This window comes from Moritella sp. F3 (genome assembly GCF_015082335.1).
Taxonomy (GTDB): Bacteria; Pseudomonadota; Gammaproteobacteria; order Enterobacterales; family Moritellaceae; genus Moritella.
The window spans coordinates 692,057-738,218 of record NZ_BLRL01000001.1; the positions used below are offsets into that span (position 1 = coordinate 692,057).

33 protein-coding genes, 1 tRNA gene and 1 other RNA gene (1 of these 35 only partly in view) are annotated in these 46,162 nt (G+C 41.2%); 16 read left to right on the forward strand and 19 right to left on the reverse strand.

What is annotated here, in order from left to right; all coding sequences use genetic code 11:
- On the reverse strand, nucleotides 1–588 hold the 5' portion of the coding sequence (gene mtgA, locus JFU56_RS03020) for a monofunctional biosynthetic peptidoglycan transglycosylase (protein ID WP_242065823.1). The gene continues 120 nt to the left of window position 1, outside the view; only the first 588 of its 708 coding nucleotides appear in the window; the start codon lies at nucleotides 586–588; the stop codon falls past the left edge of the window.
- A 74-nt stretch (nucleotides 589–662) separates the two neighbouring features.
- On the reverse strand, nucleotides 663–1,301 hold the full coding sequence (locus JFU56_RS03025; RefSeq protein WP_198435790.1) for a LysE family translocator: 639 nt from the start codon (nucleotides 1,299–1,301) through the stop codon (nucleotides 663–665).
- A gap of 291 nt (nucleotides 1,302–1,592) precedes the next feature.
- Between JFU56_RS03025 and JFU56_RS03030 the strand changes: the two genes are divergently transcribed.
- Nucleotides 1,593–2,447: a mechanosensitive ion channel family protein gene (locus JFU56_RS03030; protein ID WP_198435791.1), complete on the forward strand. Its 855-nt coding sequence runs from the start codon at nucleotides 1,593–1,595 to the stop codon at nucleotides 2,445–2,447.
- A gap of 112 nt (nucleotides 2,448–2,559) precedes the next feature.
- Here the strand turns inward: JFU56_RS03030 and JFU56_RS03035 are convergent, their stop codons facing one another.
- The gene (locus tag JFU56_RS03035; RefSeq protein WP_198435792.1) at nucleotides 2,560–3,792 is read right to left on the reverse strand and encodes an ammonium transporter; all 1,233 of its coding nucleotides are present in this window, start codon (nucleotides 3,790–3,792) and stop codon (nucleotides 2,560–2,562) included.
- 11 nt (nucleotides 3,793–3,803) lie between these two features.
- Nucleotides 3,804–4,142, reverse strand: a complete 339-nt coding sequence (locus JFU56_RS03040) for a P-II family nitrogen regulator (protein ID WP_198435793.1) — start codon at nucleotides 4,140–4,142, stop codon at nucleotides 3,804–3,806.
- Nucleotides 4,143–4,449: 307 nt separating this feature from the next.
- Between JFU56_RS03040 and JFU56_RS03045 the strand changes: the two genes are divergently transcribed.
- From JFU56_RS03045 to JFU56_RS03070, 6 genes are all read left to right on the forward strand, one after another.
- Nucleotides 4,450–5,226, forward strand: a complete 777-nt coding sequence (locus JFU56_RS03045) for an ABC transporter ATP-binding protein (protein ID WP_198435794.1) — start codon at nucleotides 4,450–4,452, stop codon at nucleotides 5,224–5,226.
- The gene (locus JFU56_RS03050; RefSeq protein WP_198435795.1) at nucleotides 5,201–6,277 is read left to right on the forward strand and encodes an iron ABC transporter permease; all 1,077 of its coding nucleotides are present in this window, start codon (nucleotides 5,201–5,203) and stop codon (nucleotides 6,275–6,277) included. Before JFU56_RS03045 ends, JFU56_RS03050 begins: the two co-directional genes overlap by 26 nt.
- Nucleotides 6,274–7,320 (forward strand): iron ABC transporter permease, encoded by a 1,047-nt coding sequence (locus tag JFU56_RS03055; protein ID WP_198435796.1) that lies wholly within the window; start codon nucleotides 6,274–6,276, stop codon nucleotides 7,318–7,320. The genes JFU56_RS03050 and JFU56_RS03055 overlap by 4 nt, the downstream gene beginning before the upstream one ends.
- Nucleotides 7,321–7,343: 23 nt before the next feature.
- The gene (locus tag JFU56_RS03060; protein ID WP_242065824.1) at nucleotides 7,344–8,312 is read left to right on the forward strand and encodes an ABC transporter substrate-binding protein; all 969 of its coding nucleotides are present in this window, start codon (nucleotides 7,344–7,346) and stop codon (nucleotides 8,310–8,312) included.
- Nucleotides 8,313–8,611: 299 nt separating this feature from the next.
- Nucleotides 8,612–10,714: a TonB-dependent siderophore receptor gene (locus JFU56_RS03065; RefSeq protein WP_198435798.1), complete on the forward strand. Its 2,103-nt coding sequence runs from the start codon at nucleotides 8,612–8,614 to the stop codon at nucleotides 10,712–10,714.
- Between the two features lie 362 nt (nucleotides 10,715–11,076).
- Entirely contained in the window at nucleotides 11,077–12,495 is a 1,419-nt protein-coding gene (locus JFU56_RS03070) for a discoidin domain-containing protein (protein ID WP_242065825.1), read from the forward strand.
- A gap of 140 nt (nucleotides 12,496–12,635) precedes the next feature.
- Here the strand turns inward: JFU56_RS03070 and JFU56_RS03080 are convergent, their stop codons facing one another.
- On the reverse strand, nucleotides 12,636–13,745 hold the full coding sequence (locus tag JFU56_RS03080) for a site-2 protease family protein (RefSeq protein ID WP_198435799.1): 1,110 nt from the start codon (nucleotides 13,743–13,745) through the stop codon (nucleotides 12,636–12,638).
- 497 nt (nucleotides 13,746–14,242) lie between these two features.
- Between JFU56_RS03080 and JFU56_RS03085 the strand changes: the two genes are divergently transcribed.
- Nucleotides 14,243–15,874, forward strand: a complete 1,632-nt coding sequence (locus tag JFU56_RS03085) for a methyl-accepting chemotaxis protein (protein ID WP_198435800.1) — start codon at nucleotides 14,243–14,245, stop codon at nucleotides 15,872–15,874.
- Between the two features lie 389 nt (nucleotides 15,875–16,263).
- Here the strand turns inward: JFU56_RS03085 and JFU56_RS03090 are convergent, their stop codons facing one another.
- The 3 genes from JFU56_RS03090 to JFU56_RS03100 all read right to left on the reverse strand — a co-directional run bounded on the left by JFU56_RS03090 (nucleotide 16,264) and on the right by JFU56_RS03100 (nucleotide 19,875).
- The gene (locus tag JFU56_RS03090; protein ID WP_198435801.1) at nucleotides 16,264–17,766 is read right to left on the reverse strand and encodes an ABC transporter substrate-binding protein; all 1,503 of its coding nucleotides are present in this window, start codon (nucleotides 17,764–17,766) and stop codon (nucleotides 16,264–16,266) included.
- Nucleotides 17,747–18,787, reverse strand: a complete 1,041-nt coding sequence (locus JFU56_RS03095; RefSeq protein ID WP_198435802.1) for a Gfo/Idh/MocA family protein — start codon at nucleotides 18,785–18,787, stop codon at nucleotides 17,747–17,749. Before JFU56_RS03095 ends, JFU56_RS03090 begins: the two co-directional genes overlap by 20 nt.
- Nucleotides 18,788–19,209: 422 nt before the next feature.
- Nucleotides 19,210–19,875, reverse strand: coding sequence for a glutathione binding-like protein (locus JFU56_RS03100; RefSeq protein WP_198435803.1), 666 nt, complete (start codon nucleotides 19,873–19,875; stop codon nucleotides 19,210–19,212).
- Between the two features lie 184 nt (nucleotides 19,876–20,059).
- On the opposite strand from JFU56_RS03100, the gene JFU56_RS03105 reads away from it, so the two are divergent.
- The gene (locus JFU56_RS03105; RefSeq protein ID WP_198435804.1) at nucleotides 20,060–20,962 is read left to right on the forward strand and encodes a LysR family transcriptional regulator; all 903 of its coding nucleotides are present in this window, start codon (nucleotides 20,060–20,062) and stop codon (nucleotides 20,960–20,962) included.
- Nucleotides 20,963–21,155: 193 nt separating this feature from the next.
- On the opposite strand, the gene ffs is transcribed toward JFU56_RS03105, so the two are convergent.
- The 10 genes from ffs to JFU56_RS03155 form a co-directional block, all read right to left on the reverse strand.
- An RNA gene (gene ffs / locus JFU56_RS03110) (signal recognition particle sRNA small type) lies at nucleotides 21,156–21,252 on the reverse strand.
- A gap of 141 nt (nucleotides 21,253–21,393) precedes the next feature.
- Nucleotides 21,394–23,280 (reverse strand): GGDEF and EAL domain-containing protein, encoded by a 1,887-nt coding sequence (locus tag JFU56_RS03115; RefSeq protein WP_198435805.1) that lies wholly within the window; start codon nucleotides 23,278–23,280, stop codon nucleotides 21,394–21,396.
- Nucleotides 23,281–23,483: 203 nt separating this feature from the next.
- The gene (locus tag JFU56_RS03120; protein ID WP_198435806.1) at nucleotides 23,484–25,085 is read right to left on the reverse strand and encodes an AMP-binding protein; all 1,602 of its coding nucleotides are present in this window, start codon (nucleotides 25,083–25,085) and stop codon (nucleotides 23,484–23,486) included.
- On the reverse strand, nucleotides 25,078–26,229 hold the full coding sequence (gene menC, locus JFU56_RS03125; RefSeq protein ID WP_198435807.1) for an o-succinylbenzoate synthase: 1,152 nt from the start codon (nucleotides 26,227–26,229) through the stop codon (nucleotides 25,078–25,080). Before menC ends, JFU56_RS03120 begins: the two co-directional genes overlap by 8 nt.
- A 60-nt stretch (nucleotides 26,230–26,289) precedes the next feature.
- Nucleotides 26,290–27,156: a 1,4-dihydroxy-2-naphthoyl-CoA synthase gene (menB, locus tag JFU56_RS03130; RefSeq protein WP_198435808.1), complete on the reverse strand. Its 867-nt coding sequence runs from the start codon at nucleotides 27,154–27,156 to the stop codon at nucleotides 26,290–26,292.
- A 78-nt stretch (nucleotides 27,157–27,234) separates the two neighbouring features.
- Nucleotides 27,235–28,146 (reverse strand): 2-succinyl-6-hydroxy-2,4-cyclohexadiene-1-carboxylate synthase, encoded by a 912-nt coding sequence (menH, locus tag JFU56_RS03135; RefSeq protein WP_198435809.1) that lies wholly within the window; start codon nucleotides 28,144–28,146, stop codon nucleotides 27,235–27,237.
- Complete coding sequence (gene menD / locus JFU56_RS03140) at nucleotides 28,130–30,052, reverse strand: 2-succinyl-5-enolpyruvyl-6-hydroxy-3-cyclohexene-1-carboxylic-acid synthase (RefSeq protein WP_198435810.1); 1,923 nt, start codon at nucleotides 30,050–30,052, stop codon at nucleotides 28,130–28,132. The genes menH and menD overlap by 17 nt, the downstream gene beginning before the upstream one ends.
- A complete protein-coding gene (locus tag JFU56_RS03145) occupies nucleotides 30,049–31,503 on the reverse strand; it encodes an isochorismate synthase MenF (RefSeq protein WP_198435811.1) in 1,455 nt (484 codons plus the stop codon). Before JFU56_RS03145 ends, menD begins: the two co-directional genes overlap by 4 nt.
- A gap of 128 nt (nucleotides 31,504–31,631) precedes the next feature.
- Complete coding sequence (locus JFU56_RS03150; RefSeq protein ID WP_198435812.1) at nucleotides 31,632–32,417, reverse strand: sulfite exporter TauE/SafE family protein; 786 nt, start codon at nucleotides 32,415–32,417, stop codon at nucleotides 31,632–31,634.
- A 134-nt stretch (nucleotides 32,418–32,551) separates the two neighbouring features.
- Nucleotides 32,552–33,982 (reverse strand): basic amino acid/polyamine antiporter, encoded by a 1,431-nt coding sequence (locus tag JFU56_RS03155; protein WP_198435813.1) that lies wholly within the window; start codon nucleotides 33,980–33,982, stop codon nucleotides 32,552–32,554.
- 269 nt (nucleotides 33,983–34,251) lie between these two features.
- On the opposite strand from JFU56_RS03155, the gene JFU56_RS03160 reads away from it, so the two are divergent.
- From JFU56_RS03160 to pfkA, 6 genes are all read left to right on the forward strand, one after another.
- Nucleotides 34,252–38,106, forward strand: coding sequence for an ATP-binding protein (locus tag JFU56_RS03160; RefSeq protein WP_198435814.1), 3,855 nt, complete (start codon nucleotides 34,252–34,254; stop codon nucleotides 38,104–38,106).
- Between the two features lie 3 nt (nucleotides 38,107–38,109).
- Nucleotides 38,110–38,742 (forward strand): hypothetical protein, encoded by a 633-nt coding sequence (locus tag JFU56_RS03165; protein WP_019443171.1) that lies wholly within the window; start codon nucleotides 38,110–38,112, stop codon nucleotides 38,740–38,742.
- A complete protein-coding gene (locus JFU56_RS03170) occupies nucleotides 38,742–40,016 on the forward strand; it encodes a hypothetical protein (RefSeq protein WP_198435815.1) in 1,275 nt (424 codons plus the stop codon). Before JFU56_RS03165 ends, JFU56_RS03170 begins: the two co-directional genes overlap by 1 nt.
- Nucleotides 40,017–40,043: 27 nt before the next feature.
- Entirely contained in the window at nucleotides 40,044–40,799 is a 756-nt protein-coding gene (gene elyC, locus JFU56_RS03175) for an envelope biogenesis factor ElyC (protein ID WP_198435816.1), read from the forward strand.
- 233 nt (nucleotides 40,800–41,032) lie between these two features.
- The gene (gene tpiA / locus JFU56_RS03180) at nucleotides 41,033–41,788 is read left to right on the forward strand and encodes a triose-phosphate isomerase (protein WP_198435817.1); all 756 of its coding nucleotides are present in this window, start codon (nucleotides 41,033–41,035) and stop codon (nucleotides 41,786–41,788) included.
- Nucleotides 41,789–42,279: 491 nt separating this feature from the next.
- Nucleotides 42,280–43,242: a 6-phosphofructokinase gene (gene pfkA / locus JFU56_RS03185; RefSeq protein ID WP_198435818.1), complete on the forward strand. Its 963-nt coding sequence runs from the start codon at nucleotides 42,280–42,282 to the stop codon at nucleotides 43,240–43,242.
- Between the two features lie 107 nt (nucleotides 43,243–43,349).
- On the opposite strand, the gene uvrB is transcribed toward pfkA, so the two are convergent.
- Nucleotides 43,350–45,344: an excinuclease ABC subunit UvrB gene (uvrB, locus tag JFU56_RS03190; RefSeq protein WP_198435819.1), complete on the reverse strand. Its 1,995-nt coding sequence runs from the start codon at nucleotides 45,342–45,344 to the stop codon at nucleotides 43,350–43,352.
- 736 nt (nucleotides 45,345–46,080) lie between these two features.
- Here uvrB and JFU56_RS03195 point away from each other — a divergent pair.
- Nucleotides 46,081–46,156: transfer RNA gene (locus JFU56_RS03195), tRNA-Asn, on the forward strand.
- Nucleotides 46,157–46,162: the final 6 nt, after the last annotated feature.

The window sequence follows — 46,162 nt, forward strand, 5'->3', positions numbered from 1 at the left end:
TACTGCCGCTAATAACGAAGCTTGGTAAGCTGTGATATTTTCAGGTGAGCGATTAAATAATTGTCGACTTGCTGCGCCAACGCCATATACAGCGGGGGCAAATTCAACCACATTAAGATAGATCTCTAAAATTCTGCGTTTTGGTAGAAACGCTTCTATCAAAATGGTGAAGTATGCCTCTAGCCCTTTACGTATTAGGCTTCGCCCTGACCATAAATACATATTTTTAACCAATTGCTGGCTAATAGTACTCGCCCCGCGCGTTTGTTTACGTTTTTCTGTTAGTGCTTTATAAAGCGAATCAAAATCAAACCCATAGTGGTCAGGAAATTTCTGGTCTTCTGAGGCAACAACCGAAACTGGTAAGGTTTTAGCCATTCTGTTGTAGGGCACCCAATCTAACGATATTATTTTTTTATCCGTCACCATTTCTTGAATAATGAAAGTGGTGGTAAAAGGGTTCAGCCAGCGTAAAGGCAAGGTTAATATAACACTCACCATGAAAATGCAGGTAAACGTTATCATGACATAACTGAATACCCGCTTTTTAAAACTCTTCTTACGAGACCTTCTATTCTTTTTCATCATGCATAATCTAAGACAACATTCGCTTTATTATAGTCAGCATTAGGCCTTAGTAAGGATATATCAGCGATAAAGCACTAAAGCTTATTATCCGACAACAATAACTTCGCACCTAATGCTATCAGTACCACACCCGTAACACCTTCCATCCAATTCATCATCGCGCTGCTTTTAAAGAGTTTTTTAGCTGAATTAATGGTAAATGCTAAGCTACATTGCCAAACCATTGCGATTAAAAAGTGGATGCTGGCCATGGTGAACGACTGCACTATCGGTGAATGATTAAGATCGATAAACTGCGGCAAAAACGCGAGGTAAAAGATCGCTGTTTTAGGATTTAACACGTTAGATAAAAAACCTTCACGCAGTGAACGCTTCGTACTCGATAAGCCACTATCATCCGCAAGCATAGCGACTTTATTGCTGCCTTTATAGATAGCCCAAAGACTGCCGAGGCCAAGCCAGATAAGGTATGCTGCGCCAACCCATTTTACTAATTGAAACAGATCTGCTGATTGTAACAAAATAGCAGAGATGCCGAGCGCCGAGAACATCGCATGCACAAATAACCCTGAACAGATGCCTAGACTCGTGACACACCCATCCACAAAACCTGAACGGCTACTATTACGGATCACCAACGCGGTATCAAGACCAGGTGTCAGTGTCAAAATGGTTATTGCGATCAAGAACGCTTCGAAATTTAAAATGTGCATCACTTTTACTCGATTAGGCAAAATACATATATAGCAAGAAACCAAGGTCTGAGTAAAATAATATTAGTGATTAGTTCGAAACCCGTCACTTATTATTCAAATTCAGGAAAAGCAACTAACCTTAATAATAAGCTAAACTATGGATAAAACTAATAAAAATAGATAACCAATTCTATTCAGATAGGTATAATCGCAATTCGCCTTTTTACCTCGTATACCCTATTTACATGGCTAAATTGGCTCTTAATTTTACCCGCAATACGATTATTTAAAAAGTTTAAGGACGACACAATGGACGAGACTGGATTACAAGAAGACCTACAGAAAGAATTCGAGCAGCTACAGAATGTGTACACCATGCTAACGGAATTTGTGGTGCAATACAGTTTCCAAATCTTTGGTGCTATGGTTATTTTTATCATCGGCTTATGGGTGGCCGGTAAAGTACAACGCTTCATTTCAGCGCTATGTATAAAGCACGATGTTGATGTTACCTTAAGCGGATTTATTTCCAATGTAGTGCGTCTACTCGTCATCATGATGGTCGCGGTGATCGCTCTGGGTAAACTCGGGATCAGTGTGGCACCGTTTATCGCCGCTGTTGGTGCTTTGGCACTGGGTGCTGGCTTAGCCTTACAAGGCATGTTGTCAAACTATGCCGCTGGCGTGACCATTATTCTGACTCGTCCGTTTGTAGTGGGTGATACGGTCAAGATCCAAGGTGTGATTGGCGTGGTTAAGGTTATCACTCTGGGCATGACGATTCTAACTAATGAAGACGGTGACGAGATCAGTATTCCGAACAAGCACATTGTTGGTGAAGTACTGCATAACTCTTTCGAGTATATGTTAGTGGAATCGACTATCGGCATTAGTTATGACGACAATCCTGAACAGGCAGTAGCCACGTTGGCTGTAGCGCTGGCGGATATCGATGAAATCGCGACAGAGCCAGCGGCACAAATCGGCATTGAAGCCTTTGGCGATAGCTCAATTAATTTGGGTGTGCGTTTTTGGGTACCAACCAAGAACTATTATGAAGTGAAGTACGCGGCGAACTTAAAGATGTTTCAGGCATTGAAACAAGATGGCATTACCATACCCTTTCCACAACGTGAAGTTCGGTTATTGTCAGACACGGTTTAGGCACAAATAACGCTGAAACTACACAGTAACGTAAAGTGTATAAGAATACTTTTATGAACAAACAATAAAGCTCAGCACAGGCTGAGCTTTATTTTCCAAAGATTCAATCGATTTATTTAGCCGATATAAACTCAGGGTAAGCATCAATACCGCAATCCGCTATATCCATACCTAGCATTTCGTCTTCTTCAGTCACTCGAATACCCATGGTGGCTTTAAGCACTGCCCACACAAGGATACTTGCACCAAACACCCAAGCAAAGATTATAGCAGCACCAAATAACTGAGCAGAGAATGTCGCATCACCATTACTAAATGGAACAACCATTAAACCAAATAACCCACACACACCGTGTACAGAAATAGCGCCTACAGGATCATCAATCTTCACTTTATCCAGAGCCACAATACTAAGCACAACCAATACTCCGCCTAAGGCACCTAGCAATGTCGCAAATGCTGGCGCTGGACTCAGAGGATCAGCTGTAATGGTGACAAGACCTGCCAGAGCCCCATTAAGCACCATGGTTAAATCGACTTTACCCCACATTAACTTAGTCACAATCAAGGCCGAAACCGCACCACCCGCCGCTGCCGCATTGGTATTCAGAAAGATAAGACCAACCGCAGTGGCATTTTCAGCATCAGAAATTAATAACTGTGAGCCACCATTAAAGCCAAACCACCCCATCCATAAAATGAATGTACCTAATGTTGCAAGTGGCATATTTGAACCTGGAATGGGGTGTACCTCACCATTCTTACCATATTTACCCTTACGTGCACCGAGTAATAATACGCCTGCTAATGCAGCTGATGCGCCCGCCATGTGAACAATACCAGACCCTGCAAAATCAGAGAAACCAGCTTCAGATAAGAAACCACCACCCCAAGTCCAATAGCCTTCAATAGGATAAATAACCGCGGTTAACACCACCGCAAAAGCAAGAAAGGCCCATAACTTCATCCGTTCAGCCACAGCACCAGATACGATAGACATTGCTGTTGCCACAAATACAACTTGGAAAAAGAAGTCTGATTCAAGTGAATGGTCAGCACCTTCAGCCTGCGTACCAATTAATAAACCAAGTGACGGGATAATCCCCCCCTCAGTATTATCGACGTACATAATGTTATAACCAACCAGTAAGAACATGATGCATGCAATGGAATAGAGTACGATGTTCTTAGTCAAAATTTCGGTGGTATTTTTAGAGCGTACGAGCCCTGCTTCTAGCATGGAAAAACCTGCCGCCATCCACATCACGAGTACACCAGACATTAAAAAGTAAAACGTATCGAGTGCAAAGCGCAGCTCTGTCACTGTCGTTGTTAATTCTTGCATATATATTTCCTCTAGATCGCTTCTGAATCCATTTCACCAGTACGAATACGCACAACTTGTGTTAAGTCGTAAACAAAGATCTTTCCGTCACCAATTTTGCCTGTGTAAGCCGCATTTTTGATCGCTTCAATGACCCGTTCAACATTGTCTGCTTGCGTTGCAATCTCCAATTTAATTTTTGGTAAGAAATCAACTTGGTATTCAGCACCACGATATAGTTCTGTATGACCTTTTTGACGACCTAGACCTTTAACCTCAGTCGCGGTTAATCCTTCAACTCCGATCTCAGCGACAGCTTTACGAACATCAACGAGTTTAAATGGTTTAATAATTGCGCTTATTAGTTTCATATTAATCCTCTAGCATCTACGTTTAACATCTATATATTTAACTTTAATCCAACATCTATGCCAAAAATAATAACAACTATATTTCAACAACTTAGATTTAAACGGTTCGCCACTCCTGAGTCGATTAACCAAAGTAGTGCAATCTAATGTCGATTTACACCAAACTAGTGCGGCGATTCAGATATTAAACGCGCACGACTTAGACAGCCTATTGCATCAGTCTTTTTTTTAGCCACTTTATCCCCGTAGTTTACATTAAAACAGCTATTGGTTATCATTCGCATTTCCATTCTCATGTTTATGTATTATGACTCTCAAAATCGATAACGTCAGCTTTGCCTATCAAGCTGAACGTAAAATATTAGATGCTATCTCACTGACTTTTGAATCTGGAAAATTCTATGTAATCATAGGTCAAAATGGCTGTGGTAAAAGTACCCTATTCAATTTGATCATGCGTCACTTACCCTTATCATCAGGGCAGATCAGTATTAACGGCAAAGACCTACAGCAACTTTCCTTTAAAGAACAAGCACAGAGCATTTCAGTATTATCGCAGTCCATGCCATTACCGGAATTCATGACGGTTGCTGATATGGTGATGCAAGGGCGTTTTTGTTATCAAGGTTTTTTCTCTCGGTTCAGTGCTGAAGATCGCGCAATAGCTCAGCATGCGATGCAAAAAATGCAACTCACAGAACTGGCAAATAAACGCTTATCGGCACTGTCTGGTGGTCAGCAACAACGCGCTAGAATGGCCATGTTACTCACCCAGAAAACCGACATAGTATTGCTGGATGAACCCACCACGCACTTAGACTTAAAGCATCAATACATGCTGTTAGACCTAGGTCGAGAACTTGCTGAACAAGGTAAAACAGTGATTGCTATCTTGCATGATATGACTCAAGCAGCGTTATATGCTGATCACGTGATAGTGCTTTCCGAGCAAAAAGTATATGCACAAGGTCCAGCGCAATCAGTGATCACCGATACGATGATGCAGCATGTTTTTCATGTAAACACCTCACGAGTGGGTAACGAAAAGGTAGGTCTCCATGTTCCAACGTACCTTATTGCCTAATTCTGCACCTAACTCTTCACCTCGTTCATTATTGCGTATATTGCCCAGCTATCGTTTCCTCGGAGCAGTATTATTATTGACGCTGACCTTGTTATTGGTGGCATTAACTCACATCAGTATTGGTGCTCGATCGATAGCTTGGGCAGATATTTTTCAAGCCATTTTCGCTTTTGACAGCCAACAATTTGTACACCACATAGTGATCAAACAAAGACTACCACGTCTGATCGTCGCACTGGGGTGTGGCGCAATGTTAGGTCTTGCCGGTTTTAGTGCTCAAAAAATGTTTCAGAATCCACTCGTATCATCTTCTACGCTTGGGGTTAGTAGTGGTGCGGTATTTTTCAGTTTGTGTGCCATCTATTTCTTTAATGTATCTGAGAATGATATTTTTATTCCGGCTTTTCTCGGAGCCTCAGTTGCTGGACTTTTTACCCTGTCGATGACAGAAATGATGAACCGCTCGAGTATTTCTAAAAACTTACATATTGTGTTAGCAGGCAGTCTTGTGTCGATGCTGTTTTCCTCACTAAGCAGCTTTTTAATGCAACTAGACCCACTACGTTTTGCCAATGTTCAGGACTGGTTGTTGGGTGATATTAGCCCCGCCGATTTCAGCGATTTCAGTCGGGTTTATCCTCTGGCACTATTGGCGATTGGGGTGTTGTTATGTCAGGGCCGATCGTTAGACGTGATGATCATGGGCGAAAAGCAGGCGCACAGTGCCGGGGTGAATGTCACTCGCACCCGTAACATCACCTTGCTGTGTATTTTTTTACTGGCTTCGTTAGTTGTTTCGATTGTCGGTCCTATCGGTTTTATTGGCCTAGTCGTACCGCATATCAGTAAGCTTTTTGTTAGCGAGGTGGGTAATAAAGGCGCTTGGTTATCTATGCTCATCGGCGGTTTATTACTGAGTCTATCGGATTTACTTGCCCGTATCGTTATTGCTCCCAAAGTATTGATTGTCGGTGGCGTCAGCGCATCTATCGGCAGTATCTTCTTTTTATGTTTACTGTACTTTATGGTTCGGGATAAACGCATTTCATGAATATATTTAACGATCAAAATGTGATCATTACCCCCTTGAAAGGGATCAGCTTACCCGTTTATAAACGCACATTCTGGGTACTTTGTGCATTAGTCGCATTGTTGAGTTTGAGTTTTATTTGCAGTCTTAAATTAGGCTCGGTCAGTGTTTCTTGGGCAGATGTGTACGCAGTTGTGGGTTTTGATGTAACGCTTAATGACGCCACATCAACTATCTATGAGCTGCGATTGCCTCGAATCATGGGGGCGATTGCTGCAGGTGCATTGATGGCATTATCGGGTTATTTATTACAGACTGCCGCGCGCAATGCCCTGGCAGATCCAGGTGTATTAGGGCTATCTGACGGCGCCGCGCTGTCAGTCATTGTGCTGTATGTCATTTTTTCACAGGTGTCATTAACAGCGAGTATTATTGCCAGTTTCTTGGGGGTATTCGTTACCGCACTCGTGGTGCTCTGGTTTGTCCATAAAAATATGAATGGTACCTTTATCGTATTAGTCGGTATTGCTGTGGGCGCGGTTATGTCTGCATTCAGCGATATACTTTTATCGTCTGTTTCGATCGAAGATATGGCTTTCCTCATGGCTTTTTTATCTGGTAGCTTTGTCTCTTTAGATCTGGCTAGCGCTAGCTTTTTAAGCGCTTGGATGACAGTCATTATCGCGGTGTTTTTGTTGTTAAGCCGTTATATTAATCCACTCAATTTTGGCTATCTACATGCTATGTCCTTAGGTGTTGATGCCAAAAAATATTACATCTTTATTATTATACTCGCAGTATTTGCGATGGCTCCTGTGATTGCGCTGGTTGGATCTATCGGTTTTATTGGCCTGATTGCTACTTTTTTAGCAAAAAATATTATTGGTTATCGCGGTACCGAGTTAGGTATTGTCAGCATGCTATTAGGAGCAATCATGACGCTCTGGGCAGACACGCTTGGACGGACACTATTTGCTCCAATCATGATTAATGCTGGTGTATTCATCGCGTTAATCGGTGCGTTATTTTTTATTATAATGACGCGTTACATTGTTAGGCAGTAGCCTCAACACTATTTAGGATAATGATGAAACTATTAACATTTGTGCAAGGCGCGTTATTGCTTAGCTTATCGCTACAATCAATTGCTAGCGAAACCATGATGATCACAGATCATGCGGGTAACAAGGTCGAGATATTAACACAGCCTAAACGTATTGCATCACTGCATGTAATGTCGGCGACCTCTATTTTGTTAGATGTCGATGCGCCGATAGTGGGCACATCAACTTATATTAAATTACCAGAAAATAGGCCCTATATTCGCGGCGGTGAAGAAGTCTTTGGTATCAAGTTTGCTGATACGGGTTACTTCAACTACGGCAATAAAGGCAGTGATATTGAACAGATCAAAGCATCAAAACCAGACTTGATCATCGGTACGGTCAAATATCAAAAAAAACTCTTTGATAAACTATCTAAAATTGCGCCAACCGTTTTGATTCAGCGTTATACACCGAATATTTTTGATGCTTACCGTGATGTCGCCACCTGGGTTGGTAAAAAAGATGTGTTCAAACAGAATTATAGCGACTACCAACAAAAAATAGCTCGCTTCAAAGTTAAATACGCTGATGAATTAGCGGGTAAAACATTTATCTATGCGGTACCGAGTAAAGGTCAAGCAGAAATTAAGATCCGACAAAACTCGGGCGTTATCACCCAGGTATTATTTGATTTAGGCTTAACCCGACCACCATTTTTAAAAGATACTTTTGCCGCTGAGGATGCGGGTGCAGAAGTAAGCTCGGAACTGATTGAATCATTAGATGCTGATTGGTTTTTTAGTACTTACACATCGCAGTCAGACGCAGGCCCACAATCGATAGACGCGGGTTTTGATGATGTAGCACCCGGCTGGCAATTTGCTTTAACAGCTTATCAGAACAACCAGTTTATCCGCTTAAATCGAGAGCAAGCGTATACGCCGACGTTTGTTTCTGCTGATTATGTTTTAGCTGCATTGGAGCAACAGATTTTAAAAAATAGAAAATAGGAAAGATGGGGTCGAGACGGCCCTGTCCTTTTCTCCACTACTTTTCGTTTTACTCACTGCTTTTCATTAATAGTGAACATTTAAAAGTTCCCCATTAATTGGTATTTTTATCATTTAACTCCCTCCTTGCTTAGAATCCATACAGCTAAACTTGACATGTATACACATTTTTATAAAATACGCGCAAATAAGAATGATTCCCACTTTGATTTAGATTTGGGTTGATTACACTTCCATGCAAAATATGTTAGCGATTAATATATTCAATCGATGTATTAAGCTACAAAGGTTTTATTTACATGCACACTAAAGTCAAATTTATATCTGCCGTTATTGCGACAATCCTTTATTCACAATCAAGTCTAGCCCAGACAACGCCTACGACGAGCATAGAAACTCCCCCAGCTGATAGTACTGAAACGATGACAGTGATTGGGTATCAGCAGCACTATAAAATCGATCAGGCACATGCCGCAATGCGCTCGGACGTCTCCTTGTTAGAAACACCGCAAATGGTAACCGTGATCCCAGCAGAGGTATTAGAAGATCAGCTAGCCGTGACTTTAGGCGATGCATTAAGAAATGACGCTAGTGTTTCACTAGGTCGAGTAACATCGGATCGAGAACGCTTTAGCTTGCGTGGTTTTAGCTTGGAAGAAAATACTAATATCCTAAAAGATGGACATCAACACTTTGCTAAATACCGGATGCCAATGGCATTAATCGATAATGTTGAGGTATTAAAAGGACCATCAAGTTTATTATACGGTCAGTCAACACCCGGCGGCATCGTTAACTTAGTAACTAAAAAACCATCAAGTGAAAGTTCGGTGAAATTTGCTATTAAAGGCGATGATCACGGTTCATTCCGTAACTCTGTTGATGCGACTGGCAGCTTGAATGAGAATAAAACCATTCGTTACCGTGCCATTATCGAGCAGCAAAACAATAATAGCTGGCGTGAATACCAAGACGGCAGCAACCTAGAAAGTGAATCAGTCGTTGGCAGTTTAGTGACTGAGTTTGATGTAACAGATGCTCTGACTATTGCCTTACATTACGATAAATTAGACGATGTTTCAGGTCAAGACAGTGGTGCCTTGGTTGATGATAATGGCAATGTGATCGGCGGTGATAACACTATTTGGGATATGCCTTGGACTAAGATCGATGCCCAAAGTGAAAACTACGGTATTGATTTGACCTATCAAGTGAATTCATATTGGCAAGTTGCAACGGGCTATAATAACCAGCATAACGAACGTGAACGTTGGGAAAGTAAACCGCAAACCAGTAAGTATGATCCCGCAGATGGCAGTTATGGAAACAAACCTTATAACAAGTTAGAAGACTGGCAACAACAGTCATTCTATTTTGATCTGATGGGTTCGGTAACAACTGGCAGTATTAGTCATGAGCTATTAATGGGTGGTAACTACCTTGCGCATGAATATACCTCGTTAAAAGTGAAGGATAAAAACAAGCTCGATGGCAATATTAATGCTGGCACTATTATTGACCAACCAGTATTAGATTATGCCGATGGTGATGCAGAGAGCGAAGATTATAAATACTATGGTATTTATGTTCAGGACCTGGTTACTTTAAATGATCAATGGCAGGTATTAGCGGGCGTGCGTTATGATCGTCAGGATAAAACGGATGCCAATAACAATGCGGTATTACCGAAATTTGGCATCATTTATCACCCACAAGATAACGCATCTATCTATGCTAATTATAGCGAGAGCTTTGAACCTCAAGGTCGTGTTCTTGATGACGGACCTAGTGGTAATAATGGTATGGAGTTAGATCCAGTCAAAGGCAAGATATACGAGCTTGGCACTAAGTGGGAAGTTATGGATAACAGATTAGGTCTTAACGCGGCTATCTTTGATATTACTCGCAGTAATATTAAGCTAATTGAAGAGGCGAACGATGGTGACATTACTACTCAGGGTGGAGAACAGCATCATCAGGGTGCTGAACTTAGCGCGATCGGTAAGGTTAACGCTAATTTATCTTTGATCACGTCTGTCATGTATCTTGACGCTAAATATGCGGAACATAATGAGTTTGCGGGCAACCGTCCTGAAGATGTACCGGAATGGACTGCATCAATTTGGAGTAAATATGCATTCACTGAGCAGTTATCTGTAAATTTAGGTGCTTATTATGAAGGTGAGCGTTATGGCGATGCCAAGAACGAATTCTTAAAAGACAGTTATATTCGCATTGATACTGGGATTAATTACCAGACATCAGTTGCCGGTAACGAGCTGCAACTTCGTCTTAATGTCGATAACCTGTTCGATACTGATTATCTTGGTGGCGGTGAAAATGGCGAGGTTAATGTGGGTGAACCCAGAACCTTTAAATTTGGCGTTAGCTATACGCTCTAACAGCTTTTCATCGTTCTAATTAACGAGGAGGTCAATTCAATGACCTCCTCGTTGGCTAATTCGAATGAGAGACCTTTTAACTTTTTAACAAACTAAGCTGAACGAAACCATAGAAACCTAAAGCTTGCCATCCGACAACAATAACTTCGCGCCTAATGCAACCAGCACCACGCCAGACCATCGCTAAGACTACTAAGACCGAACTAAAAGTGAACACGAAAACATCTAACTAGGCATTAAAACATTGATAAATAAACATTCTTGCTGTGGAAGTAAAATAAAAAGTTTCCTAATATCAATGATGAATTGAAGGGGAAATTCAATTCAAATAAAAATAACTCTTACACAGATAGGATGGACTCATGCAAAAATGGAATTTTAAAAAACATAAATTAGCTATTACATTATTGGCGTTAAGTGCTTCACCAATGGCGATTTCAGCGCCTGATACAAATTTGACAGTGGTGTCTGGAAAAGAAACCGCAACAGCCAGTAGTTATGCCTGGATATATACTGACAGTTATCGCGCATACCCAGAAATGGCTGAGTTTGCATTTGACAATATTGCACACAAATATTCACAAGATCATGAATTGAATACCTATTGGCGTCCAAGCCAACAATCTAATGAATGGTTAATGCAGACACTTGCGAAACCAGAGATAGTGACAACATATTCTATTCAAGGGGAAAGTAATGAGATGTACCCTGAGAATTGGCAGTTACAGGGTAGTCAAGATGGACAATCTTGGATAACGCTTGATGAACAAAAGGATATGGAATTTTCTTCTCGGGAGACTAAAACGTTTAATATTTCTGAAGATAGCCAATCCGATTACAGCTATTACCGTTTCTACTTTCCTAATAACGTCAAACCGATTGCAATCACAGAAGTAAAGCTGATGTCTCAAGGTGATGATGTCGAATTGCCTAAACCTGAAGATAGTCGGATCATGATTAATAAAAATGATGATTTTATTAACGTGCAATTAAGTGCTGACGAATATCAAACTTGGAATAGCCAGAGAATTAATGGCAATGACCATGCCAAAAACCTAACAAAAGAAATACTCTCTCAGTTCAACGATGACTTTGATTTTATCATGTACGTTATGAATAACGAAAGACCACCGCAAGGTATGCCATTTGGTGAGTTTTCTTTTGTGAAAAATGACATCAAAGGGTTAGGTTTAAATCAGTTCGACAGTAGTGTCGATTTCGGCGCGAAAGGCAAACTTCAAGGCATATTTACACTTTATGGCTCAATGAATCAACAAAGTGTATTGAAAGCGCTACACCTTGATGCGTCTTTACATGAAATGTTTCATCGTTGGGGTAACTGGATCCTTGAGCAATCTTATTATTCTCATTGGGACAATGTGAAGGGTGCGCTAACCAACGAGAGTGAATTCGCACCTATCGAGCTTTACCTTATGGGGTTAATTAGTTCTCCAGATGGGCAAGATAAAGATGTTTGGGATATGGATAGTGAAACCGTCTATAACATGTGGAAAAGCAACCCTAAATTTGAGGCCATCACGCCATCATCAGGGACGACGCAAACCTCATTCAGAGCCTTAGTGGTACTGTTAACCGAGAAAGACAAACCACTTAATGACCAGATGAGAGAAAAACTAAGCGCCAATATTGCTAACTTTGCCAGAACCGATGGTAAGCACAAAATTTACAATGGTGGCGACCTTTCAAGTCGAAATTTTTGGCATGCCACAGACGGTAGAGCAAGCATCAACCTTGTTGATATAAAAGATGCTAAACAATAAATAGCAATAATAAAGAGCACTGAACAAAGGCCGTAAACCAAAGTCCTGTTCACTTTTATTTAATCAACAATCTCTGATTACGTTTGTCTGCAAGTACATTCAGGCAAACGTAACCGAGCGGTAAGTAGCAACGTCAATAACTAGCTTTGTAATATCATCAATGGCATAGCAAGTAACTCATCGCCCATGCCAGCAAAGTACCAAATCACGCCAATCAACGCGCCTACTGTTGTTACATACCAGATAGCAGAAAATAGCTGTCCGTATTTATCCAAGGGTAATAGATGGCTCTGATGACGGCCACGCCATTCAAATATGATCTCGACACTACCAATTAACAGCATGAAACCAAGCAAGGCTAGCCCTAAGCTATAACTAATAAATATCCCTGCCACAGCACCTGCGATACAAGCCACCAACCCAACGATACTGTTCATCGAAAAGCTAATACTTTTAAGGATGTGACCACCGTCGAGCGGTAAAATAGGTAATAAATTAAACAGGTTCAGCAAGGCGTTAAAACTCGCCAACCCAGCAAAGAATATCTCCCCTGTTGCCCAGTAAGCGACAAGTGATAACAGCGACATGAGTAAACCAAAAGTCGGCCCCATAATCGAGATCACAACATCTTGCCAACGAGTATTAATCTTGTCATCGCCTAATGCTAACCCGCCCATAAATGGGATCAGGTAAATACCTTTGGTCTTCATGCCAAAGTATTTCATCGCTTTCACATGACCGTACTCATGGAATACTAAGCAAGCGATTAAAGCCAGAGCGAATTCCCATGAAAATAACCATGAATAAGCAGCTAGACTCGCGCCAGCCAATACAACCTTGATAACCTTAGCACTTTTTAATAACTTAAGCGCCAACGAACCTAAGCCAATCAAGCTAAACTTTTTCTTTACGGCAACCGGATGTTGTGGGGTTTGTCGTTCAATATCTTTGGTGTCGCGCTGACCTTCGTTAATAAGCTGTTCGTTCACATACAGCGCATAGTCTATTTTAAACGGTTGCCAGAGCAGATCAGTGGCGAGCTTGACGATAATGTTCGCAGGCGGCTGCGACTCTAGAGCCTCATCGTTATGTTGCATGAGTTCAAATTCGTGGGTTTTACTGCCCTCGTTATCACTAGAGGCGTTGATTACTGAAACGAGTTCGTCGCCCCAAAATACTTGTTGCCAGCCCGCTAACGAGCCTTCTAACCGTAGCGATTTGCCAAGGCAGTCAATGTTTAATAATTCCAAGTTAAGCCTTTGTATTTATGCGGCGGTGATGCCGAGTAAATAGAATTTAAGTTACTGCCGTGACAGCATGTTTGTCGATGGCAGAGTATAACAAAAACTCACTTAGATCCCAATAAGGCCAGGTGTCTTAACACCAAGTATTGATACCACGAAAAAAGTCGATTTAGGGATATTTTTGTTCACCTATACCTATACCTATACCTATACCTATACCTATACCTATACCTATACCTATAGTAGTGGAAAAATAAACTTCAAAAGCGGTTAATAATTAGAGCTTAAAATCTAAGAAAATAAAATTATATCGTTTAGCATATATCTAAAGGAATAAAAATTTAATATAGCGGACCAAATAACTAGCCAGTATTGAGTGTTTTTTTCAAATGAAGATAACTTGATTCATTTTTGTTAATAACATGGGATAGACTAAAATCAGCCGATGATTAAGGTGAGGCGACGATATAGCAACTCGTATCCCAATTATTTATGGAGTGATAATGAAAAGTATTTCAATGAAATTACTGAGTGTTCCTTTATTTTTTAGTCTTATTCTTGTTCTCGTTCAAGTTAATTCTTTATCTTCATCAGCAAAGATCATGAACTCTTTTAATCATGTTTATGTAGACCGAGTGATCCCTCTTTCTTCACTAAAATCTGTTTCTGATTTATATGCTGTTAATATTATTGATTCAGCGAATAAATTTCATTTAGGTATATTAGATGCTGACGAATTTTATAACAATGCGAATTCATCGCTCGAAGCTGCCCGTAATATTTATAATGAATACCTTAAAACTGAACTGACGGCAGATGAGAAAAGCCTCGCAGATATACTCGATAATAAGATTTTAGCGCTCGAAGCTAGTTTACCAAAGCTATTTTCTCTGCATCAACGTGGAGAAATAGAAAATGCTGAACTGATAATAGAACTGTATCGATTAATTGATAGTTTAGGCGAAGAACTCACTGATTTGATTAATTTACAGTTGGATGTTGCCAAGAGTGAATTAGATTTCAGTTATGAATATTTAAGTGATACTGAATTTTTCAATTGGTGTGTCATTGTCATTTCTAGTATCGCAGCCTTCTTATTCTCTAGTTTCATGATGCGCAGAGAGTTGCAGTACCTGAGATATATTATTGATTGGATCCGTGAATTATCTAATGGCTCTGTTAGTCAAAATGTGATCCCAAAATCAAATAATGAGCTTGATGAAATATCCGCATCTCTTGGGCTATTTAGTGGCAAGTTAAAGCGTTTCGTCAATGATAATCATGTTTTAATGCTTGGATTAGGCAATAACCAATCAAAATTAACAGGTATTATAGATACTAGCCAAGCCAATGCTCAGAACGAAATTTCATTTGTTGATCAAGTCGCAGTAGCTGCAACAGAGCTATCTTCAACGGCCGATAGTGTTGCTCAAAATGCAGCGGCGGCAGAAAGCGCGGCGACATCGGCAATGGAAGTTATCTCTATAAGCTCTGAGACATTAAAACGCTCTGAAAATATTGCAGAACAAATTAACAGTTCCGTTCATAGTACGACGACTATTGTTAAAGATTTAAGAAGCCACTCCGAAAAGATTAGCTCTGTCGTTGAAGTCATTAACAACATCTCAGGGCAAACAAACCTTTTAGCATTAAATGCTGCTATTGAGGCAGCCAGAGCTGGCGAGCATGGACGAGGTTTTGCAGTCGTGGCGGATGAAGTGAGAGCCTTAGCCGCTAAAACCCAACAATCAACAATTGACATCCAAAATATTATTACCCAGCTACAAGATCAATCGTTAATGGCTGATGAGTCAATGAATAAAAATGTTGTATTGATAGATGAATCACTATCTATCTCTCAAGAGCTTACTGAAGCCTTTAAATCAATTTCTGATAAAGTATCAAGTATCTCGGATGTCAATGCACTGGTTGCGACGGCATCAGAAGAACAGAGTGCAGTTACGCAGGATATTTCGAAACAGCTCGAAGATATCAATTTACTTGTACAGGAAAATTTAAAGGGAATTGAACAAACGAGCTCTTCCAATGAGGATATTTCAGAATTAACTAAAAAATTAAATGACGAGCTGTCTTTTTTCAAGATTAATGATAAAGATAGTTTAGGTATTAGCTAACACATTATCCGGAGCTTCTCACATTGTGCTCCGGTGTCGTTGACCGCTATATACAGAACTATAACTACAGAAGTCAGAAACGCAAAAAGTGTAGTTTGAAGCATAAATTGTCACAATAAAATGTGTAGACAGTTTATGCTTCATTTCATGCCGTAAACTTATTAACTTTAGGCTGTTGTTATTTACGAAAACTGTAATGACCAAAAGGTAAACCCATACCTCCAAACACAGAATTGGACATTTTCGAGTTAGAGTATTTAGTTAATTCGATAAGTGTCTGATTAAAGTAAGTATTGTTATAACGCAACAATACTTCGTTGAACACTGATATTACAAAGCCAATTACACTCTAAATCACAAACTCCGGATGTAATTAGCTCGGAATTTAGCTAGGTAATTTGATTTGAATCTAATGAAATCCATATTTTATTTAATTCACTCCAGCCATACCCATTTACTTGAGCTCCATTAATTTTTTCAGATAACTCTAGTACAAAAGGTTCATGTTTTAACTCTTTTAGTACGTTTTGCTTACTCAGCCAAGAGAGCAGTGCGACTAATGAGTCACCTGCTTTATTGAAGTCTCTTTCGTGTCTAATTGACATGAGAGATGAGTCTAAAGCTTTCAGTATTCCAACATCCAATTCATGATTTGCAAAGGGGTACTGTAAGAAAAAACTTAACCAAGCACTAAATGAATCACTTTCTTCAATAAGACTACAAATAGTTACTTGTTCAGATTTACTGTAGTCCCCATAATCCACTAAAATGCCTTGATCATTGTTAGTGGATATTTTGCTAAAAAGTTTTTTACATTCAGCTGTATCTTCAAAAGTGATATGACGTTTTGTGCTCGACTTGTTGGGGTTTTGGATGACTAAAAAGGAGGCGCATTTGTCACTTTTAGTGGTAACCGTATTATCTGGTACTTGAAGGCAGATCTGATTTTGTGCACACGCTTTGTCCTGTGCCCATTCGGGATAAACCCACAGCTCAACCCTGTCGAGAATAGCAGCTTCGCGTGAATAGTATTCATTACGAGTCAATCTCAGCATTTTAGAAGAGAATACTTCCAATGAAAAAGCCCCCGAGCCAATAAGCCGTGTGGTCGTCGAGGTTATCTTAAATATGGATGACTCTGCCCGAGCAAGTAACCTGGGTAGATGCCAATCTGTCTGATTCAATTTAATTTCCAACTGATCATCGGAACAAGCGTTCACTTCTATAATATGAGCATACACTGAATGCCAATATTCATTTTGGATCAATCGATTTAAGCAATTAGCAACATCTTTTGCGTTGAGCATACTGCCATCATGAAAGCGAACCCCTCTACGAATTTGGAATTGCCATGTTGTGGCATCCTGATTAGCAAACCAGTGATAAGCGAGATCGCCAACGAGGCTTCCTTTCTCTAGTGATGTCAGACATTGGCAAATCTGGGTAACCAAAAAGCGTTCTGTACGCCGCTTGACCATTTGGGGTTTTAGTTCTTCTAATTCTCGATGAAAAGGCATGTACGCAATTCGGCGATTTGAGTTACTGGCGTTATTTAAATATGATTGAAACTCTCGTCCTGCATCTCTACCGCCAAAACTAAGGATACTAAGTAACTGATCTAAATTCCCTTCATCAGCTAAACTTCTCGCAGAACCATAACAAGCATCAATGGGCTCTACTTGGCAAGTCAGCAGCGCTTTTTTACTTCTTCCTGAACTTGCCTGCCATTGGATCCAACCAACACTGACTAAATTTTTTAGTATGGTTTGGACATGTCGTTCAGTGACATGCAGCAGCGCCGCTATCTGGCTTATCTGACAAGCTGATACTCCGGGACCAAAGGTTTGAAAGATTTGTTCGTAAATTTCGAGTTTACGTTTTAGGTTTGCCATTAAGTGCTTTCCAGCCCCCACGTTGCGTTAGATACCCATATCCAGCATTAATTAATCCGTGTTCAATTATTGATTGAACCTGCGCTGTGACTTCTGGCAATAGAATGTCAGATTCAGTTTTATTTTCAAGTACAAGCTGTGAAAAGTGGTCGACTTCAAATTCAAAACCATTACCTGCGACTGGATGGTTAATGGTGAACTTTTCTCCTTGATATTCGATATCAATAACACTGGGATTCCACCATTTCTCTCGAATGGTAATGATTAACTGATCACCACGTAATATAGCGACTCGTGGTAAATTATTTACAATTGAAGCGGATATTTTTCCGTTAATCTGACCTGCAAAAGTAAAACAAGCATCGGTATCAACGTGTGATTTAGCAATCGACGTTGACATGTAAACTGTGGGCTCAGAGACATTGGCCCCTAGCGATTTGCATAGATCACAATATAACCAAAGCCCATAAACACCCACGTCGAGCGTTGCGCCACCCGATAAGTTTGGATTAAATATGAATAACTCATGATCATATTCATGCTCATTACCAAAACTCGCTTCAATTGAAGTCAGTTGGAGATTGTGTGTGATCAGGTAGTTCTTCAGTTCTTGGTAAGCTGGAAATGTAACTGTTTTCATCGCTTCCAATAACATTACGCTATGTTTTTTTGCTAGCGCTTTCATTGATAACCAATCTTGTAGGTTGGTGAACGCTGGTTTCTCAACAAAAACATGCTTGTTATGGGTTAAAAATAGTTCAACTAAAGGGTAATGAAATGGGTGTACTGTGGCAATATATACCGCATCTACATTCGGGTCTGCTGCCATATGCTCATAACGGCCATAACTCACATCGGAGTTAAACTCTTCAGCAAATAGTGTTGCACGATCTAAGTCTCTTGCCGCAACCGCATATAACTCGCCATATTGACTATGATTGTTCAACGCTGTCGCAAATCGTTTAGCAATGTTGCCTAAGCCTGCTATTCCCCATTTAACTATTTTCTCTCTATTAACCATTATTTTCTCACTATTTTACTTGGAGTTAAGAGTGTATAGGTAAAAGTATTCGTTAAATATGGAACAGATAATGGAACTTGTTCATGATTTAGGGACGAACTAAATCGAATTCTATTGAATAGCCCACACCATATAGCAAATTCGATGAGTGGCAGGGTAAGGTCAAACTCAAATTACTATATCTTATGTATAACAAAACCTATGGTAAATCGGTATAAACACATTTTGAGTGAGTAACAGCTCTAAGCCAAAACGGAGCAGAAACGGCTTAGCACTAAAGTTCCCAATAGATTGTTAAGAAAAAGGGAAAGTGCAGGCTGTAGTCACGAACCTGACTTTAACCATAAGATCAACATTAAGCGATTTGCATAGGAATGAACCCACTGCAATGCCAAGATTGTTAATTTGTTAGATCTACGTTGTTATTTACCCATTTCATTAAACCCATATACATCAAAACCCCTTATTGTTGCAGGTCTTGCGCTACATCGTTTAACCCAAGATATAACATGTGTAAATGATTCTAGCTCAAGCTGTTCCGATGCTTTATAAAACATATCCAGCCAAATAACCCACGGAAAAATAGCGATATCAGCGATACTATATTCATCAGCAACAATATAGGTTCGACCTTGTAATCTTTCATCTAAAATAAATAGCAGACGCTTGGTTTCAGTTTCAAACCTTGCTTCAGGATAAGGATGGTCGCACTTTTCTTTACTATAAGTATGGAAATGACCAAAAGCACCAAACATTGGCCCTACAGCACTTGCTTGAAAGAAAAGCCACTGTATCACTTCGCATCTTGCTGCTGGATTCTGTGGTATTAGCTTTCCTGATTTCTCAGCCAGGTAGAGTAAAATGGCACCCGACTCCATAATCGGAATAGCTTGCCCACACGGTCCATCAGTATCAATGATTGCAGGGATCTTACCGTTAGGGTTTATCTTGAGAAAGTCTTCACTAAACTGCTCACCCTTTAAAATATCAACGGTGTGAGCATCATAACTCATGCCTATTTCTTCCAGCGCAATTGGAATTTTAATACCATTAGGAGAACCCAATGAATAAAGTTGTATCTTCGACATCTTAACTTTCCCTTTCAGCTTGCTTGAGTTTAATTATTTTTCAGTCTACTTTCGGTTTTTATCTGTATATGCTTAGCCAGTCATGACTCCGCAGATAAGTTGCAAGCATTGTATATAACTGCAATATTTCTTAGAATGCCCACTCAATGTGAATCAGTATTGCGCCTGGCGCAAAGGTCTAGGTATGTTAGCTTTAATCCGTGTGTTTATACAAACAGTCGACTCTGGCAGTTTTACTAAGGCTGGCGCAGCACTTAGCATGGCACCGTCCTCCATTGCTCGTAACATTGATAATTTGGAAAGTGAACTTGGCGTTACGCTGTTCAAACGTAGCACACGTCAGTTGTTATTGACTGCGGATGGACAGCTGTTTTTAGAAGGCGCTGTAAAGCTTTTAGCTGAAGCTGACGAACTAATGGCATCAATGCATCAGATGAACGTAGAGCCAGAAGGTGTTCTTAGGATCTCTGCATTTGAAAGCTTTGGCAGACAGTATATATCCCCACTCCTACCTGAATTTTTACAACGTCACCCAAAAGTTAAAATTGAAATCAATTTAGACAATAAACTGATTGATTTAAACAGTGAGAATGTAGACATAGGCATACGTATTGGCATCCCTTCTGATTCTGGTTTACGCGCTAGGATGCTATTGAAAAACCACACACAACTCTACGCGTCCCCTAACTATCTAGCTAAAAATGGCACACCAAATAAACCTGAAGATCTTGTAAATCACAACTGCCTTCTCCTCGACACCGACAGGCAAAGGACTTACTGGTATTTTCATAAGAATAAACAGAATTTAAAAATTCCAGTTCGAGGTAACCTAAGCTCTAAAGGGGGCACACCTTTACTTGAGGCAGCTGTACATGGTGGTGGTATTGTGCAAATGTCCAGTTGGATGATGACGAACCTAATCAAGGAAGGTAAAGTTGTTGTATGTCTACCTGATTGGCAGTCGTCTTTACAGGAAGGTTCCAGTGGCGATATTTACGCGGCTTACCATGGTAGTAAGTATCCCAGACCAGCGCTACGTGCCTTTATCGATTTTTTAACTGATAAAATAAAAGATGGCAGTATGTAAGGGATAAATGATTTAAGTATCTTGTTAGCGAGCGCTTGCAAGATTTGCTTAATAACAAATACAGAACTATAACCATAGAGAGTAATAAATTAAGAAAGAGTAAGACTAGGATGTTCGATAAGAGATTGATTTACTACTGATTTAAAAAAGCAGAACGTCAGAAACGAGAAAAGCACAACACTTTTGAAGGATACCCTACAAGCCTCACTCCGGCACTTGAGTTCTCTGCTGCGGTTGCTTCCTTCCGGACCTGGCCGAGTTCACAGAGTATCAATGCGGAGGGACCCATAAGGCACCCATCAAATGTGTTGTGCTTGACAACGAGTGAATTATTAACTATTCACCGATTCTTTGCAACCGTTTATAGCAGTTTTATTCACTATAAACATCGTTTGCACATTATCCAACCAAGTCGATCAATTCCAGCGCAATTAAATCGCTTGTCGGCTTAAGTACTGTGATGTAAACATCGTCGCTGGTACAGGCTTACCATACAGATAGCCCTGACCATAATCACAACCTTCATCAACAATGAACTGATGTTGCGCTGGCGTTTCCACACCTTCAGCCACTACTTGCAGGTTAAGTTTCTTCGCCATCGCAATAATCGCGCGCGCTAATTCTTTATCTTGCCCACATTCCATTGAATTCATAATGAAACTGCGATCTATCTTTAAGGTATCAAACGAATACTTCTGTAAATAACTTAAAGACGAATAACCGGTACCAAAATCATCTAACGAGATACTAACACCTAGCGATTTTAACCCCGCAAGGGATTTAGTCACCTTCTTCTCGTCTTGCAGTAGCACACCTTCGGTGATCTCAAGTTCTAACGCAGTACCCGGTAACTGATAATAAGCCAGCAGTTGCGCAACCCGAGACACTAAATTGTCGTCACGCAGCTGTACAGGCGAAATATTCACGGCGATACAGAAATCATCACCAAAACTATTACGCCACTGTGCAGCCTGTTTCATTGCCGTACGCAGCACAAAGTTACCTAATGCTAAGATTTGACCATTCTGCTCGGCTAAATTAATAAAGCGATCAGGCGCAACAGCCCCTAATATTGGATTACGCCAGCGTATCAATGCCTCAGCACCTAATACCCGCTGCGTTTTCACACATATCATCGGCTGATAATGTACTGACATTTCTTGCTTATCAAGCGCTTCCGCTAAATGCGATTCTAAATAATGACGCTCACCAATAACGGCGCTCAGCTCATCTGTAAAGAAATTATAATGACAGCCAGTGTCTTTGTTCGCCGTCATCGCCGCTTCTGCTTTTTCAACCAAGGAGATCCCTTGATCAGCTGGAGAATCGGCTAAGGCAATACCAAAACATAACTGGGTCGTGATGGTAAAGTCTTCTATCGCCAAAGCTAATTCAAAAGAATGGGTTAAACGTGCAATTAAATCGATGACTTGCTCGACAACATTTTCATCACGAACCACAATGGCGAATGCATCACCCCAGCAACGTGCGACTAAATACTCCGTGGTTAACTGCTGATGAATACGCTGACTGACTTCCAGTAATACTTTATCCCCTATCGCATAGCCATAACTGTTGTTAATGGATTTGAAATTACGGATACCAAGGTAAATAACTGCCAGTTCATTGTCATCATCCACACTTTCCAGCATGTCATCCATCTGATTAACTAATGAAAGCTGATTCGCAATACCGGTAAGGGCATCGTATTGTTGCTGATAAACGAGGGTTGATTCTAATGCTGAGCGGCTATCTTGTTCATGCAATAACGCTTGATTAGATAAGCTCAGTGCCATTGATTTTTTAGACAGTAGCGTCTGTAATTTACGATTGGCGTGAAGTAATTCCGCTTTTTCGTAAAGCATAGTGAGATCAGCAATCATCGACTGCTGAAAACGCGTAATCAATAATTTGCAGTGCGGGGTAAATTCACGAGCTTGGGCATCTAAAACACAGAGTGTGCCAAAGGCTTGATCGTTTGGCCAAGTAAGCGGTAAACCGTAATACGCCATAATGTCAGCGCTAACATTTTCGTCTAAAAACCAGCTAAAATCGAGTGCTGCGTCTTCGATAACGAGCTCGGCACGGTTGTAAATAACCTGTGCACAATAACAACTCAATTGCTTTGATTCTGACAACAACGGAGATACCACATTGGCAGCGTCGTTCGACGAGAATATTCGCACATCACTATGGTGAACGCGCATAATTAATGCTGCTGGTAAATTCATAATGCCAGCGATCAACTCTACAGTTTGTTGCCAACCACGGAACATAGACTCCGGGATCTCAATAACCTGAGTATTAATATTAAGCATACTACGTCTCTGTTAATTACACCGAACTACATGACACCCTGCTAAATTACTTGTACTAAATAAAATTGACTTAATTAAATAGTAACGTGATGTCGATGTCGCTATTCATCTGATGAATAAGGAAGATTCTGTATACTACAAGAAAACAAAGCCAACACCAAGTTAGATTTATAACAAGCAATAATAATTATCATTTAACTCAACTATTTGGACAAACTTGCGATCCATAGTTGAACAGATGCCCTATTTAACTTGATGCCGCTCACAATTATATTATTTGGCAAAGTATAATAATTAAGCGGCCACATAAATTTAGCCAGCTTATATTGTAAGTAGTTATTCATTTCACATACCGATATATGCGCCATCGCATCAATAACAGCAATAGGACGATGACCAAATTCGGCATCTTCACGGGGAAATACCAACGCCTGATTAATTAACGGATGCGAAAGTAAAATACGCTCAATGTGCTCGGGGTGAATGTTTTCTCCACCAGAAATAAACATGTTATCACTGCGCCCGAGAATGAATAATTCTTCAGACGATTTATTCGGCGCTGAATCAAACCTTTTATTAAATAAAGTATCAGCTAATTCACTCGACGATTTATCAAATACTGCATTCTCACATTTTATCTCACCAAGATCGCCAGTGATTAACCAACCATGCTCATCAGTCATGCTGCGTAATATGCCACGATAGTAATAACCAATGCCCAAACTTGCACCACGCACCTTGATACTTTGACCGTCAATTTCTAACGAACGATGAGCTAATAACATGCCGACACCAGCGCTACTATCTGCATGTTTAGCGGTAACAGTAGAGGCCATTTCTGTCATGCCGTATCCAGACCAACATTCAATACCCAGAGACTTGGCTTTACCGGTTAAAACGACAGGGATAACCGCACCACCTAACAAGATCCGTTTCAGGCGAGGAGCGCTTTGAGCTTGCTCTTTATCCTTATCTGCATCGAGCTCGTGAAGATAGCGCTTTAATTGCGTTGGTACTAAAGACGCATGAGTAACGGTTGATAGTTGCTCGACTATATTAGCCGTAGCCGGTAACGCTAACTGTCCACCAGCAAATAACCAACGCCAGACAATAGCCAGTCCTGAAACATGAAATAACGGTAAGGACAATAACCAGCTATCTTGCGTAGTATAAACAAAGGATTGCAGTAACCCTGCAGCTGAATACAAATGGTTCTCGGCATTATGCGCCACGGCCTTGGCTTTACCGCTTGAACCTGACGTAAAGACAATACTCACGAGTCGCTGCGCTTGCCATTTAACATCTGACTGAGTATACATTCCTGTTGTAAAAGGTTCTGCGGCAAAAAAATCTACCGTTAAAGGTCTTTCAAGGTAAGTAATAACTAACTGTTTAGCGCCTTCATCCTGTAAATCAGCAAATACATTGAGCTCTGGTTCTGATAACCAAATGAACGTCGCCGCCAACGTTTCTAATTTGTCGTTTAACTGCTCACTACTTTGCTTGGGGTCGAGTATCACGCAGCAAGCCCCAAGTCGTAAGCTCGCTAAATACAACCACAGCACCGTCAAATTGTTAGTGCTTACAGCGGCGATTACATGCCCTTCCCGTACTCCTTGCTCAGTTAACTGTTTAGCATATTCGTTAACGAGTTCATTAACCTGCAACCAGGTAAAACGCAGCTCACCATATACCAAAGCGACTTGGTCAGGATTACTCTCGGCCCAATGTAGCCAAGGCCAATCGCTAAAATTAACGCCGTGGTTGCTGACAGCGAGGTCATTACTCATCATGTTGTTATTCATAAATAGTCACAGGTAGCTCTGATAATGGGAGTAAAGGTAAGCTGCAATTTGGCCAAGGTTGAACCAGCTGCTGTGTAAAGACATTGACGGTATCTAATCCAGGAGGAGTTTCTGGCGTAAGTGTTTGTGCCATATGCGCTAATTGCACTAAACCAAAGCTCGATTCTAAACTTGAACTGATCACAGCGGTTAATCCCTGTTGATGGGCATAGGCAATTAACTCGGCGCAATAACCCACCGTTCCCGTTAGCATAGGCTTGATAATAATAGCTTTGATAACAGGGGCTTTGATGACTACGGCTTTAACGATTGCATTAGATGGACTGTTTACCAAGGAAATAAGATCGAAAGCGCCCCGTCCTTGTTTCTTACGAACGGCATCACGCAGGCTTTCATCCCACGCAATGGCAATACCCGTTTGCTCGGAAAAGCGTAAACAATCACTCGGGGTATGACAAGGCTCTTCAATAAAATCGATACGTTGTCGATAATCTGCGGGGATTCGAGCTGCAAAAGCCAATGCTACGGCTAGTGACCAACGACGGTTTGCATCTAACCGCAACCGTAATTGTGGATACGTCTGTAGTAAGTGCCGAGCGACTTCACCATCGGAAGTGGCACCATCAGCTGTAGGTAACGAGGCAATTTTTAACTTACATAACCGACTTTTCAGTAACTGCTTATGTTTAGCGGTAATTATTCCAATATCAGTAGCCAATAATAACGCACTGCTAGCGTCATTATCATTACTACTGCGATGAATATTTTGCGGTGATCCATCTTCTAACTCCAACAGCGCCATACTAAAACCAAATGCTACCGAGGGATAACAATCGTTTAGTTCCACGATGCCTTCATCTAACCAGATTTTAATCACATTTTCTAGTTGTTGTTTTGCTTGTGCTGCTGTTTCTGTACTAAATCCAGGTAAAGGGGCTATTTCTCCACGCCCTACTTTACCGTAAGATAGTTCAGCACGCCCTCGCTCACCGAAAAATAGTTCACCACGGCATTGCGGCATTATTTCAGCTCCACGACTCAGCTCAAGTAACCAACCTTCACGTTCGGTGACAGACTGGCCACGTAATATCATGGCGCAGTCTAAAGGTAGCTTATAATGATATAGCTTAGCCTTACGTGGCATTAGTGATGCTCCATGTACTGATTAAGAGTACTTATAAAAAGTGCCGATTAAGAGCACTTATTAAGGATTACGCGGGAATTTATCGAAATCAGGACGACGTTTTTCATTAAAGGCATTACGGCCTTCCTGTCCTTCTTCTGTCATGTAAAACATCATCGTCGCGTTACCAGCTAATTCCTGTAAGCCAGCTTGACCATCACAATCCGCATTTAATGCTGCTTTTAAACAACGCAACGACATCGGGCTGTGCTGTAATACTTCACGACACCAACGCACTGTTTCACGTTCTAAATCAGCCAGTGGCACAACCGTATTCACTAAGCCCATATCAACCGCTTCTTGTGCATCATAGAAGCGACACAAGAACCAAATTTCACGTGCTTTCTTCTGACCGACAATACGTGCCATGTATGATGCGCCCCAACCACCGTCAAACGAACCGACTTTAGGGCCTGTTTGACCAAACTGTGCGTTGTCTGCTGCAATCGTTAAATCACACATCATGTGCAATACATGACCGCCACCGACAGCGTAACCAGCCACAGCTGCGATGACAGGTTTTGGACAAGTACGGATCTGGCGTTGGAAGTCCAATACGTTTAAGTGATGCATACCTTCGTCGTCTTTATAACCGCCGTAGTCGCCACGAATACTCTGATCGCCACCAGAACAGAAAGCATGTTCGCCAAGGCCTGTTAAGACAATAACGCCGATTTTTGAATCATAACGCGCATCAGCTAACGCTTGCATCATTTCGTTTACCGTTTGTGGACGGAACGCATTACGCACTTGTGGACGGGCAATGGTGATTTTTGCAATACCATCTAATGATTTATGAAAATGAATATCTTGATATCCACCTGTGCAATCTTGCCATTCAACATGTGCGTAAAGTTCTTCTTCGGTAATACCAACTGTTCTGCTCATAATAATTCCTGATATTTTTTATAATTAATTTTTATTAATAGTTATTTTGATTACCTATTAATAGTTAAATCGTTAATTTTAAGCCGCGCTCTGTTGTGCGTCTCTGTTCATCAATTTATTACTGGCCAAGCCATCACTGACTAACCCCCTAACCAATTCAGCAAATACAATCGGTTGGTCGGCATGGACGTTATGCCCTGCATCAGCGATAACATGATGCTCCAACTGGCTCGATTGCGTTAACTGCACAAATTTAGGGTCTAACTCACCGCATACCATCGACACTGGAAACGCCGCACTTTGTAATTTCGGCAATAAATAACCTTGTTTCGATAATGATGTGGCTGCCAGCATTTTACTTATCTGTTTACCGCCATTAAAACCGTTATAGTCAGCTTGAATTTCACTGCGCGTGGTAATCAGTGTGGTTCTTTGTGCATTAGTTAATGAAGCAAATACCCCTTGCTGATACCACTCGGGTAATACCTGCGTTAATGGTGATTCACTAAAACGTGTTGCCCAGGCTAAATCATGTAATCCACGTTGTAATTGTTCCGCGCTATTGTTTAGCCCCGGGTTACCACTTTCTAATAACATGCCTACAATTTTGTACGGCCAATTAGCGGCGCGATCGCTAGCAATGCTCATCGCAATACGCGCTCCTAACGAATAACCAACCAGGACGATATGCTCAAATTCATACTGCGCTAAAGTCGCTATAATGAGCTGCTGCACATGTTGAAAATCATTGACTGTCACGGCTTGACTGCCAGCATGACCCGGTAAATCAATACAGATACATTGATAATCAGATGATAAATGCGCGACGATTTTCTCCCAGTCTTGTGTTGAGCCCAACAAGCCATGTAAAAAGACTAACGTGGGTTTAATAGCATCACCTTCTGCAAGGTTGCAGGTTGATTCAATCGATTCAGAATAAAGCGGTAATTGCGTTTGTGTTTTAAACATCATGCTAGATAAATTTCGCATCTTTTACCTCGCTGAAAAATTGCTTCAGTTGCTTGGCCGCCGCCCCTGCCGGTGTCACTATCTCGACCAGTAAAGTACGGATATCACCGGTCACTTCAGCCATCGGATGTAACCGGTGATGAATAACAGACAGTGCGTCTGCTAAGCTCTGAGGTTGGGCATAATCTAAATCAAACATCGCAGCGGCATGGTTAAAGTTAAAGCCATGTGGCATACGATATAATTGTTCTTTTTGCTGCTCTGAAACAGCTAACATATCAAAGATCGCCCCACCGTCATTATTCAACACCACAATAACGCTTGGGTGCGTTGGCTTAGAGAATAACGCCAGTGAATTCAAATCATAGAGTAAAGAGGTGTCCCCGAGCAGGCAAAGTAGGCCCTGTTGCTGACCTTGTTGCACACCCGCAGCGGTTGCTAATAAACCATCGATACCCGATGCGCCACGGTTACTAAATACCGGCACATTGGGTAATGCAGCAAACATATCTAACAACCTGACAATGAGGCTATTACCGATAAATAAACTGGTCGATTTATTTGGTAAAGTCGTTGAGAAACATGTGTCTAACGTAGCGGCGAAACTAATCTCGGTTAACGTATCAATATGCTGAATTTCAATTAACTGTCGCACAGTCACACTAGCAACGGTGAGCACTCTTGCCCATTCATAACCGTCTACATCACTGTGCTGCACGCCTATGTCGGCAATGCTGTTAGTCACTAAACTTGTATTCAATACACCGTTTAGCTGAGCATTCAACTGACCACATTCAAACTGTGTCAGCCAATGCGCTATTGAGCTCACAAATTGCTTACAGCGCAGATGATAAGGATCTAATTGCCCTGCTTGTGGCGCAATCAACCAATAATCTTGCCAGTCGTGTTGCTCTATAAATTGCCCTAAACGTTTTGATACCAAACGGGCGCCAAACTGTACCAATATCTCGGCTTCAGCTAACTTATCCCGACAGGTTTTATTTTGCAGCCAAACATCATAATGCGACCAAGCACTGCACCCACCCGATTGCGGATCAACCAATACTGGCCAGCCCATCACACTAGCCCACTGTTTAATCGCTTGCATGTCAGCGGTATTCATCGCGCCAATAACCACCAACCCCTTACGATTTATGACTGGCATTGTCATCGACGTTTCCGAAGCAAGTGTCACGACATTTTTTTCATCATGTTTTGAATGATGTTTTGAATAATGTTCTGAATGATCGGCAACAGACAAACTTTGACCTAAATAATGAATACCCGGAGAATATATAGATAAATAGCCTTGTTGCTGCGCTTGCCAGTGACTTACTCCAGCAAGGTAGTCACTAAAATCAGCGTCGCCACCATAAATGGGTTCTGGATAAGGACAATTAATGTGTACAGTGCCACCCGCTTGCTGTTGCACGGCCAAGCTTTGATCTATGTTACTGAGCAACCACTGTGGACTAATACTCAAACTTGGACTCGGTAATAACAGTTCATGGCAAACGTGACTAGAGAATAGACCCGCTTGTTGAATAGCTTGATTTGCACCACAATTAACTTGCTCTAACGGACGGTCGGCGGTTAATAGCACCAACTTTTCTTTAGTTAATCCACTCTCAACCACAGCTGGCAATAAGTTCGCTACCGCGGTACCCGATGTGACAATCACAGCGACAGGCGCTTGTACTGATTTCGCTAACCCGAGCGCAAAGAAACCCAATCCACGTTCATCAAAGTGGCTGTGTAGGGTTAAATTATCATGTTCAGCTGCCGCCAATACCAAGGGCGTAGATCGCGAACCCGGTGCAACGCACACATGGCGCACACCTAAACGGCTCAGTTCTTCTAAAATTAAGCTCGCCCATAAACGGTTTAAAGGCGCTTGTATCTCTGCAAGCGATTGATTGCTCATCATGCGCGTTGTTGCTCCGAAGCAAATTGATTGGCGAGAACGTGCTTATGATCCTGCTTTTTATTGTAATTGTGATACGAATGCTCATCGTGATAATCGTTCGTATCAGGTTCAAGCAAGGTTAATAAAGTCGCAGTTTTACGCTCTAACTCTTGCCATTCGCTTTGTGGATCTGAGCCAGGCACAATACCAGCACCAGCAAATAACTGTAATTCACGTCCCAATACCCGCGCGCTACGAATAGCGACACAAAACTCACTGTGTTGTTGGCCGATATAGCCCAGCGCGCCACTGTACCAACCACGATCAAACGGTTCGTTATCGGCAATAAAAGTTAATGCTGGTTGACGGGGCAATCCAGCTATCGCAGCGGTTGGTTGTAGACTCGTAAGCAATTCTGCGTCATCAATGCCAGCCATTAACTGCCCGTCAATTTTGTGCTTCAGGTGCTGCACTTTACGTAATTTGATTAACTCAGGACACGTTGCAACTTGCAAGGTTTGGCAACGCGGTTGTAAACGCGATAGTAAATCATCTGTTACTAAACGGTTTTCGTAGCGGTTTTTTTTATCATTCAATAACCAATTGGCTAAGGCCCTGTCTTCAACGTCATCCAAACTGCGTGCAGCGGTTCCGGCAAGCGCTTCAGTATGCAAGTTATCAGTATCACGACTAAACAAACGTTCAGGCGTTGACCCAACAAAATAGTCATCGGCGTGAATGGCAAAAATAAAATGAAAACATTGCTGATTAACCTGACGGCTTTGTTGTAAAAACTGCGTTGCAGATAAAGGACGGTTTAACGTTAATACTGTTTTTCTCGCTAATACCACTTTGGCAAAATATTGCTCATCGATTGCGGTTAACGCTTTCGTAACCAAATGAGACCATTGTTTGAATTCAGGATAATGATGACGAGATTCAATCTTATAAGACTGTGGAAGTGGTATCGGCGCTGGTGCAATCAAACTCGCCAAACTGGCCAGTAACTGCGTTTTATCATAGCCCGTTTCTGGCATTACATGGTTGGCTACTGGTGCAACCGGTAAATTGACCGATAACTGCCATTGGTCTTGCTGACGGGTTAATTCTATTTGCGGTAAAAAGTAGTAATTACGGCCCGTATTGTCGGTATTACTAAGCGACTGGCTAGGCTCTTTATTAGATTCTTTACTAGAAAAGGCTTGCCCACCCCACATACGCTGTGGCTGGGTAAATAATGTTTTAGCAAGGCTAACATCATGACAATGAGAGCATTCTCCTAGCGCGACGACTTCTTCATCACCGTCTCGGGATTGCCAATAAAATTGCGGGAATAAAACTTGAGCACCAAGCCATTCGATAAGTTCAGTTGAATTTAAGGGCTGTAGATTAACAGAGATCCGAGTTTGCTCAGGTTGAGCCTGGATAACCTGTTGTTGTAATGATGTGATCGCGGCCGTTAGATTTAACAAATTGCCCCCTTAATAAACGACTACTTAAGGGATAATTTTAGCATAGATATAACAAAATCGAGCATTGACCTATACTTAGTGGGTAGGTATTTGAGCTATTCATAGCCTAGATCAATAAAATGTTCGTTTTAGAAGAAAATAAACTTCGAACCAACAACTAATAACAACAACGCAAAATAGCGTTTTAACACATGACTCGGTAATGCATGGGCTAGTTTTGCGCCTTGTTTAGCAAACACAGTACTGGTAATGATAATGCCGAAAAACGCTGGTAAATAGATATAACCTAAGCTGTATTCTGGTAGTTCTGGGTTATTCCAACCCGTGACGATATAACTACACACACCCGCCACAGCAATCGGTAAACCACACGCTGAAGAGGTCGCTACCGCATTACGCATTTCGACGCGACACCACGACAGGTAAGGAACAGTTAATGAGCCACCGCCAATACCAAACAAAGCTGAAATAGCACCAATCACACCACCTGCGACAGTCAAGCCTGCGCCTTTAGGTAAATCATGTTCTGCTTTTGGTTTCAGATCAAAGCCCATTTGCACCGCAACCGTTAGCGCATAAATACCGATGATCATTTGTAACGTTTCACCGGGCAAGTAATCAGCAAATATACTGCCGACGACAGCACCAATCACAATACCGACAGTTAACCGTTTAACCAGCGGCCAATCAATAGCGCCTTTACTGTGGTGGGTTTTAATCGAACTCAACGAGGTAAAGATAATGGTCGCAAGAGAAGTGCCTATCGCTAACTGAGTGAGTACATCTGGCGAAAGGTCTTGGAAGGTAAAAGATACAATTAATGCCGGGACAATAATCAAACCACCGCCGACACCAAACAGGCCAGCCATCAAGCCAGCTGCCGCCCCTAAAATTAAATATACAACCAAAATCATCGTTACAATTCCTTTTACAACATGCACCTATTTTTATAAGTGCTTATTTCATACATACCAGAGCCTATAAACGCCAGAGCTTTATACCGCTAGAGCTAAGTGGTGATAAGAGTAACAAAATTGTGGTTCAAATACTAAGACAGAGACAATACACCGGTTGATAACAGATAAATCGCACCGCCAGCTCCCGCCAATAGCAATGCTGAATAAGCATAATCGCGCTTACTAAATATTTGTTGTTTTTCCATCAATGCTTTTTTATAAATCAATACACCCGGTAAATACAGTAGTGCACATAACAGCATATATTCCGCGCCTGCGGCATACACTAACCAAGCACCGTAACACGATGAAATTAATGCAATAAACAAATCTTTCTTACGGTTTTCAGAGGCACCGTACCCTTCACCACTTAGCGCCACTTTCACGCCATAAGCACCAACAAGGAAGTAAGGTAATAATACCGCTGACGTCGCAATATTTACCAAGGCAAGATACGAGCTTTCTTGGATCAGCGTTAAGATTAAAAACAACTGCACCATACAAGACGAGAACCACAGTGATGTCGTTGCCGCGCCTTTACTGTTTTCTGTCGCAAATGCTTTCGGGAATAAACCCTCTTTAGCCGCGATAAAAGGGACTTCAGCGCTTACCACAGTCCAGCTTAATAACGCACCTGATACCGACACAATCAAACCGGCATTAATCAGCATTGCGCCCCAAGGGCCGACGATCACTTCTAAAATACTCGCCATTGAAGGGTTTTGTAATGCTGCTACTTCCGGCTGAGTCATCACACCTAAAGTGAATAAGCTCACTGCGATATACAATATTAATGCAGAGAACAAGGCAATACCCGTTGCTTTTGCGACATCACGCTTGTCTTTCGCACGGTTAGATAAAATAACAGCACCTTCAATACCGATAAACACCCACAATGTCACCATCATAGTCGCTTTCACTTGCTCTAACACCGAGCCTAATTCAGGGGTCTTATCGCCCCAAAAATCAATAGTGAATTTATCCAGTTTAAAGGCCATGATAGCCAAACAAACGAAGGTCAGAATAGGGATTATTTTAGCGATGGTTGCAAATACATTAATCAATGCTGCGCGGGTCACACCACGTAGTACCAATGCATGCATGAACCAAATAAGTAACGACCCGCCTAATACAGCAACCGGTGTATTACCCTGCCCCATCATTGGGTTTTCAGGGGTATCGACAAAGTAACCAATCGCACTAAAGAACACGACAGCATAAGATACGTTAGCGAGTAAATTACAGATCCAATAACCCCAAGCCGACATAAAGCCAATGTAATTACCAAACCCCGCTTGGGCGTACGAGAAAATACCCCCGTTCAAGTTAGGGAATCTCACCACTAAATTGCGTAATACTGTCACTAATGCCAGCATGCCACAGCCCGTAATCAACCAACCTAACGTGATTGCGCCAGGGGCTGCTGATACAGCAACATTTTGCGGAAGACTGAAGATACCAGCGCCAACCATGGTACTGAATACCAAGGCAACTAACATACCAAGTCCGAGTTTATTTTCCATCGATAATTCCTAATAAAGGTTACAATCCGACATAATATGCCAGTAAACACCTTATTTTCGTTCGTTAATATAATCTAATTCGACGGATTGTATTATAATATTTTATATATGCAAGAATATTCACTTAATTTGCATAAATCCAGACAAGTGACCAAGATTGCCGATAATGTGACCAGAACGAAGCGTCGCCCTATTAAACTTATCTTTTTTCCTTACATCTTGGTCATCATTCAGTTAAAATATGGGGTTCGATTTCTTGCATAATAATAATGATGATGACTGATTCTTCACAACAATATCTATGTCGCAAAACCTACCTTATTGATAGCTTTTGGCCTGGTAAATTACTCGAATTAAATAACGCGGGTAATATCAAGGTTGCGGGTACTAATGGTGCAGGTAAAACAACATTACTTAAACTGCCGATGCTGTTTTGGGGTGCTCGTCCTGGGCGTATTGTTGAGCGTAATGCGAACAAGAAATCATTTGCTGCTTATTATTTACCGCGCAAAACCAGCTACATCGTATTTGACTATCAACGTCCGAACGGCACAGGTACACCGCAATTGTGTCATGTGTTAATTAAAAGTGATGGCGACAAACTGCTTTATCGTTTTATTGATAGCCCATTCGATATCAAGATGTACCTTGATGATAACGGCAACATCTTCGCTGATGACGAAATTAAGCGTCAATATAAAGCCCAACGTAAATGCGAAGTCAGTAGCCTGTTAAGTGTAGATGACTATGCAAGAGTCATTCAAAATCACCGCGACCTTGGCGGCAAGAAATCACTGCGCCCACTACAACAACGTTTTTCGATGAGCCAATCACCGATTAAACACATTGAAAAAGTAGTGACGTCAGTATTCAACAAAATATCTAATTTCGACGTGATCAAACAAATGATCATCGAGATCTCACAAGATGCTATCAGCTCTGAAATGCTCAGTAACAATGTTACCGACATGGTCAACATTGATAAGACCGATATTGATAGCTGGCTAGCGGACCTGCATTCATCACAAGCAATCCTTAATTTAGAAGATAAGATCTTATCGTCATTAACTGACATTGACTCACTGATCGAAATTAAAGCAGATCTGCAGCACTTGCATCACCTTGCAGCTATCTATCAAGACAAGTGTAATCAAGATCAAGTTATCGCAGATACCCGTTTAAAAGACGTGTTAGTAGAGCTTGCTGAATTAAAAGAAAGCCACAGACAACAAGTCTTATCGATTGAAGATGCTTGCCACGATGAAGAAAAAGCGCACCGTGAAATTAAGCACGATTTAGATAAGTTAGAACAAGAAAAGATTGATTTTGAAGATGATGAAGCAGCAACCTATGAACAACGTGGTTCTGAGCTGTCTGATTTTTCCTTACGTTTAATCAACCTAAACAATGAAAAAACCCAGTTAAGTGAAAAGTCTGCCGATCTAAGCCGCACGTTTACAGAACAGCAGCAACAACAAGAACTTGAATTTAACAAGCGTGAACAGCAACTAACTAACGAAATCAGCTCTCAACAGCAGCAGTTAACTAACGCATTAAGCGAAAGTAACCTGCATTACGCCACACTAGAGAGCCAGTTAAAAACAGAAACACAAGCTTTGATTGATCAGTTAACGGAAAAGAAAACACCGTTAGAGCACGCCAAGATCTCGCTTAACTTGCAACTCGAACAACCGCAGCTTGATCCGGTACTGACGCTACAATCTCAGCAACTGCAACAAAACTTAAGCCAATGTCGCCGTAATATTAACGAGCGCCAAGAAACTTATAATCGCATTGGTAATGAATCACAAAGCCTACGCCAAAAACAGCATCAAGCGCTGCAAACCAATGACCGTTTAAAAATTGAATTAAACCATTTGGCCCAACAGCACCGCGATGTACAAGCATTATTAAGCCCAGAGAAAGGATCTTTACATGCCTTCCTGGTTGAACATGTGCCAAATTGGCAAGCGAATATCGGTCGTGTCATTAGCCCTGATTTACTCAGACATCTGCACCTTGAACCGGAATTATTAGCCGCCTTTAGTAATGCTGCAAAAGATAGCGAATCAGAAACAGCGCTCACTCAAGTACAAGATTTCTATGGCATCAAGATCAACCTTAATGCCCTCGAAAATGCATCATTTACCGATAGCGCATTAGCGGAAAAAGAACAGCATATTTCAACGCAAATCGGTGCGAAGAAAACAGAACTAGAACAACTGCAAAAAGCCCTTGAACAACTGAATAAAGACGTTGAAGAACTTGATAAGCAGTTAATGTCGAGCAAGCAATTATTGTTCAAACAGAACCAACTACTGACAGGTTTAATCAATGAAGAAGATGAGTTAGTCGGTAAGCTAGAACAACATAAAACGCTAGCGATTGCTCGCATTCAAACTGAATTAGCAGAAAACGATTTGCTGCTAGATCAAGCGCAGCAAGCATTAAGCCAAGCTAAAGTTGATTATCAAAGCCGTCATAACGAGCTAAACAGCGAACGTTTAGGCGTGCATTGCCAGTTAGAGACTGACTTCAATCAACGTATTGATAGTTATCAAACATCCTTGAATAATCTGCGTGATGATGCACAGATTGAAATGCAACGTATCGCAGATGCCCTGCAAGCAGCATTAAGTGACGCTGGTATTAATGCCAGTATCTTTAATGCCCTAGCAGCGAAAATAAAACAAACTAGCCAGGCTGTTGAGAATGCTAAGATATTCCAACAAAAAGCAGATAAATATAATAGTTGGTTAGAAACGTCATGGTCACAAGTCGAACCTGGCCGTGAGCGCTTACGCCGTTTAGATACCGCGATACACGGTTTCCAGCAGCAGTTAAAAGATAAAAAGCAAAACTACCAGCAATCAACTGACAAGTTAGAGCAAGAGAAAGCCCAGCTGGATAAACAAGTAACCGATTTAGTATTGCAATTAAAAGGCCTAGATAATAGCCTCGTAAAACTAGTCGACTACCCTGCTGTTGCTAACGATGATTTACCAGAATACAGCGTTAACAACATATCTAAATTAACTAACAGTCAGATGAGTCTGTTAGGTAAGCAGCAAAGTAATGTATTAAGCGCAGTGAGTAAGATTAGCAGCGAATTAAAACGTTACTCGAAAAGTACGCTACAAACAGGCTGGTTAGAAAACCGCATTGAAAGTGATTCGGAGCTGGTTAACTACCGCTTAGAAGAAGCGATTAACAGCGGCGAACAGCTAAGCTACGTGCTGAAAAATGCCAAGTTATTACAAACATCGACCACACATGAAGTCGAGTTACGTGCGAACGATATCTTGTCTATCTATACCCATTTAAGTAACTTTGATCGCAACATTACCCGTACTGGTCGTAAACTGTCTAGCCACATGAATGGTAAGCAGTTCTTTACCGCCTTGGGTGATATTAAGATTGCTATCCGCACCAAGATGGACAAGTTAGGTTATTGGCAGCAGCTGGAAAATGTGAACGATGCATTTGAAGCATACCAAGCCAATACCGAATTAACGCACGATCGCAGTATTCCCCAAGACTTGATAGATAGCTTAGATGAACTGTCAGCTGTATTACCGAAAAATAACAGCATGCAGCACAATGAACTGTTTGATATCGAATTTACCATTGTAGAAAACGGTCGTACGACCCGTGCTACCACACCGAAAGAATTAGAAGATGTATCATCGACGGGTTTATCTTACTTAGCCTTAATCACCTTCTTTACTGGTTTAACAACGATGTTACGCCCAGATGAAAACACGGTGATCACTTGGCCTGTGGATGAATTAGGCGAGCTGCATTCTGAAAACATTCAAGCCATGCTGGATATGTTAAACCAACACGGTATTCAGATCATGACGGCATCACCGTCAACCGATAAGTCGGTATTACAGTTATTCGATCACTTGTACGAAATTGATAGCCGTAACAAACGCCTGATCCAAATGAATGTAGATGACGATCCATTAATGGCATTGCTCAATGGCGATGCTAAACAAGCACTCATCGCCGGTTCTAGCGTAACGTCATCAGTAAACAGCAATGCAGAGTCGTCAACAGTACCAGTATCGACAACGCCTGTAAAAACAGCGTCAGCAACAACTATGCAAGAAGAGGTTTAACCCATGTTTCAAACTACCGTTGAATTATTGTTACAGGGTCATACCATTTGTCAGGTTAGTCAGCCTGATGCCTATCGCTACCTGTCTGAGCAAAGCCTGTTTGAAAAGGTAAATGATTACCTGCGTTTGATTAACCGTAAAGTAAAAGTCATTGAAGATGGCCTAGCTTTTGTTGCTTGTTACTGCACGATTGAAGAAGAAAACCGCGCGGATATTCGTCAACAGTTGCGCCAAGTACGTGATATTTTCCGCCCACTGGTTAACTTTCTTGAACTCGCGATGACAGCCCTAGTTCATGACTGTGCGATGCGCGCAGGCGATACTATTCGCTTGTCTGAGTTATTACGTGGTATTGAAAACGAACCAACGCTAAAGCAACAACTAGCGCTATTAACCAACAAAGGTATTTTCAAAACCAGCCGTAACGACATTTCAGAACAGCTTAACTTCATCCTTAAAAAACTTGATGAAGCGGGTTACGTACAACGCCTTGATACCGGCAGTACCATCTATCAGATCACCGCGAAGATGAACTACATTCACGAGTTAATTGATTTTATTAATGACAGTGAATCGTTAAAACTCGAAAAACAAGATAACCATATCTTCGATGACTCACAGTCGGAGATGTTCTAATGTCACAGCAGCAAAGCGCTTCTGAAGTCGAAAAAATTGCTCAGATAATTCGTAGCTCGTTTGCTAAATCAAACAGTACGATGTTGGCGCAAGCGTATTTCGATGGCAATGTAATAGATGATGGTGAGAATACCGCATTATTAGAAATGCTCACCAAAAATGGGCTGATCCGCCCAAGTGAAGAAGATGGCACTTACATGCTCGCCATCAACTTAAAACGTATTTTAGACAAGTTATTATTACGCCATGCGTCTTATCGTAAACGTACCGATATCGCAAAAGTCATGCAACACATCGACGGTGATATCAAATCCTATAAACGCGCACTGCTCACTGGCCAGCACAATGAAGTTGCTTTCTATTTAAGCCAAGTAGACGAAGAGCTTTACGGCATCGTTTACGAGTTAGAAGACAGTGTCAGTGGTTTGTTCGCAGCTATTACCAGTAAATTTGGTTTTGTTGATAGTTTAGAAAGCAAGATTCATGAGAATGAAAAAGCCATTGCCTACACAGAAGGCCTGCTTAACGCCTTAGCAGATATCAATCTTAACGATGTTTACGCCTGGTTAGATTGGGATGATGTACCAGCAGAATTAAGCCGTAAAGTTACTTTTTTCATTGATGGTTACCGTCGTATTAACCGTCAATTAGAAGGCGCGGTTCACCGTATGCGCCAGCTGTTAATGACGCTGCGTAAACAAAATGAACAAGTAGCTCGCCTCAAAGCAATGTCTAAGTACCTCAAAGACAACCCAATTTGGGAGCTAGACGATTACGATGAGCGTGAACACATACCAACTATCTTCAATCGCGTAGCACCGTTGCCATTATCAGCCAGTGTTGATATTAGTAATCAGGTACAGCAAGAAGAACTGACCGACATTTACAACACGTTACGTAAAGAGAGCAAGTCAGACGCTGAAACGGTTGACTTACGTAGCAGCGGTCGTATTGATGACTTGCAACAAAAGGCCCGTGAACTCGAAGCCGATTATGTGTTGTCACAGTGTGAAGCGTTATTTAAACAAGTACTGAGCAATAAAGGCGATAGTTTCTCTGCCCTGCACTATTGGCAACAAGACGGTCAGCTTACTGATATTTTACCTCAGCATTTATGGCTTAGTATTTTGTATAATGAATACCACAAGTGTGCACCAGCGGTACGCAAAGTCATGGTCATCGATTTCCCTGATGCCCTAACAACAGATTTACCGGGCTCGATATTAGTCTCAGGTAATTTACGTGTGAGTGATATTCAACTCCAACGCGCTTAATCCTCTCTAAACAGGTACCAATTATCCATGTTTGCACTTAAAAAAATAATTGGTACCTGGCTAATGCCACTACCTTTCCTGCTGACCCTTTTTATCCTTGCGGCATTATTATATAAACTCACGCGCTATAAACGCAGTGCTCAAATCCTATTTTGTAGTAGTTTTATTACATTATTACTATTAAGCCTCGATCCTGTTGCGACGCGTTTAGCCGCGACATTAGAGTCTCAGTACCCAAGTTATCAAGATCAAGCTGTCGATTATGTCCACGTATTGGGCAATGGTCATACAACAGTAGATAGTTTACCAATCACCAGCCAACTATCCCCAGCAGCCCTTGCTAGAACCATTGAAGGCGTACGAATTTATAAACTGAACCCGACGGCTAAGTTAATCTTCAGCGGTTACAGTGGCGGTGATATCAACAGTAATGCCATGATGAATGCGCGCTTAGCCATCGCGTTGGGCGTGCCAAAATCAGCCATTATATTATTAGAATCGCCTCGGGACACTATCGAGGAAGCTATTGAAAATAAAAACATTACTCAAGGTAAAGTGCTTGTATTGGTTACCTCGGCTACCCACATGCCTAGAGCCATGAGCATATTCAAACAACAAGGTCTATCTCCTATCCCAGCACCCACTGCACATGTCAGTAAAGCTCGCACAGGAATACAACCTTTACACTATTATTTTCCACGTGCGAATCACTTAGCCGTCAGTGAAAGAGCTATCCATGAGTGGTTAGGACTCGCTTGGTTGTCGTTAAAAAATAACCAATAGAACCGACATTCTGTAATTACTCGAAAAATCCCCCAGCAATTGTGTAGGTAAACGTGGGGCAAGTCACAGTTACTGTATTTTATGTAGTTTTATTACCAAAAATTGTCTTGTGACAACTTGCCCTAGCGCTAGATGACTCTATAATCATCTCATGTTCTTAATTAAAGTCGCTTTGACATAATGTCAGCACTTAGATTAATGAAAAATAGCTTTAAACCATATCGGAGATAGACATGAGACAAGCACTAGTAATGGGTAACTGGAAATTAAACGCAACTAAAGCATCTGTAGAAGCTCTAGTTAACGGTTTAGTTGATGCGGCAAAAGAAAATGCAACTGTTGAAGTTGCTGTATGCCCTCCTGCTGTTTTTATCCCACAAGTTGAAGCATTAACTGCTGACACTGCAATTACATACGGCGCACAAGATTGTGACGTTAATACAGCTGGCGCATTCACTGGTGAAAACTCAGCAGTAATGTTAAAAGAATTCGGTTGTAAATACACACTTGTTGGTCACAGCGAACGTCGTGTTATCCACGGTGAATCAAACGAAGTTGTTGCTGACAAATTTGCTGTTGCACAAGAAAACGGTCTAGTACCAGTTCTTTGTATCGGTGAAACACTAGAGCAATTCGAAGCTGGCGACACTAAAACTGTTGTTGAAGCACAACTACAAGCTGTTGTGACTAAATCTGGTATCACATCACTAAATAATGCAGTAATTGCATACGAACCAGTTTGGGCTATCGGTACTGGTAAAACAGCAACACCTGAAATTGCACAAGACATCCACGCTCACATCCGTTCATGGGTAGCAGAGCAAGATGCAGCTGTAGCAAACAAAGTTCAAATCCTTTACGGTGGTTCAGTTAAAGGCGCTAACGCTGCTGAATTATTCGGTCAAGCAGACATTGATGGCGGCCTAGTAGGCGGCGCTTCACTAGACGCTGTAGAATTCTCTAAAGTTATTGCTGGTGCGTCTGCATAATAGCGATTAAGTCTGACCTAGATAGTACATCAACGCTAGGTCAGATAGATTAGGTCGAATAAAAAGTGTAGTAATATGGCTGATAGTACAGCTTGTAACAAAGTCACTATTACTACACTCCTTTCTTATTAAACTTATCTTGTTAAAAATAAAATTGCGCCGAGGCATTATTTTATTTAACGATTGAAAGTTTCATATGAAAGCGTGATTAATATCACTTTAGTAATAAAATAAGTCATAAAGACACGAAAAGAATAACAGAGCTAGTTATAATGAATACACAAGACTAGCGATAACAAATTAACATTAAATACGACGTTAATTTGAAAGTTAAATAGAAAAATAGAATGTAGCAGCGACAGATATATAACATTGGTGTGCTAAAAAATGAATAAGCGTGCCATCACCTGCTGCACAGTACTTGTCCTTTATAAGGACACTACTTTAACCCAATAAATAAAGTATCATCGATTGATATATTTGAGGCTTCAATGATTAAAAGAATAGGTGTTTTAACAAGTGGTGGTGATGCACCAGGCATGAACGCAGCAATCCGAGCAGTTGTACGTGAAGGCTTACATCTTGGCTTAGAAGTTTATGGTATTTACGATGGTTATGCTGGTTTACACGCGGATCGTATCGAGAAACTAGATCGTAAATCTGTTTCTGATGTCATTAACCGTGGTGGTACTTTCTTAGGTTCTGCACGCTTCCCTGAATTTAAAGAACAAAGCGTTCGTGAAGAAGCAATTAAGAACCTTAAAAAACACGACATCGATGCACTTGTTGTTATCGGTGGTGACGGCTCTTACATGGGTGCGATGAAACTAACTGAAATGGGCTTCCCATGTATCGGTATTCCAGGCACGATTGATAACGATATCCCAGGTACTACATATACGATTGGTTTTGATACTGCACTAAACATCGTCGTTGATGCGATTGACCGTTTACGTGACACATCAACATCTCACCAACGTATCTCGATTGTTGAAATCATGGGCCGTTACTGTGGTGATTTAACCATGGGTGCTGCGGTTGCCGGTGGTGCAGAATTCGTAGTGATCCCAGAAAAAGGCTATGATGAAGCTGATTTATTAGCACAAATTAAAGCGGGTATCGATAAAGGTAAGAAACATGCCATTATTGCAATGTGTGAACATGTAACAGACGTGAACCAGCTTGCAAAACATATCGAATCAGTAACAACACGTGAAACACGCGCAACAGTGTTAGGTCATTTACAACGTGGCGGCACACCAACTGCTCGAGACCGTATCATGGCTAGCCGTATGGGTTCATACGCAGTTAAGTTATTACTAGAAGGTGAAGGCGGCCGCTGTGTTGGTCTAATGAACTCAAAAATGGTTCACCACGACATCATCGATTGTATTACCAATATGAAACGTCCGTTCAACCAAGAGTTATTTGATCTGTCTGATTCATTATTCTAAGCACTTACTGAATTATAACTGAGTAAGAGCTAAATAAGATCACGTTAGCTTTAAAAGACTTGAACAAAAAAGCGAAATCGACTTACATTGATTTCGCTTTTTTTGATCTATTGTATTAATTGTTCACGCAGCTTCGCCACTTTATCACGGGTTTCACCGGCTTTTTCAAATTCTAGATCTTGCGCATATTTATACATTAGCTCTTCTAAACGTACAATTTCTTTACTGAGCTCTGCAGGAGTAAATATCGCATACGTGGCTTTCTGCTCGGCAATATGCATCATCTGCTGTTCAGGCGTTCGGCCGATGTTAAAGCCATCTCCCACCTTCTTCTTCAATCCCGTTGGGGTAATACCATTTTTGATATTATGTTCATGCTGCAATGCTCGGCGACGTTCCGTTTCACTGATCGCTTTATCCATCGACTTAGTAATACGGTTAGCATATAAAATAGCCTTACCTTCTAGGTTACGCGCTGCACGACCAATGGTTTGGATCAGTGAACGTTCAGAACGTAAGAAACCTTCTTTATCGGCATCCAGAATAGCCACTAATGAAACCTCTGGCATATCCAGACCTTCACGCAGTAAGTTAATACCGACGAGTACGTCAAATACACCTAAACGTAGGTCACGGATGATTTCAACACGCTCAACAGTATCAATGTCAGAATGCAGGTAACGTACCTTCACTCCATGATCAGCAAGATATTCAGCCAGATCTTCAGACATACGTTTAGTCAGTGTCGTCGCTAATACCCTCTCGCCTTTTGCTACCCGAATATTAATCTCACTAAGTAGATCATCCACCTGAGTATCAACAGGGCGCACCTCAATAAGTGGATCTAATAGTCCGGTTGGTCGTACGAGCTGCTCAACAATTTCACCATCACAACGATCTAATTCATACTGACTCGGCGTCGCTGAAACATATAATGTTTGCGGTGAAATAGACTCAAACTCTTCAAACTTAAGTGGTCTGTTATCTAATGCTGACGGTAATCGGAATCCGAATTCAACCAGCGTTTCTTTACGCGAGCGATCACCTTTATACATGGCGCCAATTTGTGGCACTGTAACGTGTGATTCATCGATAACTAATAAGCCATCATCAGGTAAATAATCCAGTAGGGTTGGAGGCGCATCACCCGGCGTACGGCCAGACAGGTAACGTGAGTAGTTTTCAATGCCCGAGCAATAACCTAATTCTTGCATCATTTCGATATCAAACTGCACTCGCTGACTGACACGCTGTTCTTCAATCAGTTTATTTGCTGATAATAATTGTTTTTTGCGCTCCGACAATTCAACTTTAATGTGTTCAATCGCCGCTAAGATCTTTTCTCTTGGTGTTACATAGTGAGTCTTAGGATAAATAGTCGCGCGTTCTGCTGTTTTCTCTATAGCCCCCGTTAGCGGATCAAAATAACTGATACGCTCAACTTCATCATCAAACATCTCGATACGCACAGCATGCTTATCAGATTCCGCAGGGTAAACATCGATGACTTCGCCGCGCACACGGAATGTCGAACGTTTAAAATCCATGTCGTTGCGGGTATATTGCAATTCAGCTAAACGACGAATGATACTACGCTGGCTAATCATCTCGCCCACCGATATATGCAGCATCATCTTAAGATAAGACTCTGGATCACCCAAACCATAAATAGCAGATACAGAGGCAATTAAGATCACATCACGACGTTCTAATAAGGCTTTAGTAGCTGACAGGCGCATTTGTTCGATATGTGCATTCACTGCTGCATCTTTCTCAATAAAGGTATCAGTGCTGGGTACGTAGGCTTCTGGCTGATAATAATCGTAGTAAGAAACAAAATACTCTACCGCATTGTTAGGGAAGAATTCTTTCATCTCACCATAGAGCTGTGCGGCAAGGGTTTTATTTGGCGCCATCAATAATGTCGGCCGATTTAATTTCGCGATCATATTTGCGACAGTATAGGTTTTACCCGAGCCTGTTACGCCGAGTAAGGTTTGACTGGCAACACCAGCCTCAAAACTATCAACTAGTTTTTCAATCGCTTGAGGCTGATCCCCGCTGGGGGTATATTCAGAACATAGATCGAATAGAATCGTCATTATTTAATGCCACAACTTAGCTTATAAAGTATATATTTCCATAATACCAATTTACACTTAGTCCGCCAGATAAATTATTAGCGCATTATAGTTACTTGCAGCGATAAAAATAGGACAATCATTCTAAAACAATCAATAACAAACAAATGTCAAGCAGTTATCAACAGTTTTAAAAAAAACATTTTTTTTGTGGTTGTTTTTGATACAAAGAATTTAAAACTGAATTAACCCCATGTATAACCCGATAAAACAAATAACATAAAGACATGATTTAAAACACTTAAACGGCATTTTAAACACCTTTTAATAGAGCTATTCAAAATAACGCTAGTGACAGATATATACGTCCGAACAATTTAATCCACAGAGTTACCCACAGATTTAGTGGATAACTTAAGAAATATGTCATATCCAACGATTCGTGGCATAAAGAAAACATCGAGTCCTATTTTTAGCATACCTAGAGCATGGATGTTTACCTATAAATAGGAGAAAACACTTTTTAATCATGCCAAGTAAAAATCAACGTACTAAGAACGTTGAAAATACATACAAGTCTGGATCCTTTAGGTATAAATCAATTGTTTACTTAAACTACGCTATCAGTAATTCTTAACCATCATCGTTCAGATATTCAACAAACAAAGCGCAAATGGCATTTTAGCCTGTTTTATCATTGACACTAAAAGCATCTGACCTTAATATTCGCCCCGTCTTCGAAACAAAGACAAGTAATTCCCTTTTAGTTCAGTTGGTAGAACGGTGGACTGTTAATCCATATGTCGCTAGTTCAAGTCTAGCAAAGGGAGCCATATTAT

Coding starts and splice junctions, on each gene's coding strand:
- JFU56_RS03035 (WP_198435792.1), bottom strand. CDS start 3,792: ATGCAAGAATTAACAACGACAGTGACAGAGCTGCGCTTTGCACTCGAT.
- JFU56_RS03095 (WP_198435802.1), bottom strand. CDS start 18,787: ATGGTTAATAGAGAGAAAATAGTTAAATGGGGAATAGCAGGCTTAGGC.
- JFU56_RS03045 (WP_198435794.1), top strand. CDS start 4,450: ATGACTCTCAAAATCGATAACGTCAGCTTTGCCTATCAAGCTGAACGT.
- menD (WP_198435810.1), bottom strand. CDS start 30,052: ATGATGAGCAATCAATCGCTTGCAGAGATACAAGCGCCTTTAAACCGT.
- JFU56_RS03165 (WP_019443171.1), top strand. CDS start 38,110: ATGTTTCAAACTACCGTTGAATTATTGTTACAGGGTCATACCATTTGT.
- JFU56_RS03105 (WP_198435804.1), top strand. CDS start 20,060: ATGTTAGCTTTAATCCGTGTGTTTATACAAACAGTCGACTCTGGCAGT.
- JFU56_RS03150 (WP_198435812.1), bottom strand. CDS start 32,417: ATGATTTTGGTTGTATATTTAATTTTAGGGGCGGCAGCTGGCTTGATG.
- JFU56_RS03060 (WP_242065824.1), top strand. CDS start 7,344: ATGAAACTATTAACATTTGTGCAAGGCGCGTTATTGCTTAGCTTATCG.
- JFU56_RS03120 (WP_198435806.1), bottom strand. CDS start 25,085: ATGAATAACAACATGATGAGTAATGACCTCGCTGTCAGCAACCACGGC.
- JFU56_RS03030 (WP_198435791.1), top strand. CDS start 1,593: ATGGACGAGACTGGATTACAAGAAGACCTACAGAAAGAATTCGAGCAG.
- JFU56_RS03085 (WP_198435800.1), top strand. CDS start 14,243: ATGAAAAGTATTTCAATGAAATTACTGAGTGTTCCTTTATTTTTTAGT.
- JFU56_RS03025 (WP_198435790.1), bottom strand. CDS start 1,301: ATGCACATTTTAAATTTCGAAGCGTTCTTGATCGCAATAACCATTTTG.
- menB (WP_198435808.1), bottom strand. CDS start 27,156: ATGAGCAGAACAGTTGGTATTACCGAAGAAGAACTTTACGCACATGTT.
- JFU56_RS03170 (WP_198435815.1), top strand. CDS start 38,742: ATGTCACAGCAGCAAAGCGCTTCTGAAGTCGAAAAAATTGCTCAGATA.
- tpiA (WP_198435817.1), top strand. CDS start 41,033: ATGAGACAAGCACTAGTAATGGGTAACTGGAAATTAAACGCAACTAAA.
- menH (WP_198435809.1), bottom strand. CDS start 28,146: ATGCGAAATTTATCTAGCATGATGTTTAAAACACAAACGCAATTACCG.
- JFU56_RS03115 (WP_198435805.1), bottom strand. CDS start 23,280: ATGCTTAATATTAATACTCAGGTTATTGAGATCCCGGAGTCTATGTTC.
- JFU56_RS03160 (WP_198435814.1), top strand. CDS start 34,252: ATGATGATGACTGATTCTTCACAACAATATCTATGTCGCAAAACCTAC.
- menC (WP_198435807.1), bottom strand. CDS start 26,229: ATGCCACGTAAGGCTAAGCTATATCATTATAAGCTACCTTTAGACTGC.
- JFU56_RS03050 (WP_198435795.1), top strand. CDS start 5,201: ATGTTCCAACGTACCTTATTGCCTAATTCTGCACCTAACTCTTCACCT.
- JFU56_RS03040 (WP_198435793.1), bottom strand. CDS start 4,142: ATGAAACTAATAAGCGCAATTATTAAACCATTTAAACTCGTTGATGTT.
- JFU56_RS03090 (WP_198435801.1), bottom strand. CDS start 17,766: ATGGCAAACCTAAAACGTAAACTCGAAATTTACGAACAAATCTTTCAA.
- JFU56_RS03100 (WP_198435803.1), bottom strand. CDS start 19,875: ATGTCGAAGATACAACTTTATTCATTGGGTTCTCCTAATGGTATTAAA.
- JFU56_RS03155 (WP_198435813.1), bottom strand. CDS start 33,982: ATGGAAAATAAACTCGGACTTGGTATGTTAGTTGCCTTGGTATTCAGT.
- elyC (WP_198435816.1), top strand. CDS start 40,044: ATGTTTGCACTTAAAAAAATAATTGGTACCTGGCTAATGCCACTACCT.
- JFU56_RS03065 (WP_198435798.1), top strand. CDS start 8,612: ATGCACACTAAAGTCAAATTTATATCTGCCGTTATTGCGACAATCCTT.
- pfkA (WP_198435818.1), top strand. CDS start 42,280: ATGATTAAAAGAATAGGTGTTTTAACAAGTGGTGGTGATGCACCAGGC.
- uvrB (WP_198435819.1), bottom strand. CDS start 45,344: ATGACGATTCTATTCGATCTATGTTCTGAATATACCCCCAGCGGGGAT.
- JFU56_RS03055 (WP_198435796.1), top strand. CDS start 6,274: ATGAATATATTTAACGATCAAAATGTGATCATTACCCCCTTGAAAGGG.
- JFU56_RS03070 (WP_242065825.1), top strand. CDS start 11,077: ATGCAAAAATGGAATTTTAAAAAACATAAATTAGCTATTACATTATTG.